Origin of the sequence: Halomarina litorea (assembly GCF_024227715.1) — an archaeon.
Classification (GTDB): Archaea; Halobacteriota; Halobacteria; order Halobacteriales; family Haloarculaceae; genus Halomarina; species Halomarina litorea.
In genome coordinates this window covers 1366318-1420357 of the sequence record NZ_CP100448.1, presented here as the reverse complement: position 1 = coordinate 1420357, position 54040 = coordinate 1366318, and the positions used below count along the sequence as shown (strand labels likewise).

Genomic DNA, 54040 nt, shown 5'->3' with positions numbered 1-54040 from the left:
ACGCCGACTGAACGCACCACCCGATTGCAGTTCTCCTCACCTCTCCGCTCTTCACTTCTCTCGGCTCTCACGGCTCCGATCCGGTCCGAGCATCTGCGCCCTTCCCAAACCCTAAGCCGGGGCCGTCCGACTCGCAGTCGATGACCGACACACTGTTTCTCACCAGCGAGGAACTCGCCGGGCTGGCAGACCCGGCCGAGTACGTCGACGCCGTCCGCGAGGGGTACCGCCAGCAGGGACCCGCCGAACCCCGGACGAAACTCGTCAACGACGAGCCGATGGGGATGCTCACGAGCTACATCGCCATCCTCCCCGAGACGGGCGCGATGGGGGGGTACACGTACGCCGCGGGCTTCGGCGACGCGGACGTCCACTTCATGACGCCGCTGTTCGACGCCAACTCGGGCGAACCGCTGGCGATGCTCGACGGCGCGAGCATGAACCCGTTCAAGACCGGGGCGACGGGCGCGGTGGGCGTCGACGCCCTCGCCCGGGAGGACGCGACGACCCTCTCTATCATCGGGAGCGGCGCACAGGCCCGTGGGCAGCTCCGGGCGACGATGACGGTGCGCGACTTCGAGACGGTGAACGTCTACTCGCCGACGAAGGAACACCGCGAGTCGTTCGCCAGCGAGATGAACAAGCAGTTCGACGCCAGCGTCGGTGCTGTCGCCTCCAGCGCGGCGGCCGTCGAGGGCGCGGACGTGGTCATCACCGCGACGAACGCCTCGGACCCGGTGTTCGACGGCGACCTGCTCGACCCCGGTACGCACGTCACCGCGATGGGCCAGTACGACCCCGGCAAGCGCGAACTCGACACGACGACCATCGAGCGGTCGGTGTACGTCCCCGACCTCCGCGCCCGTGCGACCAGCGACGCGGGTGCGTTCCTGCAGGCGGTAGAGGAGGGCGCGGTGACGGAAGACCACATCCACGGTGACCTCGGCGAGGTCCTCGCGGGCGACGTGCCGGGGCGACAGTCCGACGAGGAGATAACCGTGTTCGACAGCGGCGGGACGGGCATCGAGACGGTGGCCGCCGCTCACATGCTCTACCACAAGGCGAAGGCACAGAACCTCGGCGAGACCATCGACGTCGCGCCGGGCAGCGAGGCACTGACTGGTCGGTGATCAGAGGTACGGCCCGAGACCGAGCACCGTCGTCAGCGGAATCCCACTCGCCAGCGCGCCGACGAGGTAGCCGCCGATGGCCCCGCCGTTGAGCAGGGGCAGACCGGCGTGCGCCCGCCCCTTCATCACCATCCTGACGAGGACGACGAGTCCCGCGAGCGTCCCGAGGATGGCGGTCAGTGCGGGGAGCGTGAGCGCGAGACCGGGGACGCCGAGCGACGGCGCGTCGAGGAAGAACGCGGCGCTGGCGACGATGATGGTCGGCATGACGGCGTCGCCCAGTCCGATGAAGAACACGTCGCGTTCGTCGGGCGCGGGACGCTCGCGGGCGTCCTCCCCGTTTTTACCCGACCCGTCCCGGCCGCTCCCGTCCGTGGCGGCGCCCTCGGGGGTCCCGCCCTGCTCGTTTCCATCACCCTCGTCCCCCTCACCTTCGTCGAGGAACGAGTAGCCGAGCGTGAGCGGGATGACGAGGACGACGGGAATCTTGAGGGCCATCACGCCGTCGGCGAGCGTGAGCATGTGTTCGGTGCCGTAGACGCTGACCGCGTCGTAGACTGCGAGCGCCGTCAGCAGGACGATGGCGGGCAGGAGGCCGAAGCTGATGCCGAACAGCGCCGCCGCGCCCATCCCCATCACGACGCCGACGCCGTCGATGACGTACCACTCCGGGTGGACGAGGAGGGCGACGGCGACGACCAGCGCACCCCCCACGGCCAGCGCGTTCGCCCCTCCGACGCGGACGGCGGGCGGGAGGAGCACCGAGAACACGTAGTACGAGAGCAGGGAACTGGAGAAGACGATGAGTCCCCGGACGAGGCCGTCGACGCCGAACTTGAACGCCGCGAGCATCACGCCCGTCGCGACGAGGATGGCGACGAGGTAGAGGAGGCTGTTCGTCGGGTCCGAGGGGTCCTCGACGGTCTGGTAGCCCGCGCTCTCGAAGGGCTGGACCAGCGCGAGCGTCCCCAACTGGACGATCAGGAACACCGTCAGCGCGGCGACGGTGGCGACGGAGGACCGCTTCATACTGGAGGGTGGCGGAGGGGGCGTTTGTGCGTTGTGCTTAGGGACTACCGCGCGTAGATGGCCTTCCCGAGCAGGAGCGGTAGTTGCACGTCGTCGTCGGGCGTGACGGCGGCGTAGGGGCGGGACTCCGGTCCGAAGACGTCCACCACCCGACCGACGCTCTTCAGGTCCTCGTCGATGACCATCGTGCCGATGTCGGGGTAGTCGTCGTCGGGACACCGGAGGACGGCGAGTCCCTGTGCGGTCCGGACGACTTCGCCGACGCGCTTCATTCGCGAAGCGCCACGACGTACGCCGCGACGGCCTGCAGGAGGTCGGACTTGCCGGCGTCGTCGGCGTTCTGGACCAGCACTCGCCCGCGCGTCTCGTACTCGCGGGGGTAGCGTTTCTCGCGTTCGACCACGGCGTCGTACCCTACTTGCTGGACCGCGCGGGCGATTTCGTCGACCGTCGGGGCCGGCACCGCGAGGTCACGGGCGACCCGACGACCCTCGCTGCGCGAACGCTCCGCGTCGAGCGCGGCGGGCCAGATGACGTTCTCGACCATGTGCCCACTACCCGGCGGCCCGGTGAACTACCTTTCGGACGGGATATCAGGGGCCTGTATGTTCAAGCCCCGATCGGATACGGGAGCCGGGAGTCATCTCGGACGATGCTACCACTACAGACCGTTCAGCTCGGATTGAGTGACGCGCTCGTCGGATTCATCGCCAGTCTCCTCGTCGGGACGGTTGCGACCTACCTCGCGACGGAGGTCCTCCTCGGCGAGGGGAGCCTCGGCCACTCGTTCGTCACCGCGCTCATCGCCAGCGCCGTCTGGGTCGGCGCGACGTACCTCATCTCGGGGTACGTCGGCGTCTCGGGGTACGTCGTCGCCCTGGGCCCGCTGCTGGGACTGCTCGCGTACATCGTCGTCATCGACCTCCGGTACTCGGGCTCTATCGTCACCGCGACGGGCGTCTCGATACTGACGTGGGTCATCGACTTCGCGTTGCTGTACGCGCTGGCGGCGCTCGGCTTCCAGGCGTTCGAGATCGTCGGCGTCCCGCCGGGAATCTGAGACCGGGAGACGAGACGCGACAGAACGGACGGACGGCGCTCGCAGGAACTCTTTTCGAAGTCGGAGTCGGGACCGGGCGGGAGGACGCGTCGTCCCGCCGGGTTCTGGGCCGAAGTCGCGCCAGGGCCACCTGCGGAGGGGGCCGGGGCTATCCACCGAGGCGGGCGCTGTCGCGTTCGGTGAACGCTCGGAGATACGGCGGCAACTCGCCGATATCCGAACCACGCACACTCAGGGGACGTAAGAAGGGCCGGGTATCGAGAGAGACGGCCGGACGGACCGGCGGTTACGACCGGCGGACGAGGAGCATCGTCGCGAGCAGTGCGACGAGTGTCGCGACGACCCCGAAGCCGGGACCGTCGCCGCTGGAGGTGGGCGTCTCGCCCGGCGGGTCACCGGGGTCGGCGGCGGTGGCGTTGTCTGTCGCGTTCGTCGTCGGTTCGTCGGTCGCCGTCTCGTTGGCGGTCGTACCGTTCGCCCCTCCCTCGAACGCCTCGGGGTGGAGCGCCTGCGCGATCTCCAGCATGGGGATGACCACGCGGGGTGCGGGCTGGTTCATGTAGTTCGCGTTCACCGAGAGCGTCTGGTTCTGCGCGTAGGCGGTCGTGCTCGCGAACGGTTCGCGCTGTGGGAGCGGCGCGTCGGAGGGGTGGAGTATCCAGTCCGGGTTTCGCTCGGCGACGACCTCGTCGCTGATCTGGCCGAACCCGGAGATGCCCGCGTTCGCGGCCACGTTGTCCCCGCCCGCGGTGGTGATGACCTCGTGGATGAACGTCCCGTTACCGGCGGTGAAGTTGTAGAAGTAGTAGAGCGCGTCCGGCCGTTCACGGCCCTCGACCGCCCGTTCGATACGCTCGACCGACGAGCGCATCTCCTCGACGGTGGCGTTCGCCTCCTCGCAGTTCCCGACGAGGCGACCGAGGAGCGTCGTCTTCTCGTAGATGCCCTCGATGGAGCGGTCGAAAGAGAACTTGTAGACGGTGACGCCCGCGTCCCGAAGCTGTGAGACGGTTGCGTTGGGGATGCTGCTCGGCGCGACGACGACGTCCGGTTCGAGCGCGACGACCTGCTCGACGTTCACGCTCGTTCCGTCGCCCGTGAGCACGTCGGTCCTGCTCTCGGAGCCGTTCAGGTACGCCGTGTACGACCGGACGGGCATCCCGACGACGCGCTCCTGGGCGTTGACTTCCCAGAGAATCTGGGCCGTGCTGGCCTGCAACGCGACGATTCGCTCGGGCCGGTCCTCGACGGTCACCTCGGTGCCCGTCGCGTCGGTGCCGCTGAACGGGAACGAACAGTTCTCCTGCTGTACTCCGGGTGCGGCCGCAACTCCCGTGACCGCCGCCGGGACGACGGCGAGGACGAGTGCGAGAGCGGCCAGTATCGCTGTGTATCGCATCGCCGGACCTGCGACCGTATGCAATAAGTATTTACCTAATCCAACCACGGTTGCGTACATGCAGTGGGCGCGCACCGTCACGTGGTCGCTGGGGCTCCTCGCCCTGCTGGTGGTCGCCTCCGTCGTGAGCATCGCGCACGGCACGGTTGAGGTCGGTCCGGTGACCGTGGCGAAGGCGCTGCTCAACGCCCTCGCGGTGCCCGCGTCCCTCTCGTTCGAGTGGAGCGCTGCCCGCCTGTCGAGCGTCGGGCAGGTGCCGTGGGTCCGCCTCCACGTCGGGACCGTCCACCCCTTCTCGTTCCCGGTCGAGCGCTCCGACCAGGTCATCGTGACGACGCTCCGCGCCCCTCGCGTCGTCCTCGCGGGCGTCGTCGGTGTCGCCCTCGCCTCGGCGGGCACCGTCATGCAGGGGTTCTTCCGGAACCCGATGGCCGACCCCTCCATCATCGGCGTCTCCTCGGGCGCGGCGACGGGCGCGGTTGCGACCATCGCCTTCCCGGCGCTCCTCCCGTTCGGCCTGCGGACGGCCGCCTTCGGGGGGGCGCTCGTCGTCGCGTTCGCGGTCTACCTCATCGCGACGGAGGACGGCCGCACGCCCGTCGCGACGCTGTTGCTGGCGGGCGTGGCCGTCCAGACGTTCCTCGGTGCGGTCGTCTCGTACATGCTGCTCCACTCGGGTGACAGCCTCGAACGGGCGCTCTACTGGCTGATGGGTCACCTCTCGGCGGCCTCGTGGGACGCCGTCGCCCTCACGATACCGCCGACCGTGCTGGGGTTCGCGGTGCTGGCGGCGTACGCCCGCGACCTGAACGTCCTGCTCGTCGGCGAGGAGGACGCCCACACCCTCGGTATCGACGTGGAGCGCACGAAGCGCGTCCTGCTGGCGGTGTCGAGTCTCGTCACCGCCACGGCCGTCGCCGTCGTCGGCGTCATCGGGTTCGTGGGGCTGGTCGTCCCGCACGTCATGCGACTGCTCGTCGGCCCGGACCACCGCATCCTCCTCCCGACCAGTGCGCTCGCCGGCGGGACCTTCCTCGTCGTCACGGACGCCGTCGCGCGCTCCGGCCCCGCCGAACTCCCGGTGGGCATCGTCACCGCTGCCGTCGGCGCGCCCTTCTTCCTCTACCTCCTGCGGGAGCGCGAGGTGCACGCGCTGTGATCCGCGTCGAGGACGTCTCGCTCTCGCTCGGCGGGACCCGAATCCTCCGGGACGTCTCCTTCGACGCCGAGCGAGGGACGTTCGTCGCGCTGGTGGGGCCGAACGGGGCGGGCAAGACCAGCCTCCTCCGGACGGTCAACGGCGTCCTCACGCCGGACGATGGACGGGTCCTCGTCGACGGCGAGGCGGTGGAGGGACTCTCGGCGCGCGCCGTCGCCCGGCGGGTGGCGACGGTCCCGCAGGACACCTCGCTCGCCTTCGACTTCCCGGTGCGCGAGGTGGTGGCGATGGGCCGGAGCGCCCACCGGGGGCGCTTCGAGCGGACGACCGAGGAGGACCGCGCGGCCGTCGACCGGGCCCTCGACCGGGCGGAGGTGGCGGACCTCGCGGACCGTTCCGTGGGGACCGTCAGCGGCGGGGAGCGCCAGCGCGTCCTCCTGGCGCGCGCGCTGGCACAGGAGACGCCCGCCCTCCTGCTCGACGAACCGACGGCCAGCCTCGACATCAACCACCAGGTGCGGACGCTCTCGCTCGTCCGCTCGCTGGTCGGAGAGGGTCGGACCGCGCTGGCGGCCATCCACGACCTCGACCTCGCGGCGCGGTTCTGCGACGCCCTCGTCGTCGTCGCCGACGGGCGGGTGCTCGCGGCCGGGCCGCCCGGGACGGTGCTGACAGAGGGCGTCGTCGAACGGGCCTTCGGCGCTCGCGCGGCCATCGGGGAGAACCCCGCCACCGGGACGCCGACCGTGACCGCACTGGAGGACTCAGCGGGAGCGTCGGGTGTAGCGGGCGTCGGCGAGGCCGACGGCGACCAGTAGCGGGACGACGAACGAGAGGACGACGACGGCGACCAGCGTGAACCAGCGGGTCCCGCCGGGCGGCCGGACGAGTGGGGCGAGCGAGAGCAGCGACTCGCGGAAGGAGACGACCAGCAGTGCGACGACCGCCGTGCCGACGTGGGCGGCGAATCGCCGCCCGTCGCGTCCCCGGGAGAGCCAGTCCATACCCGTGGGAGAGGCGCGAGCGACCCTGCATTTTCTCAAGTTTCTATGTATGTATCCAAAAGTTAGATGTACCGGATTGCCGATACGCACGCATGGTGAACCGAGTCCTTCTCGTGGTAGTCAGCGCCGTCGTCTTCACGTCGATGGCCGTCGGCGGGTTCATCGGCACCCAGTTCGCCGACGACGCCTCGAACAACCTGGGGTCGACGACGAACCAGTCGACGCTCACGCAGACGCCCGAACCAACGCCGGCACCGACGGCGACACCGACGCCCGAACCGACGCCGTCGACACCCACGCCTACCCCCGAGGCGACACCGACGCCCACGCCCGAACCGTTCGAGAAATCCTCGGTCAACGAGGCGGCCGTCGAGGGGCACGTCCTCTCCATCGTCAACGACCACGTCCGGGCGCGGGCGGGTCGTGAGCCCCTGCGCCGCGAGTCGACCCTCGACGAGATGGCGCGCTTCCACAGCGTGAACATGGCCGAACAGGGCTACCCCTCCCACGCCGCCGCTGGCTACTCGACGACGGAGCGGTACAAGGAGTTCGACCGGTACAACCACTGTCGCATCGCCGGGAGCGCCGGCGTCCGCGACGGTGAGGAGATCGAACTCGTCGGACGCCTCACCCTCGAATCGGGCGAGGTCCCGAGCGAACGCGAGATCGCCGACCAGGTCGTCGCCAAGTGGCAGGGCGAGGCCGACGAGAAGACGAAGTTGCTCTACCGGAACGCCGACCGCGCCGGCATCGGCGTGAACGTCACCGCGGACGCCCGGGTCTACGTCACGATCGACCTCTGCTGATCGCGACGGCGGCGACGGCTCGTCCGGCGAACCGCACGACTGCGGACTCGTGTCACTCGTTCCCACGAAGGGTTTAGGCGTGCCAAAAACCTAGCGAGATCACAATGCGAAAGCGTGAGCTGGTCCACATGCACGCGCTGCTCGACCGGGTCGGACGGTTCATGCGAGGGCGCGACGACCTCGAAGACGCGGAACTGGAGACGTACAGCCGACTCGACGTCGCACCCGCCGCCGTGTTCCGGTCGAAGGGGGCGCACGAGGCCGCAGTCACCACGCTGTCGGAGGCGCTGGCGGAGGCCGTCGGGGAGACGGTCGACCGCGAGGACGAAGACGGTGGGAGGCGGGACGGAGCGCGGTCCGACGACCGGCCGTCCGCGGTAGCCGAGGGTGGCGAGCGGACGGAGTCGACGGCGGCCGAGCGGAACCAGGTGGACGCCCGGAGCGACTGACGCGAGCGTAGGACGTTACGTGTCCGCTCGTTCTTCACGCAGCCATGAGCTTCGCCGACCGGTTCTTCTCATCGTCTCGACGCTCATCTTCGTCCTCATCGTGGTCGGGGTCGCATTGAGTGTCGTACTGTAGAAGCGGAACCGCGAGAACACACGCAGGTGGCCGCGCCGGAGTTCGAGTCAGCGCGGCCGGACGAACAGTAACTACTGTGAGTGACGGGAACGGGGTCGCCTACCTCACGACCACCTCGGCGGGGGGACGGTTCGACACGACGGGCCGGCCGGGCGAGGCCGACACACGCCACGACTGTCGGACGGACATTGCATCCCAACGAACTACGCCAGCCGTTATCAATCTTGGTACTAGGGAACTAATATCATCACCAGCGCATGGGATGGGTAGTTCCCGCGCGAGTTTCGGTAGTTCGGAGAACTAGCTGCCCGTACACTCCTCGTTTCGTTGGTTTTCTCCCTCGCCATGGCTGGCCGGCGCTGGTATCGTCCAGAACCGCAGCGTGTTCGCCGAAGGTCGCTGCTCGCGTCCGCCCGTAGCGAGTCCCCTGACCCATGCGGGCGAGGCGTGGGACACGCCAGACCGGGACACGGCGGACCGACTCCGGAATCCTTATGCCCACGTTGCCACCATGTCCTGATAGCGCCGGTGTAGCTCAGCTGGCAGAGCGAATCCTTCGTAAGGATTAGGTCGAGGGTTCAAATCCCCCCACCGGCTCTTTCTGACGCGAACTGCGCCCGGAGCGGCCGCCCTCTCCGTCTGCGCCCGGTTCCGAGCGGACGAGTCGCGGACCTGTCCGTCAGTTCTCCTATCGAGGATGTCGTGCCAGGAGTCGGTCGTGCTTCGCCAGTCGTCGGGCGTGGGTCTACTCGGCCTCAGCGCCCCGCTTCCGGAACACGCGCAGGGTGTCCCGGTCGAGACGTTCCGTCCGTTCCTCCTCGAACCCGCGTTCCCCGAACACGCGCCCCCAGTCACGATAGAAGAGGGGGAACTCGTCGTTGACGTAGTTCACGCCCGGGTCGTCGGGCGACCCCTCGCCGGGCCCCTCGTTCTCGACGGTGACGAGCGTGTCCGCCGTGACCCGTGCCACGTCGTCGAACGTCGTCTGGGCGTCCGGGTGGACGTGCTGGAGCGTCTCGACGGAGAAGACGGCGTCGTAGCGCCCGTCCGGGGTGTCCGCGAGGAGGTCCTCGATGGCCCCGAGGTGGAAGGTGCCCGCCTCGGCGAGGGCCGGGTACGTCTCCCGGAGAACGTCGAACGCGTCCTCGTTGATATCGATGCCGTGGAGGTCCGCGTACCCGCTCTCGTGGAGGTGGGCGAGGTGTCGCCCGGCACTGCAGCCGAGTTCGAGGACGCTCGCTCCGCGTCCGACCGTCGCCTCGAGCACCTCGCGGATGCGCTCGCTCGTCTCGTTGGGCCCGTAGTAGGCGTAGTACTCCGGGGAGAACTCCCCCGACCGTTCCGCCCACACTCGTCGGACCTCGTCTTCGTTCACCCCAGTGACCACCCGTCCCGCACGTAAAGCTACGGTGGGTCGGACGCCGGCGACGGCGCGCGACAGGCTATAGTCACGGAGCGCATAGCTTCTCGAGAGAGCCCATGTACCACGACATCCTCGTGCCCACCGACGGAAGCGACGGCGCGCGCGTCGCCGTCGACCACGCACTCGACCTCGCGACGACGTTCGACGCGCGACTCCACGCCCTCTACGTCGTCAACCCGATGTACGCGAGCGACCTCGCGGTCGAACGGGTCATCGACGCCCTCACCGACGTGGGTGAGCGCGCGACCGACGACATCGCGGACCGCGCCCGCGCCGCGGGCGTCGAGTGCGTCACCCGCGTCGAACGGGGGCCCGCCTACCGCCGCATCGTCGAGTACGTCGAGAACAACGACGTCGACCTCGTCGTGATGGGGACCCACGGTCGGACCGGCCTCGACCGCTACCTCCTCGGGAGCGTCACGGAGAAGGTCGTCCGCCTCTCGCCGGTGCCGGTCCTCACCGTCCGGATGACCGACGAGGACGAGGAGTGAGTCGTCCCCGCGCGACAGTCCCACACGGAGGCGGGTGTAGATACTTACAGCGCCGCGACGTATTCCCGGGCACCGAACGATGAGACGGACACGTCGACGCGACCGGCCGAGCACTGTGGCGCCGAGAACTCGCGGCCCGTGGGAGCCGACCGTCTCGGAGGTGCGGCGCTCGTGAGCCTCGCCCCGGTGGTCCTCCAGAGCGAGGTCCCCGCCTCGACGAACGCCGTCGTCGTGTTCCTCATCAGCCTGCTCGTGGGTGCGTTCGGCATCCACGTCGGCGCGCGCCTGCTGGTGGACAAGGACGTCGGCTACGGGCGGGCGGTGGTCGCGGCCCTCGCCGGCGCACTCGTCTGGGGGCTGGTCAACTTCTTCCTCGGGGGGCTCCCGGTCGTCGGCCCGGTGCTGGCGCTCGTCGCCTGGGTCGGCGTCATCAACTGGTCGTACCCCGGCGGGTGGGGGAGCGCGGCCGGTATCGGCCTCGTCGCGTGGCTGGCCGTGGAGGTCGTCCTCTACGTCCTCCACCTCGTCGGCCTCATCTCCATCACGGCGCTCGGCGTGCCGGGAGCCTGAGGGGCACGGGAGGAGGAGAGAGCGCTGCCGCCGCCCGCACGCTTATCGGGCGAGCGGTTCATCGTCCCATATGGCAGATAAGACGTCACACGGCGAGAAGCTCGCGCGCGAGGAGGCCGCGGACCGCCTCGAGGCGCTCGCACAGGAGATTCGCGACGGGTCGGGGAACGTCCGCGTGGGGAACAAGACGGTCGAACTCTCGCCCGCCGACAGCATCGCCTTCGAAATCGGCGTCCGCGAGCGCTCCTCCCTCCTCCGCGGGAACTACGAGACGGTCACGGTGAAGATGGACTGGAAGCCGTAACCGACCGACGCTCTTTCTCGCGTCCTCAGCGTTACCTCGTCAACCGCACGTCCAGACAGACGTTCTCCTCGTGTGGGGCGTAGGAACGCACCACGTGTCGGTTCTCGACGGTCACGTCGTACTCGGGTTCCGCGGCGGCGCGGATGGCCGCTTCACCGGGGCCGAAGGGGTCATCGTCAGACTGGATGTCGTAGTAGTGGAGCGTGCAGTCGTCGCCCGCGAGTCGCACCGCCGTCTCGAGGAACGCGTCGGCGCTGTGCGGGAGGTTCATCACGAGGCGGTCGGCCCAGTCGTCGTACCCCGAGAGTTCGCGCACGTCGCCCTCGATTGCGGTGACGCGCTCCGCGACGCCGTTTCGCTCGGCGTTCTCGCGCATGAAGGTGACGGCGGCCGGATTGAGGTCGACGCCGACCGCCTCGGCACCGCGGGCGGCGAACGGAATCACGAACGGCCCGACGCCCGCGAACAGGTCGAGGGCGTTCTCGCCCGCCTCGGTCTGTTCGGTCACCCGGTGGCGTTCGGTGGCGAGACGGGGAGAGAAGTAGACGGTGGCGAGGTCGAGTGCGTACTCGAAGCCGTACTCGCGGTGGATCGTCTCGGTGCCACCGGCGAGCACCTCCCAGTCGCGCACCCGCAACTCACCTTTCACCTTCGAGGCGCGGTTGACGACGCTGTCGAGGGGCAGGTCGCTCTCGACGATGGCGTCCGCGATGGCTCGCGCCCGGTCCTCGTCGTCCTCGTCGACGATGGCGATGGTCCCGATGCGCTCGTAGGAGGGTTCGAACCCGAGGAGGTCGGCGGGGAGCGTCTGGCCCTCGCGGACGGGCAGGTCGTGGGTCGTCACGTCGTACTCCGCGCCGACCCCCTCCGCGTCCGAGACGGGGACGTAGAGCCAGCCGCCCTCGACGGTTATCTCGTAGCCGTCGTGAACGAGACCGCGGTCGGCGAGGGCCGCTCGGGTCCGCTCGCCGTCCTGCGGGCGGACGCGGACGCACGGGACTTCCATACCTCCTCTGGACGACGGGCCGGGCTAAACGTGACGCTTCGCGGTGGGTGGCCCACGAGATCGACTCCGCGCGGGTTAAGCCCCCGCGTCTGTCAGGGGAACTATGCTCACCTTCGTCGGCCTCGGTCTCTACGACGAACGCTCCATCACCATCGAGGGCCGCGACGCCCTGCGCGCGTGCGACCGCGCCTTCGCGGAGTTCTACACCTCGCGGCTGATGGGCACCACCGTCGAGGACCTCGAAGCGTACCACGACGTCGACGTCGAGGTCAGAGACCGTGCGGGGGTCGAACGCGACCCCGAACCGATACTCGCGGCCGCGGAATCCGAGGACGTGGTCTTTCTCACCGCCGGGGACACGATGATTTCCACCACCCACGTCGACCTGCGGATGCGCGCCGAGGAGCGGGGCATCGAGACGCGCGTCGTCCACGGGACGACCGCCGGGGCCGCCGCCGCCGCCATCACCGGCCTCCAGAACTACCGCTTCGGGAAGGCCACCACCCTGCCGTTCCCCTACGCCCACGGCGGCGACGGCGTCCCGAAGAGCGTCGTCGACACCGTCGAGGCCAACCGGGAGCGCGGCCTCCACACGCTCGTCTACCTCGACATCAAGGTCGACCACAACCCGGGGAAAGAACGGGCGACCGGCGACGACGAGCGCGAACGGGAGGCGTTCATGCGCGCAGACTACGCCGCCGACCTCCTCGCGACCCACTGGGACGCCGACGCACTCGCCGTCGCCGTCTGTCGGGCCGGGTCGCCGGACCCCCTCGTCGTCGCCGATCGACTCGGCGCGCTCGCGGACCGGGAGTTCGGCGACCCCCTCCACCTGCTCGTGGTCCCGGGCGACCTGCACCTGCTGGAAGCCGACGCGATGCGCGCGCTGGGCGGCGCTCCCGAGGACGTGGTCGAGGAACGGACCGTCTGAGAACGAGCCGAACGAACTACTCTTCTGTCGACCCCGACCCCGACCCGGCGATGGCCGCCTGCAGGTCGTACTCGGTGCCCGTGAGCATGAACAGGGCGTCTTCGAGGATGGTCGTAATCTCGGGGAGTTCGCGGACCACGAGCCACGTGATACCGACGAGGGCGACGACCGAGAGCACCTGTGCGAGGATGCGGTCCGCGATGAAGTACGACACCATGTAGGGGTCGTTCGAGGCGAACATCGTCATCACCTGCCCGGGGAACAACTGGAGGCGTTGCTGGCCGAACGAGAGGCCGATGAAGGTGTTCCGGACGATGTTCAGCACGTAGATGACGGGGACGGAGACGGCGAGCGCTCGCACCTTGCGGTGGACCGGCGCGCGCACGGCCGCGATGGCACCCGCGAAGATGGCGATGCTCCCCAGTCCCGTACAGGCGATGCGGATGGTGTAGGTGATGCGGTGGTCCCCCTCCATGAACAGGAACGTGCTCCGGAGGTCGGGGCGGTCGACGACGGACCCGCTGACCACCCGGAAGTCCTCGGGGGCGGTCTGGCCGACCAGCCCCATCGCGAACTCCGTCTGGCGGGTGACCTCCTCGATAAGGAAGTTCCTGACCGGCGTGATGGACTCGAAGGTGAGGAAGACGAGCGCCATCCCGCCCACCGCACGCGAGAGGACGAGCAACGAGTCGCGGCCGCGCGCGAGGAGGTAGCCCGCATAGAGGCTCCCGGGGACGGCGACGAGACTGCCGATTCCCTCGACGATGCTCTTCGAGGTGATGGCGTAGTAGTGAATCAGCGAAAGCCAGAAGGCGGCGAACAGGACCCACCCGGCGACGGCCGTGTAGCGCGCCTCCGGGTCGCGGCCGGCCACGTCGAGGGCCGCCGCGAGGAGGAACGCCGCGACGACGAGCCACGCGAGGGGGTCCGAGAACTGGTGTGCCCACTCCAGCACGCCCAGTACGGTCCCGAGCATGTTTTCGAGGTGGTCTGTCGCGGGTATATGTCTTGCCGTTACGCCCGTTCGCCCCGCTCGCGCGTCGGACGATGGCCGTCGCTCGGGGCGTGGCGTCCGAAGAAATGAAACCGCAAGTGACCGGACGAGGTCCGGTGGTTAGCGTCGCTTAGTTGTTGCGGCGCACCGCGAGGAGCGCAGCGCCAACGAGCGCGACGAGCGCGACGAGGACACCGAAGCCAGGCCCGTCGCCGGACGTGGTGGTGGGCTCGTCAGTCGGACTGCTGGTAGCGGTCTCGGTCGTGTTGGAGTCGGGCGTGGCGGTCGCCGTAGCCGTGCCGTTGTCCGTGCCGTTGTCCGTACCGTTGTCCGTACCGTTCGTGCCGTTGCCCTGGCCGACCGTCAGCGTGGCCGAGGCAGTGACGATGTTACCGTCGGCGTCAGTGTACGGGCCGTCCTCCGAGCCGTCGGAGGAGACGAAGTCGTACTGCTGGTTGCCGTTGGTGTCCATGTGCGGCATCGCGATGACCGTGTGCTCGCCCTGCTCGAAGGCGGAGTCCAGGGACACGTTGATGTCGCTGTTCTCACCGGCCTCGAGGTAGTCGGACGTGCCACGGACGGACTCGATGGTCGCACCGTCCTGCAGCGTGCTGTCGTGAATCGTCACGAAGCCACCCTCGGGGAGGTTGGCGGACGCGACGGTCACGGTCTCGCCGTTCGTCGTCTGGTCCTCGACGGTGACGGAGGCGGAGCCGTTCTCCGACTCGTTACCCTCTTCGAGGGTCAGTTCCGCGGAGTCGGTCGACGGCTCACCGTTCTCGGTGTAGGGGCCGTCGTCCTCACCCTCGGAGGTGACGAAGTCGTACTGCTGGTTGTCGTTCGTGTCGAGGTGCGGCATCGCGATGGCGGTGCCGGACTCGTTGTACGGGTTGTCGAGCGTGATCTCGACGTTGCGGACTGCATCCTCGCCCGTGGGCTCGATGTAGTCCGAGGTACCGCGAACCGAGCTGAACAGCTCGCCGTCGAGCAGCGTGCTGTCGTGGATGGTGATGAAGCCACCGTCCGTGAGGACCGCGGCCGTGATGGTCACCGTCTGGTCGCTACCGTTGGCGACCGTCTGGTCCTGGATGTTCACCGAGCCGCGCTGTGCGGGCTCGACGACACCAGGGACGTCAGTCGGGGGTTCAGCGAACGTGCCGCCCGTGATGGACGCTTCGAACGTCGTGTTCGAGCTGACGCCCGAGAAGTTGAAGTTCGCCTCGAAGGTGCCGTCCTCCTGAACCTCGACCTCGTCGGTCATGAGGAACGGGCTGTCGCCCGCGGAGCGGACGCGCACGTTGAACTCCGAACCGGGTGCGACCGAGGTCGTACCCGTGATGGAGGCGTTGTTCTCGGCGCGGACAACGATGGTGTCCTCGCCGTCCATTTCCTCAGTGTCGAACTCGGCCGTACGGTCGACGATCTCGAACGTCTGGTTGAGTTCGGTGTCTTCGCTGACGAGCTTGGAGTCGGCGTCAAGCGTGAGCGAGACTTCGAGCTCCTGATCCGTGTCGATGCTGCTGGGGAGGTCGTCCGAGTCGATGACGACGTAGACGACGCCCTCACCGTCCGTGACGACGTTGTAATTGCCAGAGCCGATCTCCTCGGTGACAGGGTCGTCGTTCGGACCGGCCGTGGTCTCAGAGACATTGATGGTCGCGAAGTCGCTGAGCTGACCGCCCTGAAGTGCACCGAAGATGCCAGTGGCCTCGAGACGGTGGACGATTTCGTCGCCCTGCGCGATGGTGTTACGCTCCGTCGAGGCGTTCTCGATTTCGCTAACGGAGTCCAGATCGCTGTTTTCGGGTGCCGTCAGAAGGCTGAAGGAGCCGATGGAACCGTCGTTGACCGCGAGGGTCGCGACGTCGGTCTCCTGACCGCCGTGGCGCGCGCTCAGGTCGTAGGCGGCCTCGGACGAGATGATCTCGTCGAGAGTCGGCTCGGAGCCGACGACGCTGACGGAGTCGTCTTCGTCGGCGGCGCTGAAGGCGTCGCCAGCGTTGGTCGTGTTGTACGTGTTGAACAGGATGGTGACGTTACCGTCGGCGTCACCGTTCGCGCCGTCCTTCACGTTCAGCGTGACGTTGTAGTTGACGTCGTCGGAACCGATCTGAACCTCACCCGAGGTCGCACTGCCCTCAAAGTTCACTCCGATCTGGCCGACGTCACCGCCGATGACCTCGTAGACGGACTGCTCGAACTCGAGGCTGTCACCGGAGACAGCGCCGACGTTGACAGTCGCGTTCGCGCTCGCGGACGTGTCGACGACGTCGATGCTGAGCTCGTAGGAGCCCTCGAGGCCGGACGTGTCCAGCGCGATGTCCTTGGAGTTGCCGGAGACCTGAACGTTGCTCGGGTCCGCCTCGTTGGTGAGGAGGGTGTTGAGCTCCGTGTCACTCAGGTCGTCGGACGTGATTTCGACCGTGTAACCTGCGCGGTTGGAGTCAACGGTGAGCGTGTTGCCGTCGACTTCCGTGTTGAGGCTCTGCTCGGCGAGCGTGAACGAGCTGTCCACGGAATCGCCACTGAGCGTGTACGAGCCGGTCTCGAGGTTCTCGGTGTCGATAGTGACGCCGTTCGAATCCGCCGTGTACTGGCGGACGAAGTTGTCGTCACCGTCGACGAGCGAGTACGATTCACCGTTTACTGCGCTGCTCTCGATGAGGGTCTGTCCGACGAAGTATACGCCTCCGTCGTCCAGCTCCTCGTTGCCCGTAGACTGCGCGCCAGCGAGGCCGATAGATCCTACGAAGACCGAGAGGACCATCAGCGTAACCAGCAGAAGGCTACGAATCTTGTTGTGTGTACCTGTCATGGTTGGAATCTGGTTCTACCAGTGTGGCGACGGCACGGGTTCCGAAGATGCGACCACGTCGGTCGCGAAAGGTCGGGAACGTTGTACTGTCACCATGGGTAGGGGTACAGCCAAACGGTATGGCCGTCATTATAAATGCTTTCTGGTGAACTCAATAGTGTGTTAGGCTCTCTCAAGCCCGAAATCATCGGATATAGGCTTTGTGTCCCAATCGGCCGTTCGCACGACGAGTGTCTGACGCAAGTCGGACATAAGACTGACATATGGTCAGTAACCCGCCAATATATACTATCGTTCCCGATAACGTCCGCGTTGGTTCCGGTGGTCGACGAGCGTGAATCATCGCCGCTCGACCCCTGTATCGTGCGCACGGACTGTCGCCGATTGCGAACACTCTCGACCGGTTCGTTCGTGCTGGCTGGAAGAAACAGTTCGGGGCCGACGAGAAGGGTGCGATTATTCGACGCCGAACGTGTCGGAGAATACAGACTTTGGCGGACGTGCAGTGTGACTACCGCGTGACGACTTCTATCTCGTGGCCGTCGTTCGTCTTCCTGAACGCCCACCGTTTGCTGCGCTCGCTCGCCGGCCACCGGCCGACTCACTCACTGGCAAACCCTGGACGAAAACCTCGACTCGCTCCCGGTGGTCGCTCGCCGGGACGCGACCTCGCGACGCTCGGTCGCGGAGTGCTCGTGCGACTACCGCGTGACGACTTCTATCTCGTGGCCGTCGTTCGTCTTCGTGAAGGCGTAGTTGTGATCGCAGGACTCGGGGTCGCGGTAGTCCTCGGCGTGGCGGGTCATCAGCGTCTCCCACGCGTCGTCGAGGTCGTCCGTCCGGACGGCGACGTGACCCCACGAGTCGCCGATGTCGTACGTGCTGCCGTCGTAGTTGTACGTGAGTTCGACGCTCATCGCTTCGTCGGCGGCGTCCTCGGGTTTGAGGAAGTACAGCGCGAAGTCCTCGAACTCCTCGCGGCGGAAGAGGTCGTACTCCAGCTTGCGGGTGTACCAGCCGATGGCGGCGTCGGCGTCCTCGACGCGCATCATCGTGTGGTCGAGGCTCCACTCCACACCGTGGTCGCGCTGGACGATCTCGATCTCGTGGCCGTCGGGGTCCGTCACGAACGCGTAGCGCCCACCACAGGAGTCGGGGTCGCGGTAGTCCTCCACACCCTCGTCCATCAGTTCCTCGTAGGCGTCGTAGACGTCGTCGGTTCGGACGGCGATGTGGCCCCACGCGTCACCCTGCTCGTAGGTCCGGTCGTCGTGGTTGTACGTGAGTTCGAGGAGCGCCCCCTCGTCGTGCATCTCCTCGGGCCCGAGGAAGACGTTCGTGAAGGTGTCGGCCTCCCAGCGGCCCTTCTCCTCGTAGTCGAGGTGCGTGGTGTACCACTCGAGGCTGGCGTCCAGATCCTCCACGCGCATCATGACGTGGTCGAGAATCGCGTGCATACGTCCCCCTACACTCCCGGACGAGCGATAAGGGTGGCGGCACCGGCCCTCCGAACCGGGTTCGGGCTTCGTTCCTGTCGTCCTGTTCGCCGTTCTTTCGCTCACTCCACGCGCGCGCCCACCCACGCACGCACGTCTGACCAGTAGAGCCACCATGCCGCGGCGAGGAGGAAGAGGCTCCCGACGGGCAGGCCGACGTAGCCCGTCCGCCGGGAGAACCCCAGCGCGAGGGGGAACTGGCTCACCCCCGCGAACACGAGCAATCCGCCCGTGAGCCGTCGGTCCTCGACGCCGGCCACCCCGCCGAGCGCGCTCAGGAGGGCGACGGCGTACAGGCCTGCCCCGATGAGCCACGCGTCGATGAAGGCGAAGCGGCCGTACGACGAGAGCCGGAGGTAGTCGTCGACGCGGACGAGGAACCACGGGTTGTCGTTGACGAGGCCGAACGGGAAGACGAGCGTCAGGTCCGGTCCGAGGATGACCGTCCACGGGACGAACGCCAGGGCGACGAGCAAGAGGAGGCGTCGGGCGGCGCGCGGGTCGAAGCCGGGCGACCAGAACGGGGACTCCTCGTCCGATCCCGTACTCATCGAGTGACGGTCAGTCGGAGGACGTCCTCGTCGGCGAGTTCGTGTTCCATCCCGACCTGCTGTTCGTCGTGTTTCGCGCTGGGGCCGGAGACGCGCGCGAAGCGGAACCGCTCCTTGAAGTCCCCGCCGAGTTTCTCGCAGGCGCCCTCGATGGTGGACCCGCGTTCGAGGACGAGCGGTTCCTCGTAGTCCACCCCGCGTCCGGGCTTGTCCATGTAGATGCGCATGAGGCCGAGCGCCTCCCAGATGGACTCCTTGAGGCTCTCCAGCCCCTTCTGCTCTTCCGCACTGATGAAGACGGCCTCCTCGGGGTCGATGTCGCGCTCGCGCAACTGCTCGTAGACGGTCTGGAGGTAGTCCTCGTCGATGAGGTCGGCCTTGTTCACCGCGACGATGGAGGGGAGGTAGACGCGGTTGTCCATGAGGGCGTCCACGAGGCGGTCGATGTCGAGTTCCTCGCGGACGGTGACGTCCGCGTTGATGTAGTCGTACTCGCGCAGGACGCTCTTGATGGTGTCGTCGTCGAGGCCCACGTCGCCGCTGGTGGTGAGTTTGATGCCTCCTTTGTGTTTCTTCGAGACGCTGACGCTGGCGGGGGAGGTGTCCAGTCGAATCTTGTTGTAGTACAGTTCCTTCTGCAACTGGTCGTAGTGGTCGATGTCGAACACCGAGAGGACGAACAGGACGAGGTCGGCGGTCCGCACCACGGAGAGCACCTCCCGCCCGCCCCCGCGCCCGACGGCCGCGCCCTCGATGAGGCCGGGGACGTCGAGTAGCTGGATGTTCGCCCCGTTGTACTGGAGCATTCCGGGGTTGACGTTCAGCGTCGTGAACTCGTACTCGCCCACCTCGCTCTCGGCGTTGGTGAGCGCGTTCAGGAGCGTCGACTTGCCCACGGAGGGGAACCCGACGAGGGCGACGGTGGCGTCGCCGGTCTTCTCGACGGCGTAGCCCTGTCCGCCGCCCGCCGAGGACTGGTTCTCCAGTTTCTCTTTCTTCTGGGCGAGTTTCGACTTCAGCCGACCGATGTGCGCCTCGGTGGACTTGTTGTAGGGAGTGTTGGCTATCTCCTCCTCGATGGCCTCGATCTCCTCCTCAAGTCCCATTACTCCACGGTCCGCCACCGTCGGGCAAAAGCGTGTCCTTCCGCCCTGTCGGGGCGGGGTGACCCGTCTCCGCCGTGTGGCTCGCCGCGACGGTCACCGCTTTACGCCGCTGTCCCCAATCCGGGATATGGACAAACGGCGACTCGGGTACAACCTCCTGCTCGTCGGCCTCGCGTTCGTCGCGCTCGCCCACACCGCGCTCAGTTTCGTCTTCGAGACGGGACTCGCGACGGTCGGCGGGGCGGTGGCCATCCTCGCGCTGGTCGGACTGGTCGTCGTCAACCTCTGAGCGTTCCGAATCATCGACGTTCGCCGCCCGAGCGCCGGGACTTCAACATGTTAATACGGGGTGCCCGTGGACGAACAGACGATGAGCGACGCCGGACGGTTCCGCGACAGCACGCAGATCGTCCTCCCACGCGGAAGCCTCGAGGGACTCAAGGCGGACCTCGATCGGGAGTTCGTCCTCTCGTTCGTCGAGCGTGCCGACACCACCCGGATCATCGGCAGTCCCGTCGAGATCAAGGGCGCGAGCGAGTGGCTCACCCGGCAGGGCGTCGCCGTCCCCTGACCGTCCCCCGGACCCCCCTCTCCCGACCGTGTCACGCAGTCCCGGTGGGGACGTAGACGACAACTCTTAAACCCGCAAGGGCGGAACACAGCGGACATGGGAGGTACCATCGAAGTGCTCGTCCCCGGTGGCGAGGCCAACCCCGGACCGCCGCTCGGTCCGGAACTCGGCCCGACGCCCGTGGACGTGCAGGCTGTCGTGAGCGAGATCAACGAGCAGACGGCGGCGTTCGACGGCACCGAGGTTCCCGTCACCGTCACCTACGAGGACGACGGGAGCTTCGAGATCGACGTCGGTGTGCCGCCGACGGCGGCACTCGTCAAGGACGAACTCGGCTTCGAGACCGGCAGCGGTCGGCCGCAGTCGGAGTTCGTCGCGGACATGTCCATCGAACAGCTGAAGACCGTCGCCGAGCAGAAGCTGCCCGACCTGCTCGCCTACGACACGCGCGGGGCCGCCCTCGAGGTGGCCGGCACGTGCGTCTCGCTGGGCGTGACCATCGAGGGCGAGGACGCGCGCACGTTCAAACAGCGCGTCGAGGACGGCGAGTTCGACGACGAACTCGGCGAGAAGACGGCCGCCGCGTAACCCGTCCGGTTCTCTCTGTTCTCCACGGCCCGCCAGCGATGCCTCCCGGAGCGAACGTGTCGATATCGCCGCTCAGCGACCGACTGCCGCGGCGAGCGCCGTCCGACGTCCGCCTCGTGCTGGCGCGCTCGCGCACCCAGTTCGACGTGTTTAAGTCCGGGACACTAGACGATACACACGAGACAGGTTTCACGCCTGTTTCACGCCGTAGCAGCCATGTGGCGTACTACGGAGGTGAACAATGGCAGATCAGGCAATAGAGGACGCAGTCTCTCGCGCGTTGGAGGAGGCACCGCCGCGGAACTTCCGCGAGACGGTCGACCTCGCTATCAATCTGCGCGACCTAGACCTAAACGACCCGTCGAACCGTGTCGACGAGGGCATCGTGCTCCCGAACGGAACGGGTCAAGACACACGTATCGTCGTGTTCGCCGAGGGCGAAACTGCCCTGCGAGCCGAGGATGTCGCCGACGACGTACTGGGCGGCGACGACCTCGAAGAACTCGGTGACGACACCGACGCCGCGAAGGACCTCGCGGACGACACCGACTTCTTCATCGCAGAGGCGAGCATGATGCAGGACATCGGCCGATTCCTCGGGACCGTACTCGGTCCCCGCGGGAAGATGCCGACCCCGCTCCAGCCCGACGACGACGTCGTCGAGACCGTCAACCGCATGAAGAACACGGTCCAGCTTCGCAGCCGGGACCGTCGGACGTTCCACACGCGCGTGGGCGCGGAAGACATGTCGGCCGAGGAGATCGCCGGCAACATCGACGTCATCGTCCGTCGGCTGGAGGCAAACCTCGAGAAGGGCCCGCTCAACATCGACCGCATCTTCGTCAAGACGACGATGGGCCCGGCGGTGGAGGTAGCCTAAATGTCCGCAGAGAGCGAACGCAAGACAGAGACCATCCCCCAGTGGAAACAGGAGGAGGTCGACGCGCTCACCGAGACGCTCTCGCGCTACGAGAGCGTCGGCGTGGTCAACCTCGCGGGCATCCCCAGCCGGCAGCTCCAGGCCATGCGCAAGGACCTGCACGGCACGGCGGAACTGCGCGTCTCGCGCAATACGCTGATGGTCCGCGCACTGGAGGAGGTCGACGACGGCCTCGAACAGCTCGTCGAACACATCGAGGGGCAGGTCGGTCTCATCGGGACCAACGACAACCCCTTCGGGCTGTACAAACAGCTCGAGGAGTCGAAGACGCCCGCCCCCATCAACGCCGGCGAAGTCGCACCCAACGACATCGTCATCCCCGAGGGCGACACGGGCATCGACCCCGGTCCCTTCGTGGGTGAACTCCAGCAGGTGGGTGCCGACGCCCGCATCCAGGACGGCTCCATCCAGGTGCTCTCCGACTCGACGGTCCTCGAGGCCGGCGAGGAGGTCGACGCACAGCTGTCGAACGTCCTGAGCGAACTCGGCATCGAACCGAAGGAGGTCGGGCTCGACCTCCGCGGCGTCTACTCCGACGGCGTGTTCTTCGACCCCGAGGAACTCGCCATCGACGTCGAGGAGTACCGCGCCGACATCGAGAGCGCGGTCGCCGCCGGGCGCAACCTCTCGGTCAACGCCGTCTACCCGACGGCCCGCACCGCGGACCTCCTGCTCGCCAAGGCGAGCAACGAGGCCCGCTCGCTCGGGCTCTTCGCGGCCATCGAGAGCCCCGACATCGCGGACGACCTCGTCGCCAAGGCCGACGCGCAGATGCGCGCGCTCGCGGCCCTCATCGACGACGAGGAGGCGCTCCCGGAGGAACTGCGCGGTGCTGACCTCGCCGCCCCCGACACGGCTGGCGAGGAGACCACCGACACCGACGAGGGCGAGGACGAACAGGCAGACGACCAGGAAGCCGACGCCGACGACACCGACGACGAGGACGACGACGAGGACGGTGGCGACGCGCTCGGCGCGATGTTCGGATAACAACGAGGAATTCAACCAATGGAGTACATCTACGCAGCACTCATCCTGAACGAGACCGGCGAAGAGATCAACGAAGACAACCTGACCAGCGTCCTCGAGGCCGCTGGTGTCGATGTCGAGGAGTCCCGCGTGAAGGCGCTCGTCGCCGCACTCGAGGACGTCGACATCGAGGAGGCCGTCGAGCAGGCCGCCGCCGTCCCCGCCGCCGGTGGGGCCGCGGGCGGTGCCAGCGCGGGCGGCGAGGCCGACGAGGCAGCCGACGAGGGTGCCGACGAGGCCGAGGAAGCCGACGCCGACGACGGCGACGACGAGGAAGAGGAGGACGACGCCTCCGGCGAAGGCCTCGGCGAGCTCTTCGGTTAAACGGGACCGCGCGGCTCCGGCCGCAGTCCCGACTGCGAACCTTCTCGTTCTTTCGCGCGCCGAGCGACGGCACCGTCCGGCGCTCGCGGACGACCCGTGAGTTCAAGTGCGGTGACGGGACCACTCCGGCGCGATGGACCCTCGCCTCGCCGTCGCCCCGGAGTTCGCACTCTCCCTGCTCGCGTTCACGCTCGGGGGCTGCGTGCTGGGGACCGCGAGCGGTCTCGTCCCGGGGCTCCACGCGAACAACATGGCGCTCCTGCTGGCGGCGGTCGCGCCGCACGCGCCCGGCCCCCCCGCGCTCGTCGGGTGTGCGATGCTCGCGGCGGGCGTCGTCCACACGTTCCTCGACGTGGTGCCCGCGCTCGCCCTCGGGGTGCCGGACCCGGCGATGGCCGCGGGGGCGCTCCCCGGCCACCGTCTCGTCCTCGAAGGGCGAGGGAGGGAGGCGCTCCGGCTCTCGGCGCTCGGGAGTGGCGTCGCCGTCGTCCTCACCGTCCCCCTCGCGATACCGGTGACGGAGGCGGTCACGGCAGTGTACCCGACAGTCCGCTCGAACCTCCCGGTCGTCCTCGGCGGGACCGCCCTCGCCCTGGTGCTCACCGAACGCGACTGGCCGGCCCGACTCGGCGGGGCCTGCGCGTTCGCCGCCAGCGCCGCCCTCGGGCTCCTGACGCTCGACCTGCCCGTCGGCGGCCCGCTGGCGGGGAGCGTCCTCACGCCGCTGTTCGCGGGGCTGTTCGGCGTCCCCGTCCTCCTCGACGCCGTCGGCGGTGCGGGCGTCCCGCCGCAGGAAGACGCGCCCGTGTTCGTCTCCCGCGGGGCAGTCGCCGGTCTGGGCGGGGTGGGCACGCTCGCGGGGGCGGTGGTGGGCTACCTCCCCGGCGTGTCGAGCGCCGTCGCGGCGACGCTGGCGCTCCTCGCCGTCCCCGGCAAGTACGGCGCGCGGGGGTTCGTCGTCGCCACCAGCGGCGTCAACACCGCGAACACCATCTTCGCGCTGTTCGCCCTCGTCGCCCTCGGCAGTCCCCGGACGGGCGTCCTCGTCGCGCTGTCGGAGACGGGGGTGCCCGCGGACGGGGGGACGCTCCCCCTCTTGCTCGGCGCGGTGGCGCTGGCGGCGGTCGCGGGGTTCGCCCTCGTCGTCGTCCTCGGGGACGCCTACCTCGAAACCGTGGGTCGGGCGGACTACACCCGCCTCTCGCTGGGCGTGCTGGCGATGCTCTGCGTGCTCTCGTACCTGTTCGCCGGGGCCCTCGGCGTCGGGATTCTGGCCGCCGCGGGCGTCGTCGGGCAGGTCCCGGTCCGCTTCGGCGTCCGCCGGGCACACCTGATGGGCGTGCTGATGGGGCCGCTGGCGCTGGGCGCGTAGGCGAAGCGCCGGGAGGCAGTCGGCGGTCGGAGTCGGGAGTCCCGTCCAGACTACGGGAACCGGATGGTCCGTTCACCGGGGTCGACCTCGGTGGTCGCACCGAGGGGGAGTGGCAACACCGGCGCGGTGTGGCCCACGTCGAGGTCGAAGACGACCGGGAGGTCCGGGGCGTAGGTATCGACCGTCCGCGTGACCGCCCGGCGCTGGGCCGTCCGGTAGCGCTCACGTTCGGCCGGGTCCCGCGAGGGCGTCTCGGGACGGCCGACGAGGAGTGCTGCGAGGCTTCCGAGGGCGCCCCGTTCGCCGAGGACGGTGAAGAACCGCTCGACGGCGGCCGGCGGCGGCGTCTCCCCGGACGTCTCGACGACGAGGACACAGCCCTCGGGGTCGGCGAGGGGGCCGGGGGCCCCGAGGGCGAGTTGCATCCGGAGCATCGACAGGCATCCCCCGACGAGGGGGCCGCGAACCGGAGTCTCGTCGGCACCCGGCAGGTGCCACGTCCAGCCGTCGCCGGGGTACCACGACCGGACCGTCCCCTCCTCGAAGTCCGCGTACTCGTCGGTCCACTCGTCGGCGGGGTCGACCTGCCCGTGCGAGGTCGACCGGAGCGCCCGCCGGACGTGCCGGCGGGTGTAGGGGTGCATCTCGTCGTCGGCGACGAGGTCCGGGAAGAGCTGGCCCCCGTAGTGCGAGACCTGCCCGCACCGCGTGAGCAGCGAGTGGAGGTGGGTGTTGTCGCTGCCCCCGAGAAAGCGGGTGGGGTTGCGTTCGAGGACGTCGAGGTCGAGTCGGGAGCGCACCTGCACGGCGACGTTCCCGCCCATCGTGGCGACGACGCCGCGAATCGACGGGTCGGCGAACGCCCGTTCGAGGTCGGCGGCGCGTTCCTCGGGGTGGTCCCGGAGCCACTCCGTCTCGCGGCGCGCGGTGGGGTAGACCACGGGGTCGACGTCGAACGAGCGGAGTCGGTCGAGTCCGCGGTCGAAGGCGGCGGGGGCGGCGTGCGACGGGGAGAGGACGGCGACACGGTCGCCCGCCTCGACGGGCGGGGGGTACTCACAGGGCGTCATTCGGACGATGGACCCGATACGCGGAGGGCGAAGAAGAACGACAGGCCTGCAGGGACACCGGCGACCCGCCGGGGCCGCTCTCGGACGTCATCAGATGTACTCCAGTCGGCGGAAGTACGCGAGCATGACGAGGGCGACGAGACCCATCCCGAGCATCGCGGCGGGGTAGGCGTACGGCCAGGCGAGTTCCGGCATGGCGTACGCCCCGTCGGCGAAGTTCATGCCGTAGACGCCCGCGATGAACGTCAACGGGAGGAAGACGGTGGCGACGACGGTGAGCGTCTTCATCACCTCGTTGGTCGACTGCGAGACCGTGTTGAGGTAGATGTCTCGCGCGCCGCGAACGAGGTCGCGGTACGTCTCCGTGAGGTCCACGACCTGCACGAGGTGGTCGTAGACGTCCCGGTAGTACTTCTCGTTCTCCCGGCGAATCTGGTCGGGGTCGCCGCGCGCGAGGACGCCGACGGCCTCGCGCGTGGGCCACGCCGTCTTGCGGAAGGCGAGCAGGTCGCGGCGGACGCCGTTGATGCGTTCGAGCGTCTCGATGCCCGTCGAGACGAGCACCTCGTCCTCGATGGTCTCTATCTGGGACTCGACGTGGTCGAGCAGTTCGAAGTACTCGTCGACGAGCCGGTCGACGACGCGGTAGGCGGTGAAGTCCGCCCCGCGTTCGAGCAGTCGCTCGTCGCCGCGTTCCACCGCGGTCCACACCCGGTCGACCGCGGAGACCGCCTCCGTCGAGAGCGTACACACCCAGTCGTCGCCCAGGAAGACCCCGACCGGTTCGTCGCGGACCTCCTCGTCGAAGGGTTGCTCGCCGCGGGCGAGTTCGGCCTCCTTGACGAGGACGAACGTGTAGGCGGCGAACTCCTCGGTCTTCGGACGGGCGTTGCGAACCACGTCCTCCACCCCCAGCGGGTGGATGCCGAACGCGTCGGCGACCCGGTCGAGTTCGTCGATGGTGGCTTCGGTCGCCCTGACCCACGTCGTCCCGTCGGCCTCGCGGGCGGCGACGAGGTCCTCGTCGCTGTCGACGGGGACCACCCGGACCCCGTCGTGGTTGTAGACGACGACCTGTATCATCCCCACCCTCCCGACATGGCGACGAGCGCCACCCCCACCATCAGCCCCGTCAGGGTGAGCGCGCGGCCCGGATAGGCCGCCTCGGCGCCGACGACGTACCCGACGAGGGCGAGCCCCGTGACGAGGAGCCCGACCGCACGGACGCGATTCATACCCCGCTCTGACGGCGCTCCGAGGAAAAGGTACGCCTCCGCGCCGAGGGCGACGGGGGACCCCGCCTCAGGGGAGGCGGAACGTCGGCCCCTCGTCGGTGTCCTCTACCTCGACCCCGAGGGCCTCTAGCCCGTCGCGCAGGCCGTCCGCCTTCTCGTAGTTGCCCGCCGCGCGCTCCCGTTCGCGCAGATCGAGGACCAGTTCGACGACTTCGCCCGCGACGGTGACGTCCCCCTCGCTCCCCTCGGTACCGAAGGCGAGTCCGAGGACGTCCCCACCGAGTTCCTCGAACGTCTCGACGGCCTCGCGCAACCCTCGATAGTCGAAGCACTCGGACTCGTCGGCGTGGCGATTCACGGCCCGCCCGAGGTCGAGGAGGGCCGCAATCGCCTCCCGGGTGTTGAAGTTCTCGTTCATCGCCTCGGTGAACGCCTCGCGGGTCGATTCGACGGTCCCGCGGAGGGCCTCGTCGGTGACGGTGGCGTAGGCGTCGGGGCCGTCTACTGCCTCCGTCGCCCGCTCGTAGGCGCGGTCGAGTCGTTCCCAGCGCTCCTCGGCCTCCGAGATGGTGGCCTCGGAGTAGGTCTGCCGGGAGTCGTAGGCCGTCGAGAGGAGGAACGTCCGGACCACGTCCGCGCCGAGTTCGGCGATGGCGTCCCCGACGGTCCAGAAGTTGCCGAGGCTCGAACTCATCTTCTCGCCGTCCATCTCCAGCAGGCGGACGTGGAGCCAGTATCGGGCGAACGGTTCACCCGTGGCCGCCTCGCTCTGGGCCACCTCGTTCTCGTGGTGCGGGAAGACGAGGTCCTGCCCGCCCATGTGGATGTCCAGCGTCTCCCCGAGGTGCGTCATGCTCATCGCGGAGCACTCGATGTGCCACCCGGGGCGGCCCTCGCCCCACGGCGAGTCCCACGTCTGGGCACCCTCGGAGGCCTCCTCGGCCGGGGCCGCCCCCTCGTGACGGTGTTCCGCGACGTCGCTCGCGGGGACGCCGCCGGCCTTCCAGAGGGCGAAGTCGGTCGGGTTGCGCTTCTCCGAGCGTTCGTCGTCCGGCCCCTGCGATTCGAGGTCCTCGATGGACTGGTTCGAGAGTTTGCCGTACTCCTCGAACGTCGTGGTGTCGAAGTACACCGACCCGTTGGACTCGTAGGCGTGGCCGCCCTCCACGAGCGTCTCGATGAGGTCGACGATTTCGGGAACGTGTTCGGTCACGCGGGGGTACACCTCCGCGCGCTTCAGGTTCAGCGCGCGCATGTTCTCCAGTATCTCGGCGGTGTAGGTCCGCGCGACGTCGGCCTCGTCGTCGCCGGCCTCGCCGATGCGGGCGACGATCTTCTCGTTTACGTCCGTGATGTTCTCGACGTGTCGCACGTCGTAGCCCACGTGCGAGAGCCAGCGGTGGACCACGTCGGCGTGCGTCCAGAGGCGTGCGTGGCCGAGGTGGGCGGGGTCGGAGACGGTGAGGCCACAGACGTAGAGGAGCACGGTGTCGTCCTGTGGCTCGAAGGCCTCCCGTTCGCCCGAGAGCGTGTTGGTCACGCGTAGGGTCATCGGTGGGAGTTCCACGGAGGCGCGTTTCAATCCGTCGGAACCGTGAGAGCGCCTCGCGCCCCAGGCGTGCCACCTAACAGCGAGGCACCCCGACGCCCCGTGTGACCAGCACCGCCCCTCCCGTCGAACGGGCGCACCGCGAATGTGCCGAGCGGTTCGACCCGCCCGCTTGCACCACGAGCGCACCCGGCCGTGTCAACCTCGTCGGCGGCCACACCGACTACAACGACGGCTGGGTCCTCCCCGCCGCCATCGACCGCCGAACCGCCGTCGCCGCACGAGAGAGGGACGACGACCGACTGCGCGTCTCCTCGGAGGCGACGGACGAGGAACGCGTCGTCCCCCTCGACGGCGACTCCACTGGGACGTGGACGGACTACGTCGCGGGCGTGACGTGGGCGCTCCGCGAGGAGGGCGTCTCGACGCCCGGGGCGGACCTCGCTATCGCCAGCGACGTCCCACCCGGCGCGGGTCTCGCCTCGTCGGCGGCGCTGGAAGTCGCCGTCGCGGGCGCGCTGTGTGAGTTGGCTGAAGTCGTCCCCGACCCGACGGACCTCGCGCGGACCTGCCGACGTGCCGAGAACGAGTTCGTCGGCGTCTCCTGTGGTGTCCTCGACCAGTTCGCCACCGTCTTCGGACGGGCGGACCACGCCCTCGAACTCGACTGTCGGAGCCTCGACGCCGAGTACGTCCCCCTCGACGCCGACCGGGCGCGACTGGTGGCCGTCGATACGAACGTCCACCACGAACTCGCCGACTCTGCCTACGGCGAGCGACGGGCGACCTGTGAGCGCGGGGTCGAACTGCTGGCCGCCGAACTCGACAGGGACTTCGACGCCCTCCGCGACGTCACCCCGGAGGCGTTCGCGCGCGTGGCTCCCTCGCTCCCCGAGACCGTCGAACTGCGGTGTCGCCACGTCGTCCGGGAGAACGAGCGAGTGCGCGAGGCGGCCGACGCACTTCGACGGGAGGACTACGAGACTGCGGGCGACCGGATGTGGGCCTCCCACGCGAGCCTGCGCGACGACTACGAAGTGAGCTGTGCGGAACTGGACGCGGTCGTAGAAATTGCCGGCGGGATCGAGGGCGTCTACGGGGCACGGATGACCGGCGGCGGGTTCGGCGGGAGCGTCGTCGCCCTCGTCCGCCCGGACACGGTCGACGCCTTCCGGGAGGCCGTCGACCGCGAGTACCCCGAGCGAACGGGGAGGGAAGCGGACGTCTACGCCTGTGCGCCCGACGACGGCCTCCGCGTGGAGTCAGTCTGAGTCTGACTGGCTCAGAGCACGTCCTCGACGATTCGGAGCGCCGTCGGCCCGTCGCGGCGTTCGACCACGACGAGGAGAGAGTCCCCCGCGACGCCCGCCGCCGTCGCCGGTACGTCGGCGGCCTCCAGTCGGCCGACGACGTTCGCCAGTAGCGGGGCGTCGACGGTACCCGACGCGAGGATGCCCGTGAGCGACCCGCCGTCGGCGAGAGTCGTCCCGCCGACCCGGAGGAGAGAGTCGTCACTCTCGTCGGCCCCGTTGCTCTCGACGGGGCCGAGGCCGCTCTTCATCGAGACGCGGGCGTCTCCACGGGGCGGTTCGTACTCGTCCAGTTCCCCCGCGAACCGTCGGAGCGCGGCGGTGACCGTCTCCTCGTCGGCGTCGGCGAGCGCGTCTGACTCCTCGGCGAGCAGCCGGGCGGCGGCGGCGTAGTTGACGACGCCCGCGCGGAGGGCGTCGTGGAGGAACGGTCGGGCCCGGACGGCGTCGCGGGCCGCGGCGGCGAGTGACATGTGCCCTCCCGCGGGGCGTCGGGACATAAGCGCCGCGGGTCGCCGGGGACGAAGGCCCTAAGCCGCCGCTCCCCCTAGCCGTGGCAATGTCACAGGCGCTCGTCATCGTCGCCCACGGGTCGCACCTGAACCCCGATTCGAGCACGCCGACGTACGACCACGCCGACACCATCCGCGCCTCCGGCGCGTTCGACGAGGTGCGCGAGGCGTTCTGGAAGGAGGAGCCGTCCTTCCGGGAGGTACTCCGAACCGTCGAAGCCGACGAGGTGTTCGTCGTGCCCCTGTTCATCTCGGAGGGGTACTTCACGGAGGACGTCATCCCGCGCGAACTCCGCCTCGACGACTGGGACGTCTCGGAGTGGGACTCCGACGGCACCAGCGCGAGTCACGCCACCCTGCGGGCGGGAGACGTGGACAAGACGGTCCACTACTGCGGGCCGGTCGGCACGCACGGCTCGATGGCCGACGTCATCGTCCAGCGTGCGGAGACGGTCACCGGCGACCCGGACGTGGGGCCCGGGTTCGGCCTCGCCGTCGTCGGCCACGGCACCGAACGCAACGAGAACAGCGCGAAGGCCATCCACTACCACGCCGACCGCATCCGCGAGACGGGCCGCTTCGACGAGGTGGAGGCTCTGTTCATGGACGAGGACCCCGAGGTGGACGACGTCGCCGAGTTCTTCGAGAGCGACGACGTGGTCGTCGTCCCCCTGTTCGTCGCCGACGGGTTCCACACGCAGGAGGACATCCCCGAGGACATGGGCATCACCGACGACTACCGGACGGGGTACGACGTACCAGCAGAGGTAGACGGGACGAACATCTGGTACGCCGGTGCGGTGGGGACCGAACCGCTGATGGCCGACGTCATCCTCGAACGCGCCGCCGAGGCGGGGGCGGATGTCGGGGACGCCATCGACAGGGTGCGGGCGGAGACGGGCGGCGTCGCCGGCGACTGAGTGCCGAGTTCCCGCAAACCCGCCGCACGCCACCGCTATCGCTATTCTCACCCGGCCCGTACCGGGCCTGATGTCCACGCCACGCAGACACCGGTTCTCGGAGGGTGCAGGGTTCGACGACCCGTACGAGGGGTTCGACCTCGACCGCGAATCCACACCGACCGACCCAGTGCTCGTGGACCCGGCCGACGACCACGCTCTCACCGACATCCTCGACCCCGAGCAGGTCGTCCCGGCGGACGTGGACCTCGACGCACTGCTGGCGGTGGGCGTCGAGTACTTCGCCATCGAGCAGTACGAGCAGGCGCTGGACGCCTTCGCGCGGGTGGTCCGGTTCGCCCCCGAGGACTCCGACGTCGCACAGGAGGCGTGGGTGAACGCGGGCGTCGCCCACGGCCAGCTAGAGGAGTACGACGAGGCCGTCGGCGCGTATCTCGAAGCCATCCGCCTCGGCGACGACACCGAACACGCCGCCACCGCCGAGACGAACCTCGCGTACGCGCTGTGGGCGATGGGCGACAGTTCCCGGCCCCTCGAACACGCCGAACGCGCCGTCGAACTCGACTCGCGGTCGGCCCACGCGTGGTACAACCTCGGCTTCCTCTACAACGAACGCGGCCTCTGGGAGTTCGCGCTGGAGGCACTCGACACTGCACTCTCCCTCGGCCTGCGCCCGAACTGGGTGAAGGAGGAACGTCAGCGCGCGCTGGACGGCGTCGAGGAACTCCGGGAGCGCCGCGAGACGGACCGCGAGGACGGGACCGAGTCGCCCGCCGAACGCGAACGGACCCGCGGGGACCGAGTCGCAGGCGACTGACCCCGGACCGCTCCGAAATCAGGCGGCTCAGAGTTCGTACGCCCGTATCCGGCCCCCACCGGTGACGACGACGGCCGTCCCGGCACGTGCCGTCGCTCGGCGGTCGGTCCGCCACTCCACTACCGCACACCTCGTTCGGGGACCATGGACGACGGTTACGAACTCGGACTAATAACCTCGTCGTCAACTCGTGTCGATTCGCCCGAAGCGACCGACTTTACCCCCGTCCGCCCCACGAGTGGACTATGAGCGCGACCCACATCGAGGCGCTGCGCGAGGCGGCCGCCGACGGCGTGGCACTCGACGGCCTGCACGTCTCGTTCGACGGCGACGCCTACGTCTTCGAGACGCCCGAGGAGCGCCACGAGGACCTCTCGGCCGAGGCGTTCCGCGAGGCCGCCGCCGCGAACCACGAGTACGTCTCCAACTGGTACGTCTGGTCGGTCCCCGAACGGACCGCCGACCGCCGGGCGTTCCTCCGGTGGGCCGAGATGGCCGACGAGCACCCCGTGCCCGAGCGATACGAGGCGCTCCACGAGGGTATCGAGCGGACGTGGGGCGAACTGCTCGTCACCGTCTCGCTGGACGAGGACGACGGCCGCACCTACGACCTGCGCCACGAGGACGACGCGGACCACGACCCGACGGCCCTCGACGCGCACCGCGACCCTCTCGACGCCCGCCACCTCGCCACGGAGGACGAGGACGGGCGCTACCGCCCGCTGAAGACCGCCCCTTCGCTCCGGTCGGGATGGGTGTTCCCGGACCTCTCCGGGGCCGAACTCGTCCGAGCGGTGGACTTCTTCTACCCTGCGACGGTCGCCAACTGGCACCGCGAGCGCGAGGGTGAACTGGACGTGACCCACTGGCAGGAGACCGCAGAGCGCCAGACGGGCATCTACGACATCATCGACGAACTCCACCCCGAGGCCGTCGAGTGGGTCGCCCAGACCTGCTGTGTCGACTCGCAGTGTCTCAAGCGCCGCCAGTGGGACCTGAACGAGGACCACGAACTCGACGCGCCCCGAGGGGACAGCGAGTTCCCCTGCCGCGAACCGTGTTCGCTGGTCGTCGCCGCCGCGCGCAAGTGGACCACGCTCGAACGCGAGGAGGCCCGCGAGTACTCCTTCGAACTCACGCCGAGCGAGAAAGAGCAGGTAGAGGACATCATCGACGCCGTCGCGGACGGCCGGACCGACGAGATTCGGGAGGCGGACGTCTACGAGGGGGCGAACCGCTACCGGACGCGCTTCCTGCGTGCGAAGCGCTTCGACGAGGACGGGAACCTGTGTGGGGTGAAGACCGAGGACTAGCGCGGTTCGGAGGACCCGAAGGGTCCGAGAACCGCGGACAACCGAGCGGGGAGCGTACGCGACCCGCGAGGACTAGCGCGGTTCGGAGCGAACGGCGGAGTCGTGAGTGAGAACCTCCGAAATCCGAGGGCACACCCGTCAACAGGCTGATATCCTCACGCGTCGTATCTCGTCGGTGATGAACCACTCCGAGGACGGCCGCGTCGTCGTCCTCACCGGCGCGAACGAGGGTATCGGCTACCACATGCTGCGAACGCTGCTCGAGGACGGCTACCGGGTGGCCGCCCTCGACGTGGACGGGGCGAACCTCCAGTCCCTCCGGGACCGGTTCCCGGAGCGGGTCCGGTTCTTCGAGTGCGACGTGACCGTCGACGGGGACGTGACGACTGCAATCGAGGGCGTCCTCGACGAGTGGGGACACGTCGACGTCCTCGTCAACAACGCGGCGGTGTTCACCTTCGCGCCGTTCGCCACGCAGACCATCGAGGACACGCGCCGCGAGTTCGAGGTGAACTACTTCGGCTACGTCCGGACCATCCGTGCGGTCCTGCCGCACATGCGCGAGCGCGGGGAGGGCATCGTCCACAACGTGAGTTCCGGAGCGGGACTGGTGGGGCACCCCGGACTCTCCGGGTACGCCTCCACGAAGGGGGCGGTCGAGGCGCTCGTGCGTACCCTTCGGCTGGAACTCCAGCACGAGGACGTCCACTGTACGGTGATGCACCCGGCGCTGTCGAACACCCGGTCTACGGCCCGACTCGGCTACCCCGAGTCGCTGCTGAGCGACCCCGCCGACGTGGGCCGGAACCTCGCGAAGCAGATCGAGTCGACCGACGGGTTCATCGCGGCCGACCTGAAGACGAGACTGGGACTGGCGCTCTCCCGGCGGTTCCCGTCGCTCGTGCGGCGCGGGACCGCGCGGTTCGTGGAGGTGAGCGGGACGACCGCCGAGTCGCTGGAACAGCGGGAGTAGGCGGCGACCCCCTCGGTTCGACCGACCCGGAACCGTGACGACCGGGCGACAGTTCATCCCCGCCGACCGCGTCCCTCTGCGCACGGTGCGTTCCGACACTGGCCGGATGGTCGCCGACATCGACGGGAGCCTCGGGTGTACGTCGACGGGATGCGACTCAACAGACTCCGGGCCGTCCGCGAGTGGGTCGCCGCGGGGCGGAAACTCGCCGCGATGTTCGAGCGACTGGAGGCGGACCCGGACAGCGGCTTCCTGGGCTACCAGCCGGCGTTCATGGGCCTGCGAACCGGCGCGGCCATCCAGTACTGGCGGTCGCTGGCGGACCTGAAGCGCTTCGCGAACGACCCGGACGGCCTCCACGTCCCGGCGTGGACGTGGTACGAGGACGAGGGAGACGAGGGCGGCGGCGTCGGCTTCTGGACCGAACTGTACGTCGTCGAGGCCGGAAGCTACGAGACGTTCTTTCGCAACATCTCCGACGTGGGACTGGGGGTGCCGTGGGCGTCGTCCCCCGCACCGACCGGGAGCGGCGTCTCAGCCTGTCCGAGGACGGCACGCCCCACCCGGTCGATGGCGGGACAGGTCGTCGGCGGGACGGGTAGCGAGGGGTCGCTACTCCCGACTGAGCGCCACGTAGGCGGCGGCGACGACGGCCGTCAGCACCGCGAGCGCACCGAGGACCATCGCGGCGGTGCCGTCGACGGCGAGCGTCGAGAGCGCGAGGACGACGGCGACCCCGCCGAGGGCGAGGACGGGAAGCCGCTCCGTCCCGCCGAACGACTCCAGCGGGTCGGGTTCCTCGCGGGGCGCGGGGTTCGACAGCGACTCGTCGACCTCCACGCTGGGCTTTTCGCGTTCCTGCGGACCCACGTCGACGGTGACTCGTTCGGTCGTCCCGCCGTGGGCCGTCGTCACCTCCAGCGTCCCGGAGGCGCGCGCGCCGTCCGCGACGGCGACGTGGACGACCTGGATGTCGTCTCTCGTGATGTAGTGGTGACTCCCCTCGAGGGCGGCCACCGCCGAGAGGTCGTCGTCGAGGTGGAGGTAGACGTGGGCGGCCTCGCCGTGGTTCTTCAGACGCACGTCGAAGCTCTCGCTGGTCTCGAACGTAGCGGGGACGGACAGCGTGTGCAGTCCGTCCTGGTTCAGGTCGACGACGAGGCTTCCGGTCACGGGCAGTAGGGTGGGGGGTGGTGGTGAAAAAGCTCTAGGCCCTCAGGCCGGCGCGCCGTCACGCATGTCCGGCGGGAGGAGGTTGGGGATGCCGTCCTCGATGGGGTACTCCTCACCGCACTCGGTACAGACGAGTCGACCCTCCAGCACCTCGTTCTCGTCGCGCCGGACGACTTCGAGTTCGAGGTCCTGCTTGTCCAGCGGACAGCAGAGGATATCCATCAGGGATTCCTTCATACCCCGAAATCGGGGCATCCCGTCAAAAGCGTGCCGGGTCGGTCGCTCGGCCGGAGCGGGTCAGAAGGGGTTCTCGACGACGACGGTTTCGTCGCGGCCGGGACCGACGCCGACGGCATAGATGGGCGTGTCGAGTTCGTCGCTGATGTACTCGAGGAAGGTGCGCGCGTTCTCGGGGAGGGCGTCGTAGCCCTCCTCGGCGACGGCGGCCCAGTCGACGGCCTCCCAGCCGTCGAACTCGCGGTAGGTGGCCGTACAGCGACCCCACTGCTCGGTGGTCGCGGGCATCGAGCGTCGTTCCTCGCCGTCCATCTCGTAGGCGTGGCCGACCTTCACGGGGTCCAGTCCGGCGAGCACGTCGAGGTGGTTGACGGCGAGGCCCGTAAAGCCGTTCGCGCGGGCCGCGTGGCGGAGCATGGGCATGTCCAGCCACCCGACGCGGCGCGGGCGACCCGTGACGGTGCCGTACTCGCCGCCCTCGTCGCGGATGTAGGTGGCGATCTCCTCGGCCTCGTCGCTCGTGTCGCCGCCGTCCTCGGGCGTCTGTCCCTCGACGTGACCCATCTCGGTCGGGAGGGGACCGGTGCCGACTCGCGAGAGGTACGCCTTCACGATGCCGACGACCTCGCCCTGCCCGACGACGGTGGGACCGAGACCGGTGCCCGTCGAGGCCCCGCCCGCGGTGGGGTTCGAGGAGGTGACGTAGGGGTAGATGCCGTGGTCGATGTCGATGGAGGTGCCCTGTGCGCCCTCCATCATCACGTCGTCCCCGGCCTCGAGTCGGTCGTCGAGGAAGGCCCCGCAGTCGACGGCCATGCCCTCCTCGGCGATTCGCTCGCCGTAGGTACGGTACCGCTCGAAGAGGGTCTCGACGTCGAACGCGCCGTCGAGTTCGGGGTCGTCGGGGTCGCCGCCGAACACCTCGGAGTAGAGCGCGCGCTTCTGCGGGACGACGTACTCCAGTCGCTGGCGCAGGACATCGGCGTCCAGCAGGTCGCCGACGCGGATGCCGCGGCGACCGGCCTTGTCCTCGTAGGTGGGGCCGATGCCGCGCCCGGTGGTGCCCGCCGCGAGGTCCTCCTTCTCGGCCTCCTCGATGCCGTCGAGGACGCGGTGGTACGGGAGGATGACGTGGGCGCGTTCGGCGACGCGCACGTCGGGGTCCAGTCCGCGCTCTGCGAGTGCGTCGACCTCCTCGAACAGCGTCTCGGGGTTGACGACACAGCCGTTGCCCAGCACGCCCGTCTTGCCCCGGACCGCGCCGCTCGGAACCAGCGAGAGCTTGTACGTCTCGTCGCCGTGGACGACGGTGTGGCCGGCGTTGTCGCCGCCCTGATAGCGGACGACCACGTCGGCGCTGTCGCCGTAGAGGTCGACGATACCGCCTTTCCCCTCGTCGCCGAGTTGCGACCCGACGATAGTGACAGTCATCGCGCGCACCTTCCGAGTCGCGGGCCATACCCGTTACGATACGGAACCTTGTGGACTCCTGCCACAACTGTTATATCCTCTCCGCGGGAACGCATTGCCACGCTCCTTCCGGCGAAACGGACAGCAACTCTTAAATGCTGCAAACACAAGTTAACAATTGCCATGATAGACCGACTTGAGAAGGAAGTCGACATGCTCGAGCGCCATCTTCAGGTTCTGAAGATGGTCATCGAGAACGAGCCCATCGGCATCGTCAAGATGTCCAACGAGACGGGCTACCCGCATCACAAGGTTCGCTACTCGCTGCGCGTCCTCGAAGAGGAGAACCTCATCGAACCCTCCAGCCAGGGTGCCATCACGACGGAGACCACCTCGGAGTTCGTCTCCGACCTCGACGGCAAGGTCGACGAGATCATCGACAAGCTGGAGGGAATGAAGATAGACGAGATGGCGGAAATCGAATCCTGAACGGCTGATACTGCAGTTCGAACGACTCCTACAGCTCCGGTACGGTGACGTGGAAGCGGCGTTCTCTCGCCTCCACGAGACAGAGGTGGTAGCCCCGCTTGCGGGTCACGCGCACGTAGCTCGCGCGCTTGCCGCCACCGAGGAACCCGCCGCTTGCGGTCACCTCGTCGGCCAGTTCGAGCGCGCCCGGGTCGAAGAAACTCGACGCGACGAGGAACGCCCCCGCGAACCCGTCGTGGACCGACGCCACCTCGTTCGCACTCGTCAGCAGCGCCTCCATCTCCTCGGCGGTCGCCGGGTTCCGGGAGTCGTGGAGGTCGACGCAGACCAGCGGGTTCCCGAGGCGGTCGCGACAGACCACGTCGAAGTCGACGGAGCCGTCCTCCACGTCGACCGACCCGTGGAGTTCCGCGCGGTCGACGTCCGGGACCACGTCGTAGAGCGCCCGGAGCGCGTCGGCGTGGCCCGTCTCGCGCACCTCGAACAGCAGGTCGCGGACGAACCAGTCGACGAACTCGTGTTCGAGCGTCGTCGGCAGGAACGCCTCGAAGGGCGACCCGTCGACGGCCACCGCCTCGCCGTCGAACCGGGTGTGGTGTTCGAGGTCGAGGTTCGCCCGCACCGCGTCCCGGTTGTCCGCACCCGCGTGGGCGTCCGAGAGAGTGGCGTCGCCGCGCGACCCGTAGCGCACGAACAGGTCCGTGTCCGCCAGCGCGGCCGCCGGTGTCAGGTGCTGGAGGGCAGCCTCGGATGTCCCCTCGGGGGCCGTCGCGCCCTCTGCCTCCAGTTCCTCGATGCGGGCCTCGAACCGGGCGACGCGCTCTCTGAGTTCGTCGCGCTCGGCCGTGACCGCGTCACGTTCGTCGGCGACGCGGCGCATCTCGTCTTCGGTGTCTGCGAGGCGGCGCTCCAGCACCGTCGCGCGGTCGCGGGCCGCCTCCAGTTCGGCGGCGCGCGCGGTACTCCCCCCAGCCGCCGTCGCACCCGCGGCCTCGGCGTCCACCTCGTCCGCATCGGACGCCCGGAAGATGTCGTCGAGTTCCGTCGACCCGTCGGTGGGGGCCTCGGGGACCGACCCGTCCGGCGGTCCGGAGACGCCGTCGCCGTCCGCCCCGTCGAGCGACGGGGCGTCTGGAACGTCGGGCACGTCGGGTGCGGGCGTCCCGCGCACGTCGCGCACCGCGGGCGTCAGCCCTTCGGGGTGCGTGGGCGGGGCCGGCGTGTCGTCGTCCGCCTCGGCCTCCCCGGCGGGGTCGCTCGCCCCCGGCGCGTCGGGCCACTCGGGCCAGTCGGCCTCCGGGCCGGGCGTCGGGTCGCTCACCTCGGTCTCCGAGCGTCCCGCGTCCGGGGAGTCCGTCGTGGCCTCGCGCTCCCGATCGCCCAGCGCGTCCGCCGGGCGGGGCGAGTCACGCCCCGGCGACTCGGCCGTTCCGGCGTCCGTGGCACCGTCGACGGCCCCCGCCGCGTCGGCGTTCGACCGCTCGACGGGGAGCGGTTCGTCGGCCCCCTCCGCGTCCGGGGCGTCTCCCGACGGACCGCCGTCCGACGGGCCGGTGTCCGGCGACCTCGCGTCCGACGAGTCCGCGACGGACTGGTCGGCGTCTGCCGTCGTGCCGGCCGCGGCGGCAGACGCGCCGGCGGCCGGGGCGGTCGACTGCGTCGCGGCGGCGCGACCGGGCACGTCCCGGACGTCCAGCGTCGTCGCGGTGACGGTGTAGATGCCCACCTCGTCGCAGGCGCGGTCGAACGCCTCCTCGCCCGTCAGCAGGCGGTCGCTCTGTCCGACGAAGGCGGCGAACGCGGGGTCCCCGCCGTAGTAGGCGACGTAGTAGTCCCCACTGATGACGTTCTCCGAGAGTTCGACGTAGCCGGTGAAGCCGCCGTCGCGCAGCGTCTCGTGGACCGTCGAGAGCGGGGTCCGCCCGGTGTAGTACTGGCCGCGCTCCTCGCCCTCGGCGACGAACATCGAGAACAGGAGCGGTAGCGCGGCGTCGGGGGCGGTGTGGACGGTGCCGCTGGCCTCGGCGAAGTCCTCCAGTCGCCCCTCAGTGCCCACGCAGCGCCCGTTGAGCATGAACAGCCACGACCCGGCGGTGGAGACGGCCCCGGTGAACGACTCGCCCGCGAGTCGGTGGAGGCCCTCGTACCCCCCGGTGAGGGGCTGTGTCGGCCACGCGTCTATCTGGTCGGCGGTACGCGGTTGCATACCGGCCGCACGGACCCACCCATAAAATAGCTTGTATCTCTGTGTATAGTGAGTGTTCGGCGGAGTGCGGCCCGGCCGTCGGATTGAGGGGCTGAAGGGTGGAGAGGCGGAGAGGGCACTCGGCGGGCCGGCTCGCGCTGGCGAGGAGTCCGGTTCAGAGCTTCTGTTCGGCGTCGTCGGCGAGTTCCTGCATCCGCTTGGAGATGCGCCCCGCGTCCGAGAACTCGTCGTCACTCATCGCCGAGGCGAGGGCGTTACCGAGGACGAACACGGCGTGTTTGTGCTCGCTCTTGGACTTGTGGACGTCGTCGGGCGAGACGTCGAGTTCGTCGTAGGGGTCGAACAGGCTGGAGTCGACGCCGTCGACGCCGCGGAAGTACTCCATGATGGTCACCATCTGCTCGTGCAACTCCAGAAGCTCGTCTTTGTGCATACGCACGTTTACTCCGATGACTGTTTAAACGTAACGCGAATCCCGATACCGAGTGGCGCACCGGTGGGACCGACGCGCCGACGGCTGGTCGGTCCGAGGACGGCGAGAGAGAACGTGAGAACCGCGAGAGCGCGAGAACGGGGACCGCAGTAGCTCAGAAGACGTACTCGTCTTCGTGGCCCATCATGCCGTCGTCCTCGAACGTCCCCGGCTCCTCGTCGTCCATCGGGCCGCTGGTCTTGTACGCGCGAATCCCCGCAGCCAGGAGGTCCTCCATCGCTTCCTCCCGGTTCACGAACTCACCCTGCTCGATGAGCTGGGTGATCTGCATCTCCAGGTGCTCCGGGATAGTTATCTCTACTTTGGGCATTGATACACGTCGCTTTGACAGTCCAGTATTTAACTCTACCGGCCAAAGTTTGCCCAACGGAAAACACACTATCTCGGCTGGAAAACTTTTCTTCTGTGAGACGACACGGAGGTTCTCGGAAGACAAATCCGGCCGCGCGTTGGAGTCGGTACGCCTACGGTCGCCGCGGTCCACCGTCCCCCATGAGCGTCCGCGACGTGACGAACCTGTACGAGGAGTTCGGCGAGGAGCGACTGCCGCCGGGCCAGCGCGAGACGTCCCGGTTCCCCGTGCTCTCGAAGAGCGGCACGCCCTCGTGGTCCCCCGAGACGTGGGAGTTCGAGGTGTGGGGCGCAGTCGAGGAGCCGCGGTCGTTCTCGCTCGACGAGTTCCGCGACCTGCCGAGCGAGACGCAGAGACAGGACTTCCACTGCGTGACCGGGTGGAGCCGGTTCGACAACCTGTTTACGGGCGTCACCTTCCCGACGCTCGCCGAGCACGTCGGCGTCCGCGACGACGCCACGCACGTCATGTTCCACGGGTTCGACGACTACACGACGGACCTCTCGCTCGACACCTGCATGCGCGAGGAGGTCGTGTTCACGTGGGAACTCGACGGCGAACCACTGCCAGACGACCACGGCGGCCCCGTGCGCGTCGTCACGCCCCACCGCTACGCCTACAAGGGCGCGAAGTGGGTCGACGGCGTCGAGTTCCTCACCGAGAAGGAACTGGGCTACTGGGAGAAGCGGGGCTACTCGGACACGGCGAACCCGTGGAACGAGGAGCGCTACAGCTGACCGGGAAGGATAGTCTCAAGGGCGGTCGGACCCGATTGGACGACAATGGAATCCGCGCGTAGCGGGGGCGTGACCGCCGGGGTACGGGCGGACACCACGCTGGTGAGTCGCACCTGTGAGGTCCCCGACGTCTCCTACCGAGCCTTTCTCGCCGCACAGCCGGTCCCGCGCATCCACTGGAGCGCCCCCGACGGCCTCGAAATCGCCGGCGGCGGAGCCGCCGCGCGGCTGGTCGCGGAGGGCCCCGGCCGGTTCGAGGCGCTCCGCGAGGACGCGGCCGCACTGTTCTCGGACCTCGACGTCGACGGCCCCCACGCGGCCCGGCCGCGCCTCGTCGGCGGCGCGGCGTTCAACGAGCGACACGCCGACGCGCCGCCGTGGGCCGGGTTTCCGGCGGCGCTGTTCGTCCTCCCGCGTGTCCAGTTGGTCCGCACCGACGAGACCACCTACCTGACCGTCTCCGCGTTCGACCCCGAGGAGGGCCCCGGGGAGGTGGCGGCCTCGCTCGAGGCCATCCGCGAGCGAATCGCCGACCTCCCGGCGATGGCCCCGCGCGGCGTCGCGCCGGGGGTGCGAGCGACCCACCACCGCACGCCGGAGGCCGAGTGGAAGGCGCAGGTCCGGGCGGCCGCCGACCGCATCGCCGACGGCGAACTGGAGAAGGTGGTCCTCGCGCTGGCGCTCGCCGTCGATCTGGAAGAACCCGTCGACGCGCCGAGCGTCCTCGAACGGCTCCGACGCACGTACCCCGAGTGTTACCGCTTCCTCGTCCAGCCGACCGAGGCGGCGGCCTTCTTCGGCGCGCCCCCCGAGCGACTGGTCGCCCTCGACGGCCGCGAGGTCAGGACCGAGGCGCTCGCGGGGTCGGTCGCCCGCGGGGACACTCCCGAGGAGGACGCCGACCTCGCCGCCTCCCTGCTGGAGAGCGAGAAACTCCAGCACGAACAGCGCCTCGTCGTCGACGCCATCTGCGAGCAACTCGACCCGCTCGGCGAGGTGCGGGAGGGCGACCAGGGCGTCCACCGACTGGCGACCATCCAGCACCTCCGGACGCCCATCGAGGCGACGCTCTCCGGGGAGGGCCACGTCCTCGACATCGTGGAGGCGCTCCACCCCACGCCCGCCGTCGGCGGCCTCCCGCCCGACACCGCGTGGGACGTCATCCGCGAGACGGAGACGTTCGAGCGGGGCTGGTACGCCGCCCCGCTCGGCTGGTTCGACGCGGACGGGAACGGCGAGTTCGCCGTCGCCATCCGCTCGGGCGTCGCGGGCGACCGCTCGGCCACGCTGTTCGCGGGCAACGGCATCGTCGGGGACTCCGACCCCGACGCGGAGTGGGAGGAGGTCCAGCTCAAGTACCGGCCCGTCCTCGACGAGTTGCGCCGCCGATGAGCGGCCCCGACCCGTTCCCCAACCGCAACACGCTGTGGGGCCACGTCGTCGCCGACGAACTGGCGAAGGCGGGCGTCGACGCCGCCTGTCTCGCGCCGGGAAGTCGGTCGACGCCGCTGACGATGGCGCTCACCGCCCACGAGGCCGTCGAGACCTACTCGCACCTCGATGAGCGCTCGGCGGCGTTCTTCGCGCTGGGTCGGGCGAAGCGAACCGGGAGGCCGACGCCGCTGGTCTGTACGTCGGGGACGGCCGCCGTCAACTTCCACCCCGCCGTCGTGGAGGCTCACCAGTCGCGCGTGCCGATGCTCCTGCTCACCGCCGACAGGCCGCCCGTCCTCCGGGACTCGGGGGCGAACCAGACCATCGACCAGGAGAAGCTGTACGGCGACTCGGTGCGGGCCTACCGCACGCTCCCGGAACCCGCGGCCGACGACCGGAAGCTCCGGTCGCTCCGGGTCGCCCTCGCGCGCGCCGTGGCGACGTCGACGGGGACGGAACCGGGACCCGTCCACCTGAACGTCCCCTTCGAGAAGCCCCTCGAACCCACGCCTGTCCCGGGAGACGTGCCCGAGGGGTTCGCCGAGGACCACCCCCTCGCCGTCGAGGGGCGTGACGGGCCGTTCGTCCGCGTCGCGCGGGGGAGGCCGGCGCTGGACCCCACCGACCGCGCGTCGCTGGTGTCGGCCGTCGAGGGCGCCGACCGGGGCCTCGTCGTCGCCGGGCCGGAGAGTCGGCTGTCGAGCGAGGCGCTCGGGTCGCTGGCGTCGGCGACGGGCTTTCCCGTCCTCGCGGACCCGCTCTCCGGCGCGCGGTTCGGCCCGCACGTCGCGGGCGCGACGGTCTGTGGCGGTTACGACTCGTACCTCGCGGGCGTGGAGGCGGCCCCCGACCTCGTCGTCCGGTTCGGCGCTTCCCCCACCTCGAAGACGGCCCGGCACTACCTGCGCGACTCGGGGGCGCGCCAGTTCGTCGTGGACCCCGCGGGCCGGTGGCGGGAGGCGACGTTCACCGCGACGGACCTCGTCGTCGCCGACGAGAACCGGGTCGCGCGGGCGCTGGCGGGAGCGGTCGACCACCCCGGCGGGGACGCGTGGCGCGAGCGGTTCGCGGGCTACGAGCGGCGATACTGGGACACGGTCGACGAGGACGGGACGCTCTTCGAGGGGTCGGTTCTGGGGACGGTGGCGGGCCTCGCGCCCGACCCGTCGACGCTGTTCGTCTCGAACTCCATGCCCGTCCGCGACCTCGACCGGTTCTCCGAACCTCGGACGGCCGACGTGACCGCGCTGGCCAACCGGGGGGCGTCGGGCATCGACGGCATCACCTCGACGGCCCTCGGCGCGGGAAGCGCCACCGACGACCCCCTGATTCTCGTCACGGGCGACCTCGCGTACTACCACGACACGAACGGGTTGCTCGCCGTCGCGCGCTGTGGCGTGGACGCGACTATCGTCCTCGTGAACAACGACGGCGGCGGCATCTTCCACCTCCTCCCGGTGGAGGCGTTCGACCCGCCCTTCACCGACTACTTCCGGACGCCGCACGGTCTCGACTTCTCGCCGACGGCGGAACTCTACGGGCTGGAGTTCGCCCGCGTCGACTCGCTGTCGGCGTTCCGCGAGGCGTACACCACCTCCCTCGAGAGCGAGGGGACGCAGGTGGTGGAGGTGGTCGTCGACGGCGAGACGTCACACCGACACCGCGAGGGGTTCCACGACCGGGCGGTGCGACGGACGACTGGCGAGGACTGAGAGAGCGAGGGAGCGACGGCGAGAGCGTCCTGACGGACGAGGTGCGCGAGGTCGACTGTCCGGGCGTGACGCTCAGTCGGTCGTGCTCGCCCCGCAGATGTCCGACCCGCCGAGGAGCGTCGGGGGGAGGTCGGCGAGGGGAACCGGCGGCGACTCGGTGAGGGTGACTTCGGTCGTCTCGCGGTCCCACTCGACGAACCCGGCGTCTTCGAGTTTCGGGAGGTGGACGTGGTGGAGCGATATCTCGATGGCCTGTCGGTCGCGGGCGGCGCCCGCTCGGCCCTCCGCCGGTTCGTTCCGGGCGATGGTCTCGACGATGTCGGCGAGGTACGCCTGGACCTCCCGGTCGAGGAACGCGAGTACCAGCCGACGGCGGTGACTCGCCAGGGTGTCGTAGACCGCGTCCCACTCGTCTGGCGTACGCCGGTCGGTCGACTCGGGAGTCTCGGTCACGCATCCACCGTTCGACTCTCCGAGCAACGCTGTTCGGCTTGTCAAATCATGCTACTTAAAACAACCCCCCGAAATATTGGGTGTGATATATTTTCACAGGGCGACCGACGAGAGGACCTTTCCCACCCCGCGGCGGATGCGTTCGGAGACGGCCTGCCGGGAGATGCCGAGGCCCGCGGCGAGGTCGTCGAGGGTCACGCCGCGCGGGACGTCGAAGTACCCGCCTTCGACCGCCCGGACCACTGCCTCGCGCTGTTCGTCGGTGAGGTCGAACTGGAAGCCGGCGCTGTCGCGGGCTTCGAGGGTGTACACCCGTTCGAGGGTGAACGAGATGTCGTGTCTCTGGCAGTAGTTGTGGAAGGCCGCCAGCCCCGAGTGGTCGTCGAATCGGATGCGGAAGAACCAGTCTCCGTCACCCTGCGCTTCGAGGATGGTTGCTCCGACCTCCGCGATACCGTAGATGAGGCTCTCTACCTCCTCGCTCCACTCGATCTTGTAGAGCGTCTGTCTCGTGAGTTCGTCGAGGGGGACGAGCGACCGGACGTACTCGCTGTTCCTGACCTCCCGTTCGAACGTCTTCCGGCCCTCGCCGACCGCCCAGAAGAACGGCATCACCCGCCGGGAGGCCGGCACCACTCGTTCGAGTTCGATACGTACCTCCGGGTCCGTCGCCAGCACCTCGCCCAGAACGAACTCCGCGCTGTCGATGCTGAACTCGGCGATGACGCTCATTCGGGAGAATCCGCGAGGGTAGGAGAAATACGTGCCGGTACTTCGGATGGTGGTCGGGCGACAGAATCGACCCTCGTGGGCCGACCCCGCCGACCGCTCACCCCGCGGCCGGGACGCCGTCCGCGCTCCCCGTCCCCCCGAGATGGCGTTCGACGAGCGCGAGACCCGTATCGAGGGCGACGGCGAGCAACGCGCCGGGAATCGCCCCCGCGAGCAGTTGAGCGGTGTTGAACAGTTTGATGCCGCCGATGACCCAGACGCCGAGGCCGCCCCCGCCGATGAAGAAGGCGAGGTAGGCCGTCCCGACGGTCAGGACGACGCTGGTCCGGATGCCGGCGAACACGACGGGCAGGGCGAGGGGAAAGCGGACGTCGCGGAGCACCTCCCACCGGGTCATCCCCATCCCGCGGGCGGCGTCGACCGTCTCCTCGTCGACGCTCTCCAGACCGGCGACGGTGTTCGTCAGCACGGGCAGCAGGGCGTACACCGTCAGCCCGACGAGCGACGGCAGGAAGCCGAGACCCAGCAGCGGGAAGACGAGCGCGATGACCGCCAGCGTCGGAATCGTCTGGGCGACGTTCCCGAGGTTCGAGACGACGCGGGAGACGCGCTCGTCCCACATCGCGGCGACGCCGAGGGGGACGGCGACGGCGACGGCCACCGTCTCCGAGACGAACACCAGCAGCAGGTGTTCGCGGAGCAGTTCGACGAACCGGTCGGGGTGGGAGACGAGAAAGGCCCACGTCGCCGCGAGCAGGTCGGCCAGTCCCATCAGACACCGCCCCGCTGCCACTCCCGGATGGCGGACTCGGTGACGACGCCGACCACCGACGCCTCCTCGACGACGGGCAGGGCGTCGACGTTCGCCTGGATGCACCGAGAGAGGGCGACCTGTGCGCTGTCGTCGGGCGTGACCGGAATCACCTCGCCCCCGTCGGCGACGACCCCTCGGTCGGCACGGAACGCCTCGACGACGTCCTCGTGTTCGTCGGGCACCTGCTCGGTCATCACCTCGCCGACGCGGAGGACGCGCAGGCGTTTGAGCGTCCGGTCGGGACCGACGAAGTCCTCGACGAACTTCGTCGCGGGGTCGTCCAGCAGGGCGCGCGGGGTGTCGTACTGGACGAGTTCGCCGCCGTTCATCACGGCGATGCGGTCGCCCATCTTCAGCGCCTCGTCGATGCTGTGGGTGACGAAGAGGATGGTCGTCTCGATGTCACGCTGGATGGCGAGGAACTCGTCTTGCAGTTCCTCGCGCGTGATGGGGTCGAGCGCGCCGAACGGTTCGTCCATCAGGAGGACGTCCGGGTCGGCCGCGAGTGCGCGGGCCACGCCGACTCGCTGGCGTTGCCCGCCGGAGAGTTCCGTCGGGTGGCTGTCGCGGTACTTTCCGGGGGGCAGGTCGACCAGTTCGAGCAGTTCGTCCACCCTGTCGTCGATGCGCTCGCGGTCCCAGCCCTTCAGGTCCGGGACGGTGGCGACGTTCTCCGCGACGGTCATGTGGTCGAACAGGCCGATGTCCTGGATGACGTACCCGATGTCCCGGCGGAGCGTCGTCGCGTCGAGGTCACGCACGTCCGTGCCGTCGTAGTGGACGGTCCCCTCGGTGGGTTCCTCGAGGCGGTTGACGAGTCGCATCGTCGTCGTCTTGCCGCACCCGGAGGGGCCGACCAGCACCGTCGTCGTCCCCTCCTCGACCGTGAAGTCGAGGCCCTTCACCGCGTGCGTGCCGTCGCTGTACCGTTTGTGGACGTCGTCGAATCGAATCATGGGAGTTTAGCGTGGAGTCCGCGGAGCGTTCGCGTCGCGAGGGTCGGGTCGACGGCCTCCCCGTTGCGGAGACGCAACCCCTCCTCGACGACGGCGAGCAGGTAGTCGAAGGCCAGTGCCAGCACGGAGAGGATTATCGTCGTGACGACGATCATCGCGGTGTCGCCGTCGGCGATGCCGTAGAAGATGAAGTCCCCGAGGCCGCCCCCACCGATGAACGCCCCGATGGCGGCGAGGCCGACGAGGATGACGACGGCGTTGCGGATGCCTGCCATCACGACGGGGAGCGCAACGGGCAGGCGGACCCGGCGGAGTCGCTGCCAGCGGGTCATCCCGAGACCCGTCCCGGCGTCGATGGCGGCACCGTCGGCCGACGTGAGACCCACGTACGTGTTCCGGACGACTGGCAACTGGGCGTAGGCCACGAGGGCGACGATGACCGGCGGGTTCCCGATGCCGAGGACGGGGATGAGCACGCCGAAGAGGGCGATGGCGGGTATCGTCATCAGGACGCCCGCTCCCCAGAGGACGACCGTCGCCAGTCGCTCGTCGTAGGTGCTGAGGACGCCCAGTCCCACGGCCAGCGGGAGGGCGACGACCAGCGTCTGGACGATCAGCAGGACGTGCTCGGCGAGCATCCGGAGCAGGCGAGCGTCGTTCTCCACCGTGAACTGGACGAGGTCGGCGAGGAAGCCGAGGACGCTCACACCAACCCCTCCGACTGCAGGTAGTCGCGGGCCACGGTCTGTGCGTCCTCGCCCTGTAGCGACACCCGGTGGTTGAGGCGCATGATCTTCTCCGTGTTCAGCGTCGGCCCGATGGCGTTCAGCGGGTCGCGCATCGAGGGGTACTCCTCGATTGCGGTGCTGACCGTCGGGGCCGGGTTGTAGATGGGGAAGAAGCCCTCGTCGTCCTCCAGCGTGACGAGGTCGTACTTCGCTATCTTCGGGTTCGTGCTGAAGCCCATCCCGAACTGTGCCTCGCCCTCGCCGACGATTTGGTAGGTGAGCGACGGCCCGACGTTGCGGATGTCGAGTTCGCTCCGGATGTCGTCGAAACCGTAGGTCTTGGCTAGCCCCGGCCACCCGTCGGCGCGTTGCTGGAACTCCGGCCCCATCACGCCCGTCAGGTCCGTGTTGCCGCTGTCGACGTACTCGGCGAACCCGCTCAGCGTCTCCACGCCCGTCTCCTCGACCCACGCCGGGTCGGCGATGATGGCGTAGGTGTTGTTGAACGGCGCGCGATTCAGGTAGGCGAGACCGTAGTGCTCGCGGAACTTCTCGCGGACCGCCTCGTACAGTCGCTCGGCGTCAGAGATGACCCGTTCTTTCTTCGGCGGGATGGTCGCCCACGCGCCGCCGGTGTAGAACCAAAACAGGTCTACCTCGCCGTTGTCGACGGCGCGGAAGTTCATCGCGCTCCCGCCGAGACCCGTCTCGTCCAGGACCGTGAGGTCGGTGTTCGCGCGGAGCGACTCCAGCGCCATGTAGCCGAGGACGATGTCCTCGGTGAAGCGCATCGAACTGACCTTCACGCCGCCGGTGGCCCCGAGACTCACGCATCCGGCGGTCGCACCGGTCGCGAGTGTCGCCACGGCTCCCCCACCGGTACGGAGGAGGTCACGTCTGGAGCAGTCCACCGGCTACCTCGCTCCGTCGGACTCTGACGGGTCAAGCCGATGCGATGCGAACGCAGGCCGTACGCGGTGACGCGGTCCTGACATCGTGCGTACTCTTCGGTACGGTGAAAGACCGTTACGAACTGTGCTTGCGAGACCAGGCACCGGGGGCGAGCACCCGACGAGAGCGGTCCCCTCGTGGTCCTCGCAGGGGCCACCGGATACACTGGCAAGCTTTTTGCGACGCCCACGCGCACCCGGACCATGGTTTCCGAGCTGTTCGACGCAGAGAGGTGGGACCCCGTCGAGGGGTTCGACTTCCGGGACGTCACCTATCACCGCGCCCGCGAGCAAGGGACCGTCCGCATCGCCTTCGACCGCCCCGAGGTCAGGAACGCCTTCCGCCCGAACACGGTCGACGAACTCTACCGGGCGCTCGAACACGCCAAGCGACAGACGGACGTCGGCTGTGTCCTCCTAACGGGCAACGGTCCCTCCCCGAAGGACGGCGGATGGGCGTTCTCCTCCGGCGGCGACCAGGCCATCCGAGGTGCGGACGGCTACCAGTACGAGGGTGACGAAGCGGACGCGAGTGAGACCGGACGACTGCACATCCTCGAAGTCCAGCGGGCCATCCGGTTCATCCCCAAACCGGTCGTCGCCGTCGTCCCCGGGTGGGCCGTCGGCGGCGGCCACTCCCTGCACGTCGTCTGTGACATGACGCTCGCCTCGGAGGAGCACGCGAAGTTCCTCCAGACGGACCCCGACGTAGCCTCCTTCGACGCCGGGTTCGGGTCGGCGTACCTCGCCAAGCAGGTGGGTCAAAAGAAGGCCCGCGAGGTGTTCTTCCTCGGGAAGACCTACTCCGCGGAGGAGGCCGAGGAGATGGGGATGGTCAACGAGGCCGTGCCCCACGAGGAACTGGAGGAGACGGCGCTGGAGTGGGGTGAGGCCATCAACGCCAAGTCGCCCACCGCGATGCGGATGCTGAAGTACGCCTTCAACATGACCGACGACGGCATGGTCGGCCAGCAGGTGTTCGCGGGCGAGGCGACGAGGCTCGGATACATGACCGACGAGGCGGCAGAGGGACGGGACGCGTTCGTGGAGGGGCGGCGGCCGGACTTCTCGGACGTCCCGTGGCATTATTGAATCGCTCGTCCCGTAGCTGATTCCGGCGAGAATGGTCGTTTTTTATAACTTTGCGACGAACTAGTCGCATGCGTAGTGCCCTCCCTCGTATCGTTCTCGCTGCTCTCGGAACCGCAGTCGTGCTGTTCGGCGTCGCGTACCTCGAATTCGCCACCGAGTGGACGCTCGGACTGTCGTCGCTCGTACTGTTGGCTAGTATCGTCCTGGTCGGCTCTCTCACCGCTTCGGTTCGGGCGAGTCGCCGAAGGCGAGCGTCCTTGGCGGTATTGACCGTCGGTACCCTCCTGTTCGTCAGTGCCCTCCTCCACGACCCGGCGACGTGCCTCCTGGTCGAAACCGCGGGGGCACGGACCGGGTTCGCATACGACTGGTCGACCGGCGTGCTCCACTTCGGCGACCGCTACGGCGACGGCTACCGCTGTCACAAGCAGGTCAGTGCGAGTGTGGTCGGCGGCGGCTACGCCGTGGCGAGTCTCGGCGTGTTCGCAGCAGTCTCGGAACAGCCCAGTCGAGCGTAGGTTCAAGTACCGGAACGCGACCACCCACCTCATGCCCTGACCAGTCGCCGCGTACCGACCGAGGCGGGAGTGCGAGTCGTCGGCGCGCGTCGGATGTGAGTCTCGCCTGTTCGCCACCGGACCCGTAGCGCCGCCAGTCGCCCGGAACGGGGAGATTCATACGGCGGCCGCCCGAAAATCGGCCAATGGCCGAGACGGAGACATCGAAGGCGAAGGCGTGGGTGATGGCCGCGCGCCCGCAGACGCTCCCGGCGGGTGCGTCGCCGGTCCTCGTCGGGACTGCCCTCGCGTTCCACGCGGGGGTGTTCCGAGCGCTCCCCGCCCTCGCGGCACTCGTCGGCGCGCTCCTCCTCCAGGTTGGGACGAACTTCGCCAACGACTACTACGACGCCGTCCGCGGCGCTGACACCGAGGAGCGCGAGGGGTTCACTCGCGTCACCGCGGGCGGCCTCATCGACCCGCCCGAGGTCAAGCGGGCGATGTACCTCACGTTCGCCACCGCCATCCTCCTCGGCACCTATCTGGTGTACGTCGGCGGCCTGCCCATCGTCGTCGTCGGCCTCACCTCGGTCGCGGCGGGCATCCTCTACACCGGCGGCCCGTACCCCTACGGCTACCGCGGACTGGGTGACCTCTTCGTGTTCGTCTACTTCGGCCTCGTCGCCGTCACGGGGACGTACTACGTGCAGGCAGCGGCGGCGCTCGCCGAACCGTTCCCGTTGTGGCTCCCGTCGGAGACACTCCCCCTCGCCGCAGTCGTGGCCAGTCTCCCCGCCGCGGGCCTCTCGACGTGCATCCTCGTCGTGAACAACATCCGCGACCGGGAGACGGACATGAAGGCCGACAAGCGGACGTTGGCGGTCGCACTCGGCTACCGCGCGAGTCGCGTCGAGTTCCTCCTGATGCTCGGGATGGCCTACGTCGTCCCCGTCGTGTTCGCGCTGACGGGCTACTCGCCGCTGACCCTCCTGCCACTGCTCACCCTGCCGCTCGCCGCCTCACTGGCGGGGACCGTCCTCACCGAGACGAGTGGAGCGGCGCTCAACCCCGCACTGGAGACGACCGGAAAACTGCTGGCGGCCCACTCGGTGCTGTTCGCCGCCGGGTTCGTCGTGCCCGCAATGCTATGACTGCCGAGTGCGACCGCGTCGACCTCGAACCCTTCTCGCTCCGCCTCGCCCGACCCCTCGACACCGCGAGGGGGACCATCGATCACCGTGAGGGGTTCCTCGTCCGCGTCGCGTGCGACGGCGAGTCGGGCGTCGGGGAGGCCACTCCTCTGCCGGGGTGGACCGAGTCGCTCGACGACTGCGAGGCGGCCCTCGAACGGGCGACAGAGCGTGCCGGGAGCGACGGGTACGAGGCGGCCCTCGACGCCCTCGACGCCCGCGAGACGCCCGCCGCGCGACACGGACTCTCGCTCGCTCTCGCGGACGCACGGGCGCGAGCGACCGACGAACCACTTTACAGGTATCTCGGTGGCGAGGCCGAAGTCGACGCCGTCCCGGTCAACGCGACGGTGGGCGACGGCGACGTCGAGACGAGCGTCGCGGACGCCGAGTCGGCCGTCGACGAGGGGTTCGACTGCCTGAAGGTGAAAGTCGGCGCACGCTCGCTGACCGCCGACTTCGACCGCGTCGAGGCAGTCCGCGAGGCCTGTCCCGACGCGACCCTCCGCGCCGACGCCAACGGGTCGTGGGACCGCGAGACGGCCCGGCGAGCGATGGGGCAGTTCGGCGGCCACGGCGTCGAGTACGTCGAGCAACCGCTCCCCACAGGGGACCTGACGGGCCACGCCGACCTTCGGGGCGGTCCGGTCGGCGTCGCCCTCGACGAGTCGCTCGGCGAGCACGGCGTCGACGCGGTGCTGGCGGCGGGGGCGGCGGACGTCCTCGTCCTGAAACCGATGGCGCTCGGGGGACCGGACCGAGCGCGGGACGCGGCGCTCCGCGCGCGCGAAGCAGGTCTGGAGGCAGTCGTCACGACGACCATCGACGCCGTGTACGCGCGGACCGCCGCGGTCCACGTCGCCGCCAGCCTCGCCCCCCTCCCGGCGTGCGGGCTGGCGACCGCCGACTTCCTCGCCGAGGACCTCGCGTCGGACCCCGCACCGGTCGTCCACGGTGCGGTGACCGTCCCGGAAGGAAAGGGAAATGTACCCGCAGGGGGTGGTTCGAGCAGTGCGTGACTGGCTGAGCCAGCGGCGACGGACATCGCCCGAGGCGACGGCGCTCGTCGACGCCACGAGCGGTGCGACCCTCTCGTACGACGACCTCGACGCGTCGGTCGAGTTGCTGGCCGGTCGACTCGCCGCCGAGGGCGTCTGCGTGGACCAGCACGTCGGGATGCTCGTCGGCACCCGTCCCGCCACCGTCGAAGCCGTCCACGCGACGATGCGCGTCGGCGCGCGACTCGTCCCGCTCTCGACGCGCCTCACGACGGCGGAACTGGAGACGCAGGTCGACCGGGCGGACCTCGACCTCCTGCTCTGCGAGTCGGCGACCGAGGAGCGAGCGCTGGCGGCCGCCGGGGACGTCCCCGTCCGGTCGGTGGACGGCGACGGCGCGGCGACGAGCATCGACGCGACCACGCCCCGGCCGTTCGACCTGCCCGAGTGGGCGCTGAGCGACCCACTCGTCATGCTCGCGACGTCGGGGACGACGGGCACGCCGAAACTCGTCGTCCTCACGGTGGGGAACGTCCTCGCCAGCGCGACGGCCAGCGCGTTCCACCTCGGCGTCCTCCCGGACGACCGGTGGGCGTCCCCGCTCTCGACGAGTTCGATGGGCGGGCTTGCGCCCGTCTACCGCGCCGTGCTCTACGGGTCGAACGTTCTGCTCTGCTCGACCGACCCGGACGAACTGCTGGCGGCGCTCACCGAGTACGAGGCGACGGGCGTCTCGCTCGTCCCGACGCTCCTCTCGCGCCTACTGGACGCCGGGGCCCTGCCGGACTCGCTCCGATTCGTCCTGCTGGGTGGCGCGCCCGCCTCCGACGAACTCGTCGAGCGCTGTGGCGAGCGGGGCGTCCCGGTCTGTCCCACCTACGGGATGACGGAGACGGCCTCGCAGATAGCGACCGTCAGGCCGGGCGAGGCAACCGCCCACGTCGGGAGCGTCGGCCGTCCGCTCATGTTCACCGAGGTGACCGTCGTCGACGACCACGGCGACCCCCT

60 protein-coding genes, 1 tRNA gene and 2 pseudogenes (2 of these 63 running past the window's edge) are annotated in these 54040 nt (G+C 69.0%); 34 read left to right on the top strand and 29 right to left on the bottom strand.

All coding sequences use genetic code 11. The features are described 5' to 3' along the window. Both NKG96_RS07745 and NKG96_RS07740 read left to right on the top strand, forming a co-directional pair. Positions 1–11, top strand: the final stretch of a protein-coding gene (locus NKG96_RS07745) for a DUF8015 family protein (protein ID WP_254537957.1). It extends 193 nt beyond the left edge of the window; 11 of the gene's 204 nt are visible here — the last part of the coding sequence; its start codon lies off the left edge, out of view; its stop codon occupies positions 9–11. Between the two features lie 129 nt (positions 12–140). After that, the gene (locus NKG96_RS07740) at positions 141–1130 is read left to right on the top strand and encodes an ornithine cyclodeaminase family protein (protein WP_254537956.1); all 990 of its coding nucleotides are present in this window, start codon (positions 141–143) and stop codon (positions 1128–1130) included. Here the strand turns inward: NKG96_RS07740 and NKG96_RS07735 are convergent, their stop codons facing one another. The 3 genes from NKG96_RS07735 to srp19 are packed head-to-tail and all read right to left on the bottom strand — an operon-like array spanning position 1131 to position 2706. Continuing rightward, positions 1131–2159 carry a presenilin family intramembrane aspartyl protease PSH gene (locus NKG96_RS07735; protein ID WP_254537955.1) on the bottom strand — a complete coding sequence of 343 codons (1029 nt, stop codon included), beginning with the start codon at positions 2157–2159 and terminating at the stop codon, positions 1131–1133. A gap of 44 nt (positions 2160–2203) precedes the next feature. After that, the gene (locus tag NKG96_RS07730) at positions 2204–2431 is read right to left on the bottom strand and encodes an H/ACA ribonucleoprotein complex subunit GAR1 (RefSeq protein WP_254537954.1); all 228 of its coding nucleotides are present in this window, start codon (positions 2429–2431) and stop codon (positions 2204–2206) included. Then, on the bottom strand, positions 2428–2706 hold the full coding sequence (gene srp19, locus NKG96_RS07725) for a signal recognition particle subunit SRP19 (protein WP_254537953.1): 279 nt from the start codon (positions 2704–2706) through the stop codon (positions 2428–2430). Before srp19 ends, NKG96_RS07730 begins: the two co-directional genes overlap by 4 nt. Before the next feature lie 105 nt (positions 2707–2811). Between srp19 and NKG96_RS07720 the strand changes: the two genes are divergently transcribed. Continuing rightward, positions 2812–3219 carry a hypothetical protein gene (locus NKG96_RS07720; RefSeq protein ID WP_254537952.1) on the top strand — a complete coding sequence of 136 codons (408 nt, stop codon included), beginning with the start codon at positions 2812–2814 and terminating at the stop codon, positions 3217–3219. A 286-nt stretch (positions 3220–3505) separates the two neighbouring features. Here the strand turns inward: NKG96_RS07720 and NKG96_RS07715 are convergent, their stop codons facing one another. Further along, on the bottom strand, positions 3506–4618 hold the full coding sequence (locus NKG96_RS07715) for a PGF-CTERM-anchored ABC transporter substrate-binding protein (RefSeq protein WP_254537951.1): 1113 nt from the start codon (positions 4616–4618) through the stop codon (positions 3506–3508). Between the two features lie 58 nt (positions 4619–4676). Here NKG96_RS07715 and btuC point away from each other — a divergent pair, with 58 nt between their 5' ends. Both btuC and NKG96_RS07705 read left to right on the top strand, forming a co-directional pair. Continuing rightward, positions 4677–5777 (top strand): vitamin B12 ABC transporter permease BtuC, encoded by a 1101-nt coding sequence (btuC, locus tag NKG96_RS07710; RefSeq protein ID WP_254537950.1) that lies wholly within the window; start codon positions 4677–4679, stop codon positions 5775–5777. Beyond that, positions 5774–6574: pseudogene (locus NKG96_RS07705) on the top strand (ABC transporter ATP-binding protein); the annotation flags it as partial. The gene btuC and the pseudogene NKG96_RS07705, both read left to right, overlap by 4 nt. Here the strand turns inward: NKG96_RS07705 and NKG96_RS07700 are convergent. Further along, on the bottom strand, positions 6542–6781 hold the full coding sequence (locus NKG96_RS07700) for a hypothetical protein (RefSeq protein ID WP_254537948.1): 240 nt from the start codon (positions 6779–6781) through the stop codon (positions 6542–6544). The pseudogene NKG96_RS07705 and the gene NKG96_RS07700 sit on opposite strands and share 33 nt — an antisense overlap. Positions 6782–6873: 92 nt before the next feature. On the opposite strand from NKG96_RS07700, the gene NKG96_RS07695 reads away from it, so the two are divergent. The 3 genes from NKG96_RS07695 to NKG96_RS07685 all read left to right on the top strand — a co-directional run bounded on the left by NKG96_RS07695 (position 6874) and on the right by NKG96_RS07685 (position 8766). Then, positions 6874–7587: a CAP domain-containing protein gene (locus NKG96_RS07695; RefSeq protein ID WP_254537947.1), complete on the top strand. Its 714-nt coding sequence runs from the start codon at positions 6874–6876 to the stop codon at positions 7585–7587. 104 nt (positions 7588–7691) lie between these two features. Continuing rightward, positions 7692–8036 carry a UPF0058 family protein gene (locus tag NKG96_RS07690; protein ID WP_254537946.1) on the top strand — a complete coding sequence of 115 codons (345 nt, stop codon included), beginning with the start codon at positions 7692–7694 and terminating at the stop codon, positions 8034–8036. Between the two features lie 657 nt (positions 8037–8693). Then, a tRNA-Thr gene (locus NKG96_RS07685) sits at positions 8694–8766 on the top strand. Positions 8767–8914: 148 nt separating this feature from the next. Here the strand turns inward: NKG96_RS07685 and NKG96_RS07680 are convergent. Then, positions 8915–9544, bottom strand: coding sequence for a class I SAM-dependent methyltransferase (locus NKG96_RS07680; protein WP_254537945.1), 630 nt, complete (start codon positions 9542–9544; stop codon positions 8915–8917). 104 nt (positions 9545–9648) lie between these two features. On the opposite strand from NKG96_RS07680, the gene NKG96_RS07675 reads away from it, so the two are divergent. The 3 genes from NKG96_RS07675 to NKG96_RS07665 all read left to right on the top strand — a co-directional run bounded on the left by NKG96_RS07675 (position 9649) and on the right by NKG96_RS07665 (position 10957). Then, positions 9649–10083, top strand: coding sequence for a universal stress protein (locus NKG96_RS07675; RefSeq protein WP_254537944.1), 435 nt, complete (start codon positions 9649–9651; stop codon positions 10081–10083). Between the two features lie 171 nt (positions 10084–10254). Beyond that, complete coding sequence (locus NKG96_RS07670; RefSeq protein WP_254537943.1) at positions 10255–10653, top strand: hypothetical protein; 399 nt, start codon at positions 10255–10257, stop codon at positions 10651–10653. Between the two features lie 70 nt (positions 10654–10723). Beyond that, positions 10724–10957: an amphi-Trp domain-containing protein gene (locus NKG96_RS07665; RefSeq protein ID WP_254537942.1), complete on the top strand. Its 234-nt coding sequence runs from the start codon at positions 10724–10726 to the stop codon at positions 10955–10957. 31 nt (positions 10958–10988) lie between these two features. Here the strand turns inward: NKG96_RS07665 and NKG96_RS07660 are convergent, their stop codons facing one another. Then, the gene (locus tag NKG96_RS07660; protein ID WP_254537941.1) at positions 10989–11963 is read right to left on the bottom strand and encodes a class I SAM-dependent methyltransferase; all 975 of its coding nucleotides are present in this window, start codon (positions 11961–11963) and stop codon (positions 10989–10991) included. Positions 11964–12066: 103 nt separating this feature from the next. On the opposite strand from NKG96_RS07660, the gene dph5 reads away from it, so the two are divergent. Beyond that, positions 12067–12894: a diphthine synthase gene (gene dph5 / locus NKG96_RS07655; protein WP_254537940.1), complete on the top strand. Its 828-nt coding sequence runs from the start codon at positions 12067–12069 to the stop codon at positions 12892–12894. 16 nt (positions 12895–12910) lie between these two features. Here dph5 and artA read toward each other — a convergent pair whose 3' ends face one another. The 5 genes from artA to NKG96_RS07630 all read right to left on the bottom strand — a co-directional run bounded on the left by artA (position 12911) and on the right by NKG96_RS07630 (position 19856). After that, a complete protein-coding gene (artA, locus tag NKG96_RS07650) occupies positions 12911–13870 on the bottom strand; it encodes an archaeosortase A (RefSeq protein WP_254537939.1) in 960 nt (319 codons plus the stop codon). A gap of 148 nt (positions 13871–14018) precedes the next feature. Then, entirely contained in the window at positions 14019–16703 is a 2685-nt protein-coding gene (locus NKG96_RS07645; RefSeq protein ID WP_254537938.1) for a DUF7282 domain-containing protein, read from the bottom strand. A 701-nt stretch (positions 16704–17404) separates the two neighbouring features. After that, entirely contained in the window at positions 17405–18160 is a 756-nt protein-coding gene (locus NKG96_RS07640; protein ID WP_254537937.1) for a VOC family protein, read from the bottom strand. A 101-nt stretch (positions 18161–18261) separates the two neighbouring features. After that, positions 18262–18750: a TIGR04206 family protein gene (locus NKG96_RS07635; protein WP_254537936.1), complete on the bottom strand. Its 489-nt coding sequence runs from the start codon at positions 18748–18750 to the stop codon at positions 18262–18264. Then, positions 18747–19856 (bottom strand): OBG GTPase family GTP-binding protein, encoded by a 1110-nt coding sequence (locus NKG96_RS07630; RefSeq protein WP_254537935.1) that lies wholly within the window; start codon positions 19854–19856, stop codon positions 18747–18749. Before NKG96_RS07630 ends, NKG96_RS07635 begins: the two co-directional genes overlap by 4 nt. A gap of 127 nt (positions 19857–19983) precedes the next feature. On the opposite strand from NKG96_RS07630, the gene NKG96_RS07625 reads away from it, so the two are divergent. The 7 genes from NKG96_RS07625 to NKG96_RS07595 all read left to right on the top strand — a co-directional run bounded on the left by NKG96_RS07625 (position 19984) and on the right by NKG96_RS07595 (position 24680). After that, on the top strand, positions 19984–20145 hold the full coding sequence (locus NKG96_RS07625) for a hypothetical protein (protein WP_254537934.1): 162 nt from the start codon (positions 19984–19986) through the stop codon (positions 20143–20145). A gap of 81 nt (positions 20146–20226) precedes the next feature. Then, entirely contained in the window at positions 20227–20427 is a 201-nt protein-coding gene (locus NKG96_RS07620) for a VNG_1110C family protein (protein ID WP_254537933.1), read from the top strand. Positions 20428–20523: 96 nt separating this feature from the next. Then, entirely contained in the window at positions 20524–21015 is a 492-nt protein-coding gene (locus tag NKG96_RS07615) for a 50S ribosomal protein L11 (RefSeq protein ID WP_254537932.1), read from the top strand. Positions 21016–21256: 241 nt separating this feature from the next. Continuing rightward, positions 21257–21895 carry a 50S ribosomal protein L1 gene (locus NKG96_RS07610; protein ID WP_254537931.1) on the top strand — a complete coding sequence of 213 codons (639 nt, stop codon included), beginning with the start codon at positions 21257–21259 and terminating at the stop codon, positions 21893–21895. Next, positions 21896–22945 (top strand): 50S ribosomal protein L10, encoded by a 1050-nt coding sequence (locus tag NKG96_RS07605; RefSeq protein ID WP_254537930.1) that lies wholly within the window; start codon positions 21896–21898, stop codon positions 22943–22945. An 18-nt stretch (positions 22946–22963) separates the two neighbouring features. Next, positions 22964–23308 (top strand): 50S ribosomal protein P1, encoded by a 345-nt coding sequence (gene rpl12p, locus NKG96_RS07600; protein ID WP_254537929.1) that lies wholly within the window; start codon positions 22964–22966, stop codon positions 23306–23308. A 133-nt stretch (positions 23309–23441) separates the two neighbouring features. Continuing rightward, on the top strand, positions 23442–24680 hold the full coding sequence (locus tag NKG96_RS07595; protein ID WP_254537928.1) for a tripartite tricarboxylate transporter permease: 1239 nt from the start codon (positions 23442–23444) through the stop codon (positions 24678–24680). Between the two features lie 50 nt (positions 24681–24730). On the opposite strand, the gene NKG96_RS07590 is transcribed toward NKG96_RS07595, so the two are convergent. The 4 genes from NKG96_RS07590 to cysS all read right to left on the bottom strand — a co-directional run bounded on the left by NKG96_RS07590 (position 24731) and on the right by cysS (position 28537). Further along, entirely contained in the window at positions 24731–25750 is a 1020-nt protein-coding gene (locus NKG96_RS07590; RefSeq protein WP_254537927.1) for a S66 family peptidase, read from the bottom strand. Positions 25751–25840: 90 nt separating this feature from the next. Then, positions 25841–26833 (bottom strand): magnesium/cobalt transporter CorA, encoded by a 993-nt coding sequence (gene corA, locus NKG96_RS07585; protein ID WP_254537926.1) that lies wholly within the window; start codon positions 26831–26833, stop codon positions 25841–25843. Then, positions 26830–26985, bottom strand: a complete 156-nt coding sequence (locus NKG96_RS07580) for a hypothetical protein (protein WP_254537925.1) — start codon at positions 26983–26985, stop codon at positions 26830–26832. Before NKG96_RS07580 ends, corA begins: the two co-directional genes overlap by 4 nt. Positions 26986–27052: 67 nt before the next feature. Continuing rightward, positions 27053–28537, bottom strand: coding sequence for a cysteine--tRNA ligase (gene cysS / locus NKG96_RS07575; protein WP_254537924.1), 1485 nt, complete (start codon positions 28535–28537; stop codon positions 27053–27055). A gap of 101 nt (positions 28538–28638) precedes the next feature. Between cysS and galK the strand changes: the two genes are divergently transcribed. Then, positions 28639–29805, top strand: coding sequence for a galactokinase (gene galK, locus NKG96_RS07570; RefSeq protein WP_254537923.1), 1167 nt, complete (start codon positions 28639–28641; stop codon positions 29803–29805). 11 nt (positions 29806–29816) lie between these two features. Here the strand turns inward: galK and NKG96_RS07565 are convergent, their stop codons facing one another. Then, complete coding sequence (locus tag NKG96_RS07565; RefSeq protein ID WP_254537922.1) at positions 29817–30317, bottom strand: DUF7523 family protein; 501 nt, start codon at positions 30315–30317, stop codon at positions 29817–29819. 86 nt (positions 30318–30403) lie between these two features. Between NKG96_RS07565 and NKG96_RS07560 the strand changes: the two genes are divergently transcribed. The 5 genes and pseudogenes from NKG96_RS07560 to NKG96_RS21160 all read left to right on the top strand — a co-directional run. Continuing rightward, positions 30404–31276, top strand: a complete 873-nt coding sequence (locus NKG96_RS07560; protein ID WP_254537921.1) for a CbiX/SirB N-terminal domain-containing protein — start codon at positions 30404–30406, stop codon at positions 31274–31276. Between the two features lie 70 nt (positions 31277–31346). Then, complete coding sequence (locus tag NKG96_RS07555; protein ID WP_254537920.1) at positions 31347–32093, top strand: tetratricopeptide repeat protein; 747 nt, start codon at positions 31347–31349, stop codon at positions 32091–32093. 245 nt (positions 32094–32338) lie between these two features. After that, a complete protein-coding gene (locus NKG96_RS07550; RefSeq protein ID WP_254537919.1) occupies positions 32339–33406 on the top strand; it encodes a DR2241 family protein in 1068 nt (355 codons plus the stop codon). Positions 33407–33584: 178 nt separating this feature from the next. Then, on the top strand, positions 33585–34379 hold the full coding sequence (locus NKG96_RS07545; protein WP_254537918.1) for an SDR family NAD(P)-dependent oxidoreductase: 795 nt from the start codon (positions 33585–33587) through the stop codon (positions 34377–34379). 150 nt (positions 34380–34529) lie between these two features. Beyond that, positions 34530–34808 (top strand): annotated as a pseudogene (locus NKG96_RS21160) (monooxygenase family protein); the annotation flags it as partial. 183 nt (positions 34809–34991) lie between these two features. Here the strand turns inward: NKG96_RS21160 and NKG96_RS21155 are convergent. Genes NKG96_RS21155 through NKG96_RS07530 form a run of 3 tightly spaced genes read right to left on the bottom strand, consistent with a single transcriptional unit; the run spans position 34992 to position 37220 of the window. Then, complete coding sequence (locus NKG96_RS21155) at positions 34992–35552, bottom strand: DUF7524 family protein (protein WP_438267418.1); 561 nt, start codon at positions 35550–35552, stop codon at positions 34992–34994. A 42-nt stretch (positions 35553–35594) separates the two neighbouring features. Beyond that, positions 35595–35789 carry a methytransferase partner Trm112 gene (locus tag NKG96_RS07535; RefSeq protein WP_254537916.1) on the bottom strand — a complete coding sequence of 65 codons (195 nt, stop codon included), beginning with the start codon at positions 35787–35789 and terminating at the stop codon, positions 35595–35597. 60 nt (positions 35790–35849) lie between these two features. Next, positions 35850–37220 carry an adenylosuccinate synthase gene (locus NKG96_RS07530; protein ID WP_254537915.1) on the bottom strand — a complete coding sequence of 457 codons (1371 nt, stop codon included), beginning with the start codon at positions 37218–37220 and terminating at the stop codon, positions 35850–35852. Positions 37221–37382: 162 nt separating this feature from the next. Between NKG96_RS07530 and NKG96_RS07525 the strand changes: the two genes are divergently transcribed. Then, the gene (locus tag NKG96_RS07525) at positions 37383–37688 is read left to right on the top strand and encodes a hypothetical protein (RefSeq protein WP_254537914.1); all 306 of its coding nucleotides are present in this window, start codon (positions 37383–37385) and stop codon (positions 37686–37688) included. Positions 37689–37716: 28 nt separating this feature from the next. Here the strand turns inward: NKG96_RS07525 and NKG96_RS07520 are convergent, their stop codons facing one another. The 3 genes from NKG96_RS07520 to NKG96_RS07510 form a co-directional block, all read right to left on the bottom strand. Further along, positions 37717–39894, bottom strand: a complete 2178-nt coding sequence (locus NKG96_RS07520) for a DUF7527 domain-containing protein (RefSeq protein WP_254537913.1) — start codon at positions 39892–39894, stop codon at positions 37717–37719. Between the two features lie 154 nt (positions 39895–40048). Next, positions 40049–40327 carry a UPF0058 family protein gene (locus NKG96_RS07515; protein ID WP_254537912.1) on the bottom strand — a complete coding sequence of 93 codons (279 nt, stop codon included), beginning with the start codon at positions 40325–40327 and terminating at the stop codon, positions 40049–40051. A 154-nt stretch (positions 40328–40481) separates the two neighbouring features. Next, positions 40482–40697: a ribbon-helix-helix domain-containing protein gene (locus NKG96_RS07510; protein WP_254537911.1), complete on the bottom strand. Its 216-nt coding sequence runs from the start codon at positions 40695–40697 to the stop codon at positions 40482–40484. A gap of 182 nt (positions 40698–40879) precedes the next feature. Between NKG96_RS07510 and NKG96_RS07505 the strand changes: the two genes are divergently transcribed. The 3 genes from NKG96_RS07505 to menD are packed head-to-tail and all read left to right on the top strand — an operon-like array spanning position 40880 to position 44622. Next, a complete protein-coding gene (locus tag NKG96_RS07505) occupies positions 40880–41476 on the top strand; it encodes a sulfite oxidase-like oxidoreductase (RefSeq protein ID WP_254537910.1) in 597 nt (198 codons plus the stop codon). A gap of 45 nt (positions 41477–41521) precedes the next feature. Then, positions 41522–42868, top strand: coding sequence for an isochorismate synthase (locus tag NKG96_RS07500; protein WP_254537909.1), 1347 nt, complete (start codon positions 41522–41524; stop codon positions 42866–42868). Then, entirely contained in the window at positions 42865–44622 is a 1758-nt protein-coding gene (menD, locus tag NKG96_RS07495) for a 2-succinyl-5-enolpyruvyl-6-hydroxy-3-cyclohexene-1-carboxylic-acid synthase (RefSeq protein WP_254537908.1), read from the top strand. The genes NKG96_RS07500 and menD overlap by 4 nt, the downstream gene beginning before the upstream one ends. A 72-nt stretch (positions 44623–44694) precedes the next feature. Here the strand turns inward: menD and NKG96_RS07490 are convergent, their stop codons facing one another. The 6 genes from NKG96_RS07490 to NKG96_RS07465 form a co-directional block, all read right to left on the bottom strand. Then, entirely contained in the window at positions 44695–45075 is a 381-nt protein-coding gene (locus NKG96_RS07490; protein WP_254537907.1) for a DUF7344 domain-containing protein, read from the bottom strand. 93 nt (positions 45076–45168) lie between these two features. Then, positions 45169–45807 carry a helix-turn-helix domain-containing protein gene (locus NKG96_RS07485; protein WP_254537906.1) on the bottom strand — a complete coding sequence of 213 codons (639 nt, stop codon included), beginning with the start codon at positions 45805–45807 and terminating at the stop codon, positions 45169–45171. 97 nt (positions 45808–45904) lie between these two features. Then, the gene (locus NKG96_RS07480) at positions 45905–46579 is read right to left on the bottom strand and encodes an ABC transporter permease (RefSeq protein ID WP_254537905.1); all 675 of its coding nucleotides are present in this window, start codon (positions 46577–46579) and stop codon (positions 45905–45907) included. Continuing rightward, positions 46579–47577: an ABC transporter ATP-binding protein gene (locus tag NKG96_RS07475; protein WP_254537904.1), complete on the bottom strand. Its 999-nt coding sequence runs from the start codon at positions 47575–47577 to the stop codon at positions 46579–46581. Before NKG96_RS07475 ends, NKG96_RS07480 begins: the two co-directional genes overlap by 1 nt. Then, positions 47574–48215: an ABC transporter permease gene (locus NKG96_RS07470; RefSeq protein ID WP_368409296.1), complete on the bottom strand. Its 642-nt coding sequence runs from the start codon at positions 48213–48215 to the stop codon at positions 47574–47576. The genes NKG96_RS07475 and NKG96_RS07470 overlap by 4 nt, the downstream gene beginning before the upstream one ends. Before the next feature lie 65 nt (positions 48216–48280). Next, complete coding sequence (locus tag NKG96_RS07465; protein ID WP_254537902.1) at positions 48281–49171, bottom strand: glycine betaine ABC transporter substrate-binding protein; 891 nt, start codon at positions 49169–49171, stop codon at positions 48281–48283. Positions 49172–49459: 288 nt separating this feature from the next. Between NKG96_RS07465 and NKG96_RS07460 the strand changes: the two genes are divergently transcribed. The 5 genes from NKG96_RS07460 to NKG96_RS07440 form a co-directional block, all read left to right on the top strand. Further along, entirely contained in the window at positions 49460–50347 is an 888-nt protein-coding gene (locus NKG96_RS07460; RefSeq protein ID WP_254537901.1) for a 1,4-dihydroxy-2-naphthoyl-CoA synthase, read from the top strand. A gap of 266 nt (positions 50348–50613) precedes the next feature. Further along, a complete protein-coding gene (locus tag NKG96_RS07455; RefSeq protein ID WP_254537900.1) occupies positions 50614–50865 on the top strand; it encodes a hypothetical protein in 252 nt (83 codons plus the stop codon). A gap of 185 nt (positions 50866–51050) precedes the next feature. Beyond that, positions 51051–51995 carry a 1,4-dihydroxy-2-naphthoate polyprenyltransferase gene (locus tag NKG96_RS07450; protein ID WP_254537899.1) on the top strand — a complete coding sequence of 315 codons (945 nt, stop codon included), beginning with the start codon at positions 51051–51053 and terminating at the stop codon, positions 51993–51995. After that, complete coding sequence (locus NKG96_RS07445; protein ID WP_254537898.1) at positions 51992–53053, top strand: mandelate racemase/muconate lactonizing enzyme family protein; 1062 nt, start codon at positions 51992–51994, stop codon at positions 53051–53053. Before NKG96_RS07450 ends, NKG96_RS07445 begins: the two co-directional genes overlap by 4 nt. Next, a protein-coding gene (locus NKG96_RS07440; RefSeq protein WP_254537896.1) for a class I adenylate-forming enzyme family protein crosses the window boundary here: on the top strand, positions 53046–54040 show its 5' portion. The gene runs 517 nt beyond the window's last position; only the first 995 of its 1512 coding nucleotides appear in the window; its start codon is at positions 53046–53048; its stop codon lies beyond the right edge, outside the window. Before NKG96_RS07445 ends, NKG96_RS07440 begins: the two co-directional genes overlap by 8 nt.

What these genes read in the sequence shown, in the direction of transcription:
- NKG96_RS07740 (WP_254537956.1), top strand. Translation starts at nt 141, where the DNA reads ATGACCGACACACTGTTTCTCACCAGCGAGGAACTCGCCGGGCTGGCA.
- NKG96_RS07735 (WP_254537955.1), bottom strand. Translation starts at nt 2,159, where the DNA reads ATGAAGCGGTCCTCCGTCGCCACCGTCGCCGCGCTGACGGTGTTCCTG.
- NKG96_RS07730 (WP_254537954.1), bottom strand. Translation starts at nt 2,431, where the DNA reads ATGAAGCGCGTCGGCGAAGTCGTCCGGACCGCACAGGGACTCGCCGTC.
- srp19 (WP_254537953.1), bottom strand. Translation starts at nt 2,706, where the DNA reads ATGGTCGAGAACGTCATCTGGCCCGCCGCGCTCGACGCGGAGCGTTCG.
- NKG96_RS07720 (WP_254537952.1), top strand. Translation starts at nt 2,812, where the DNA reads ATGCTACCACTACAGACCGTTCAGCTCGGATTGAGTGACGCGCTCGTC.
- NKG96_RS07715 (WP_254537951.1), bottom strand. Translation starts at nt 4,618, where the DNA reads ATGCGATACACAGCGATACTGGCCGCTCTCGCACTCGTCCTCGCCGTC.
- btuC (WP_254537950.1), top strand. Translation starts at nt 4,677, where the DNA reads ATGCAGTGGGCGCGCACCGTCACGTGGTCGCTGGGGCTCCTCGCCCTG.
- NKG96_RS07700 (WP_254537948.1), bottom strand. Translation starts at nt 6,781, where the DNA reads ATGGACTGGCTCTCCCGGGGACGCGACGGGCGGCGATTCGCCGCCCAC.
- NKG96_RS07695 (WP_254537947.1), top strand. Translation starts at nt 6,874, where the DNA reads ATGGTGAACCGAGTCCTTCTCGTGGTAGTCAGCGCCGTCGTCTTCACG.
- NKG96_RS07690 (WP_254537946.1), top strand. Translation starts at nt 7,692, where the DNA reads ATGCGAAAGCGTGAGCTGGTCCACATGCACGCGCTGCTCGACCGGGTC.
- NKG96_RS07675 (WP_254537944.1), top strand. Translation starts at nt 9,649, where the DNA reads ATGTACCACGACATCCTCGTGCCCACCGACGGAAGCGACGGCGCGCGC.
- NKG96_RS07665 (WP_254537942.1), top strand. Translation starts at nt 10,724, where the DNA reads ATGGCAGATAAGACGTCACACGGCGAGAAGCTCGCGCGCGAGGAGGCC.
- NKG96_RS07660 (WP_254537941.1), bottom strand. Translation starts at nt 11,963, where the DNA reads ATGGAAGTCCCGTGCGTCCGCGTCCGCCCGCAGGACGGCGAGCGGACC.
- dph5 (WP_254537940.1), top strand. Translation starts at nt 12,067, where the DNA reads ATGCTCACCTTCGTCGGCCTCGGTCTCTACGACGAACGCTCCATCACC.
- artA (WP_254537939.1), bottom strand. Translation starts at nt 13,870, where the DNA reads ATGCTCGGGACCGTACTGGGCGTGCTGGAGTGGGCACACCAGTTCTCG.
- NKG96_RS07645 (WP_254537938.1), bottom strand. Translation starts at nt 16,703, where the DNA reads ATGACAGGTACACACAACAAGATTCGTAGCCTTCTGCTGGTTACGCTG.
- NKG96_RS07640 (WP_254537937.1), bottom strand. Translation starts at nt 18,160, where the DNA reads ATGCACGCGATTCTCGACCACGTCATGATGCGCGTGGAGGATCTGGAC.
- NKG96_RS07635 (WP_254537936.1), bottom strand. Translation starts at nt 18,750, where the DNA reads ATGAGTACGGGATCGGACGAGGAGTCCCCGTTCTGGTCGCCCGGCTTC.
- NKG96_RS07630 (WP_254537935.1), bottom strand. Translation starts at nt 19,856, where the DNA reads ATGGGACTTGAGGAGGAGATCGAGGCCATCGAGGAGGAGATAGCCAAC.
- NKG96_RS07625 (WP_254537934.1), top strand. Translation starts at nt 19,984, where the DNA reads ATGGACAAACGGCGACTCGGGTACAACCTCCTGCTCGTCGGCCTCGCG.
- NKG96_RS07620 (WP_254537933.1), top strand. Translation starts at nt 20,227, where the DNA reads ATGAGCGACGCCGGACGGTTCCGCGACAGCACGCAGATCGTCCTCCCA.
- NKG96_RS07615 (WP_254537932.1), top strand. Translation starts at nt 20,524, where the DNA reads ATGGGAGGTACCATCGAAGTGCTCGTCCCCGGTGGCGAGGCCAACCCC.
- NKG96_RS07610 (WP_254537931.1), top strand. Translation starts at nt 21,257, where the DNA reads ATGGCAGATCAGGCAATAGAGGACGCAGTCTCTCGCGCGTTGGAGGAG.
- NKG96_RS07605 (WP_254537930.1), top strand. Translation starts at nt 21,896, where the DNA reads ATGTCCGCAGAGAGCGAACGCAAGACAGAGACCATCCCCCAGTGGAAA.
- rpl12p (WP_254537929.1), top strand. Translation starts at nt 22,964, where the DNA reads ATGGAGTACATCTACGCAGCACTCATCCTGAACGAGACCGGCGAAGAG.
- NKG96_RS07595 (WP_254537928.1), top strand. Translation starts at nt 23,442, where the DNA reads ATGGACCCTCGCCTCGCCGTCGCCCCGGAGTTCGCACTCTCCCTGCTC.
- NKG96_RS07590 (WP_254537927.1), bottom strand. Translation starts at nt 25,750, where the DNA reads ATGACGCCCTGTGAGTACCCCCCGCCCGTCGAGGCGGGCGACCGTGTC.
- corA (WP_254537926.1), bottom strand. Translation starts at nt 26,833, where the DNA reads ATGATACAGGTCGTCGTCTACAACCACGACGGGGTCCGGGTGGTCCCC.
- NKG96_RS07580 (WP_254537925.1), bottom strand. Translation starts at nt 26,985, where the DNA reads ATGAATCGCGTCCGTGCGGTCGGGCTCCTCGTCACGGGGCTCGCCCTC.
- cysS (WP_254537924.1), bottom strand. Translation starts at nt 28,537, where the DNA reads ATGACCCTACGCGTGACCAACACGCTCTCGGGCGAACGGGAGGCCTTC.
- NKG96_RS07565 (WP_254537922.1), bottom strand. Translation starts at nt 30,317, where the DNA reads ATGTCACTCGCCGCCGCGGCCCGCGACGCCGTCCGGGCCCGACCGTTC.
- NKG96_RS07560 (WP_254537921.1), top strand. Translation starts at nt 30,404, where the DNA reads ATGTCACAGGCGCTCGTCATCGTCGCCCACGGGTCGCACCTGAACCCC.
- NKG96_RS07555 (WP_254537920.1), top strand. Translation starts at nt 31,347, where the DNA reads ATGTCCACGCCACGCAGACACCGGTTCTCGGAGGGTGCAGGGTTCGAC.
- NKG96_RS07550 (WP_254537919.1), top strand. Translation starts at nt 32,339, where the DNA reads ATGAGCGCGACCCACATCGAGGCGCTGCGCGAGGCGGCCGCCGACGGC.
- NKG96_RS07545 (WP_254537918.1), top strand. Translation starts at nt 33,585, where the DNA reads ATGAACCACTCCGAGGACGGCCGCGTCGTCGTCCTCACCGGCGCGAAC.
- NKG96_RS07535 (WP_254537916.1), bottom strand. Translation starts at nt 35,789, where the DNA reads ATGAAGGAATCCCTGATGGATATCCTCTGCTGTCCGCTGGACAAGCAG.
- NKG96_RS07530 (WP_254537915.1), bottom strand. Translation starts at nt 37,220, where the DNA reads ATGACTGTCACTATCGTCGGGTCGCAACTCGGCGACGAGGGGAAAGGC.
- NKG96_RS07525 (WP_254537914.1), top strand. Translation starts at nt 37,383, where the DNA reads ATGATAGACCGACTTGAGAAGGAAGTCGACATGCTCGAGCGCCATCTT.
- NKG96_RS07520 (WP_254537913.1), bottom strand. Translation starts at nt 39,894, where the DNA reads ATGCAACCGCGTACCGCCGACCAGATAGACGCGTGGCCGACACAGCCC.
- NKG96_RS07515 (WP_254537912.1), bottom strand. Translation starts at nt 40,327, where the DNA reads ATGCACAAAGACGAGCTTCTGGAGTTGCACGAGCAGATGGTGACCATC.
- NKG96_RS07510 (WP_254537911.1), bottom strand. Translation starts at nt 40,697, where the DNA reads ATGCCCAAAGTAGAGATAACTATCCCGGAGCACCTGGAGATGCAGATC.
- NKG96_RS07505 (WP_254537910.1), top strand. Translation starts at nt 40,880, where the DNA reads ATGAGCGTCCGCGACGTGACGAACCTGTACGAGGAGTTCGGCGAGGAG.
- NKG96_RS07500 (WP_254537909.1), top strand. Translation starts at nt 41,522, where the DNA reads ATGGAATCCGCGCGTAGCGGGGGCGTGACCGCCGGGGTACGGGCGGAC.
- menD (WP_254537908.1), top strand. Translation starts at nt 42,865, where the DNA reads ATGAGCGGCCCCGACCCGTTCCCCAACCGCAACACGCTGTGGGGCCAC.
- NKG96_RS07485 (WP_254537906.1), bottom strand. Translation starts at nt 45,807, where the DNA reads ATGAGCGTCATCGCCGAGTTCAGCATCGACAGCGCGGAGTTCGTTCTG.
- NKG96_RS07480 (WP_254537905.1), bottom strand. Translation starts at nt 46,579, where the DNA reads ATGGGACTGGCCGACCTGCTCGCGGCGACGTGGGCCTTTCTCGTCTCC.
- NKG96_RS07475 (WP_254537904.1), bottom strand. Translation starts at nt 47,577, where the DNA reads ATGATTCGATTCGACGACGTCCACAAACGGTACAGCGACGGCACGCAC.
- NKG96_RS07470 (WP_368409296.1), bottom strand. Translation starts at nt 48,215, where the DNA reads ATGCTCGCCGAGCACGTCCTGCTGATCGTCCAGACGCTGGTCGTCGCC.
- NKG96_RS07460 (WP_254537901.1), top strand. Translation starts at nt 49,460, where the DNA reads ATGGTTTCCGAGCTGTTCGACGCAGAGAGGTGGGACCCCGTCGAGGGG.
- NKG96_RS07450 (WP_254537899.1), top strand. Translation starts at nt 51,051, where the DNA reads ATGGCCGAGACGGAGACATCGAAGGCGAAGGCGTGGGTGATGGCCGCG.
- NKG96_RS07445 (WP_254537898.1), top strand. Translation starts at nt 51,992, where the DNA reads ATGACTGCCGAGTGCGACCGCGTCGACCTCGAACCCTTCTCGCTCCGC.